52 protein-coding genes (2 of these 52 running past the window's edge) are annotated in these 56,157 nt (G+C 65.2%); 28 read left to right on the plus strand and 24 right to left on the minus strand.

The features are described 5' to 3' along the window. The 4 genes from CAF53_RS20700 to CAF53_RS20715 form a co-directional block, all read right to left on the minus strand. Nucleotides 1-999: the 5' portion of an aldo/keto reductase gene (locus CAF53_RS20700; protein WP_100239433.1), read on the minus strand. Its footprint begins 6 nt before the window's first position; only the first 999 of its 1,005 coding nucleotides appear in the window; the start codon lies at nucleotides 997-999; its stop codon lies beyond the left edge, outside the window. A gap of 144 nt (nucleotides 1,000-1,143) precedes the next feature. Then, nucleotides 1,144-3,558 carry a hypothetical protein gene (locus CAF53_RS20705; RefSeq protein WP_100239434.1) on the minus strand — a complete coding sequence of 805 codons (2,415 nt, stop codon included), beginning with the start codon at nucleotides 3,556-3,558 and terminating at the stop codon, nucleotides 1,144-1,146. A gap of 128 nt (nucleotides 3,559-3,686) precedes the next feature. Beyond that, nucleotides 3,687-4,403: an HAD family phosphatase gene (locus tag CAF53_RS20710; protein WP_046765278.1), complete on the minus strand. Its 717-nt coding sequence runs from the start codon at nucleotides 4,401-4,403 to the stop codon at nucleotides 3,687-3,689. Between the two features lie 105 nt (nucleotides 4,404-4,508). After that, a complete protein-coding gene (locus tag CAF53_RS20715; protein ID WP_277949210.1) occupies nucleotides 4,509-5,264 on the minus strand; it encodes an IclR family transcriptional regulator in 756 nt (251 codons plus the stop codon). An 82-nt stretch (nucleotides 5,265-5,346) separates the two neighbouring features. On the opposite strand from CAF53_RS20715, the gene CAF53_RS20720 reads away from it, so the two are divergent. From CAF53_RS20720 to CAF53_RS20735, 4 genes are all read left to right on the plus strand, one after another. Beyond that, a complete protein-coding gene (locus tag CAF53_RS20720; protein WP_100239435.1) occupies nucleotides 5,347-6,132 on the plus strand; it encodes a fumarylacetoacetate hydrolase family protein in 786 nt (261 codons plus the stop codon). A gap of 5 nt (nucleotides 6,133-6,137) precedes the next feature. After that, entirely contained in the window at nucleotides 6,138-7,091 is a 954-nt protein-coding gene (locus tag CAF53_RS20725; protein WP_100239436.1) for an acetaldehyde dehydrogenase (acetylating), read from the plus strand. Beyond that, nucleotides 7,088-8,113 (plus strand): 4-hydroxy-2-oxovalerate aldolase, encoded by a 1,026-nt coding sequence (dmpG, locus tag CAF53_RS20730; RefSeq protein ID WP_100239437.1) that lies wholly within the window; start codon nucleotides 7,088-7,090, stop codon nucleotides 8,111-8,113. Before CAF53_RS20725 ends, dmpG begins: the two co-directional genes overlap by 4 nt. 395 nt (nucleotides 8,114-8,508) lie before the next feature. Further along, the gene (locus CAF53_RS20735) at nucleotides 8,509-9,306 is read left to right on the plus strand and encodes a DUF2189 domain-containing protein (protein WP_046765273.1); all 798 of its coding nucleotides are present in this window, start codon (nucleotides 8,509-8,511) and stop codon (nucleotides 9,304-9,306) included. 3 nt (nucleotides 9,307-9,309) lie between these two features. Here CAF53_RS20735 and CAF53_RS20740 read toward each other — a convergent pair whose 3' ends face one another. Continuing rightward, entirely contained in the window at nucleotides 9,310-10,215 is a 906-nt protein-coding gene (locus CAF53_RS20740; protein WP_046765348.1) for a LysR family transcriptional regulator, read from the minus strand. A gap of 104 nt (nucleotides 10,216-10,319) precedes the next feature. Here CAF53_RS20740 and ilvD point away from each other — a divergent pair, with 104 nt between their 5' ends. Next, nucleotides 10,320-12,173: a dihydroxy-acid dehydratase gene (gene ilvD / locus CAF53_RS20745; RefSeq protein ID WP_100239438.1), complete on the plus strand. Its 1,854-nt coding sequence runs from the start codon at nucleotides 10,320-10,322 to the stop codon at nucleotides 12,171-12,173. A gap of 242 nt (nucleotides 12,174-12,415) precedes the next feature. Here ilvD and CAF53_RS20755 read toward each other — a convergent pair whose 3' ends face one another. Further along, complete coding sequence (locus CAF53_RS20755) at nucleotides 12,416-12,847, minus strand: MarR family transcriptional regulator (protein ID WP_100239439.1); 432 nt, start codon at nucleotides 12,845-12,847, stop codon at nucleotides 12,416-12,418. Between the two features lie 91 nt (nucleotides 12,848-12,938). Here CAF53_RS20755 and CAF53_RS20760 point away from each other — a divergent pair, with 91 nt between their 5' ends. The 5 genes from CAF53_RS20760 to CAF53_RS20780 all read left to right on the plus strand — a co-directional run bounded on the left by CAF53_RS20760 (nucleotide 12,939) and on the right by CAF53_RS20780 (nucleotide 19,406). Further along, nucleotides 12,939-14,090: an HlyD family secretion protein gene (locus CAF53_RS20760; RefSeq protein WP_100239440.1), complete on the plus strand. Its 1,152-nt coding sequence runs from the start codon at nucleotides 12,939-12,941 to the stop codon at nucleotides 14,088-14,090. Beyond that, complete coding sequence (locus CAF53_RS20765) at nucleotides 14,087-15,640, plus strand: DHA2 family efflux MFS transporter permease subunit (protein ID WP_046765268.1); 1,554 nt, start codon at nucleotides 14,087-14,089, stop codon at nucleotides 15,638-15,640. Before CAF53_RS20760 ends, CAF53_RS20765 begins: the two co-directional genes overlap by 4 nt. Nucleotides 15,641-15,651: 11 nt before the next feature. After that, the gene (locus CAF53_RS20770) at nucleotides 15,652-17,100 is read left to right on the plus strand and encodes an efflux transporter outer membrane subunit (protein ID WP_197707507.1); all 1,449 of its coding nucleotides are present in this window, start codon (nucleotides 15,652-15,654) and stop codon (nucleotides 17,098-17,100) included. 134 nt (nucleotides 17,101-17,234) lie between these two features. After that, complete coding sequence (locus CAF53_RS20775; protein WP_046765266.1) at nucleotides 17,235-18,521, plus strand: HD-GYP domain-containing protein; 1,287 nt, start codon at nucleotides 17,235-17,237, stop codon at nucleotides 18,519-18,521. 45 nt (nucleotides 18,522-18,566) lie between these two features. Beyond that, complete coding sequence (locus tag CAF53_RS20780; RefSeq protein WP_100239442.1) at nucleotides 18,567-19,406, plus strand: class I SAM-dependent methyltransferase; 840 nt, start codon at nucleotides 18,567-18,569, stop codon at nucleotides 19,404-19,406. Here the strand turns inward: CAF53_RS20780 and CAF53_RS20785 are convergent. After that, complete coding sequence (locus tag CAF53_RS20785; RefSeq protein ID WP_046765264.1) at nucleotides 19,403-19,804, minus strand: DUF2147 domain-containing protein; 402 nt, start codon at nucleotides 19,802-19,804, stop codon at nucleotides 19,403-19,405. The genes CAF53_RS20780 and CAF53_RS20785 overlap by 4 nt on opposite strands. A gap of 59 nt (nucleotides 19,805-19,863) precedes the next feature. Here CAF53_RS20785 and CAF53_RS20790 point away from each other — a divergent pair, with 59 nt between their 5' ends. Beyond that, nucleotides 19,864-20,562 (plus strand): methyltransferase domain-containing protein, encoded by a 699-nt coding sequence (locus CAF53_RS20790; RefSeq protein WP_046765263.1) that lies wholly within the window; start codon nucleotides 19,864-19,866, stop codon nucleotides 20,560-20,562. On the opposite strand, the gene CAF53_RS20795 is transcribed toward CAF53_RS20790, so the two are convergent. Both CAF53_RS20795 and CAF53_RS20800 read right to left on the minus strand, forming a co-directional pair. Next, a complete protein-coding gene (locus CAF53_RS20795; protein ID WP_242443544.1) occupies nucleotides 20,492-21,652 on the minus strand; it encodes an FAD-dependent monooxygenase in 1,161 nt (386 codons plus the stop codon). The two genes, CAF53_RS20790 and CAF53_RS20795, sit on opposite strands and share 71 nt — an antisense overlap. Further along, nucleotides 21,649-22,713, minus strand: a complete 1,065-nt coding sequence (locus CAF53_RS20800; protein ID WP_046765261.1) for a type III polyketide synthase — start codon at nucleotides 22,711-22,713, stop codon at nucleotides 21,649-21,651. The genes CAF53_RS20795 and CAF53_RS20800 overlap by 4 nt, the downstream gene beginning before the upstream one ends. A gap of 412 nt (nucleotides 22,714-23,125) precedes the next feature. Here CAF53_RS20800 and CAF53_RS20805 point away from each other — a divergent pair, with 412 nt between their 5' ends. The 6 genes from CAF53_RS20805 to CAF53_RS20830 are packed head-to-tail and all read left to right on the plus strand — an operon-like array spanning nucleotide 23,126 to nucleotide 30,986. Further along, nucleotides 23,126-23,215: a potassium-transporting ATPase subunit F gene (locus CAF53_RS20805; protein WP_046765260.1), complete on the plus strand. Its 90-nt coding sequence runs from the start codon at nucleotides 23,126-23,128 to the stop codon at nucleotides 23,213-23,215. A 13-nt stretch (nucleotides 23,216-23,228) separates the two neighbouring features. Then, on the plus strand, nucleotides 23,229-24,932 hold the full coding sequence (gene kdpA, locus CAF53_RS20810; protein ID WP_100239443.1) for a potassium-transporting ATPase subunit KdpA: 1,704 nt from the start codon (nucleotides 23,229-23,231) through the stop codon (nucleotides 24,930-24,932). Nucleotides 24,933-24,944: 12 nt separating this feature from the next. After that, nucleotides 24,945-26,975, plus strand: a complete 2,031-nt coding sequence (kdpB, locus tag CAF53_RS20815) for a potassium-transporting ATPase subunit KdpB (RefSeq protein ID WP_100239444.1) — start codon at nucleotides 24,945-24,947, stop codon at nucleotides 26,973-26,975. A 20-nt stretch (nucleotides 26,976-26,995) separates the two neighbouring features. Beyond that, complete coding sequence (gene kdpC / locus CAF53_RS20820; RefSeq protein ID WP_046765347.1) at nucleotides 26,996-27,580, plus strand: potassium-transporting ATPase subunit KdpC; 585 nt, start codon at nucleotides 26,996-26,998, stop codon at nucleotides 27,578-27,580. Beyond that, nucleotides 27,577-30,258, plus strand: a complete 2,682-nt coding sequence (locus CAF53_RS20825; RefSeq protein ID WP_100239445.1) for a sensor histidine kinase KdpD — start codon at nucleotides 27,577-27,579, stop codon at nucleotides 30,256-30,258. The genes kdpC and CAF53_RS20825 overlap by 4 nt, the downstream gene beginning before the upstream one ends. Further along, a complete protein-coding gene (locus CAF53_RS20830; RefSeq protein WP_046765256.1) occupies nucleotides 30,255-30,986 on the plus strand; it encodes a response regulator transcription factor in 732 nt (243 codons plus the stop codon). Before CAF53_RS20825 ends, CAF53_RS20830 begins: the two co-directional genes overlap by 4 nt. 45 nt (nucleotides 30,987-31,031) lie before the next feature. On the opposite strand, the gene CAF53_RS20835 is transcribed toward CAF53_RS20830, so the two are convergent. Beyond that, nucleotides 31,032-32,927 (minus strand): potassium transporter Kup, encoded by a 1,896-nt coding sequence (locus tag CAF53_RS20835; protein WP_046765255.1) that lies wholly within the window; start codon nucleotides 32,925-32,927, stop codon nucleotides 31,032-31,034. Nucleotides 32,928-33,141: 214 nt separating this feature from the next. Between CAF53_RS20835 and CAF53_RS20840 the strand changes: the two genes are divergently transcribed. After that, on the plus strand, nucleotides 33,142-33,417 hold the full coding sequence (locus CAF53_RS20840; protein WP_046765346.1) for a hypothetical protein: 276 nt from the start codon (nucleotides 33,142-33,144) through the stop codon (nucleotides 33,415-33,417). Between the two features lie 99 nt (nucleotides 33,418-33,516). Here CAF53_RS20840 and CAF53_RS20845 read toward each other — a convergent pair whose 3' ends face one another. The 5 genes from CAF53_RS20845 to CAF53_RS20865 are packed head-to-tail and all read right to left on the minus strand — an operon-like array spanning nucleotide 33,517 to nucleotide 37,634. Continuing rightward, on the minus strand, nucleotides 33,517-34,503 hold the full coding sequence (locus tag CAF53_RS20845; protein ID WP_100239446.1) for a methyltransferase domain-containing protein: 987 nt from the start codon (nucleotides 34,501-34,503) through the stop codon (nucleotides 33,517-33,519). 2 nt (nucleotides 34,504-34,505) lie between these two features. Further along, nucleotides 34,506-34,718, minus strand: a complete 213-nt coding sequence (locus tag CAF53_RS20850) for a DUF5989 family protein (protein WP_046765253.1) — start codon at nucleotides 34,716-34,718, stop codon at nucleotides 34,506-34,508. Next, entirely contained in the window at nucleotides 34,715-36,484 is a 1,770-nt protein-coding gene (locus tag CAF53_RS20855; protein WP_100239447.1) for a carbamoyltransferase N-terminal domain-containing protein, read from the minus strand. Before CAF53_RS20855 ends, CAF53_RS20850 begins: the two co-directional genes overlap by 4 nt. Further along, nucleotides 36,484-37,218, minus strand: coding sequence for a ferritin-like domain-containing protein (locus CAF53_RS20860; RefSeq protein WP_100239448.1), 735 nt, complete (start codon nucleotides 37,216-37,218; stop codon nucleotides 36,484-36,486). Before CAF53_RS20860 ends, CAF53_RS20855 begins: the two co-directional genes overlap by 1 nt. After that, complete coding sequence (locus CAF53_RS20865; protein ID WP_100239449.1) at nucleotides 37,215-37,634, minus strand: cupredoxin domain-containing protein; 420 nt, start codon at nucleotides 37,632-37,634, stop codon at nucleotides 37,215-37,217. Before CAF53_RS20865 ends, CAF53_RS20860 begins: the two co-directional genes overlap by 4 nt. 129 nt (nucleotides 37,635-37,763) lie before the next feature. Here CAF53_RS20865 and CAF53_RS20870 point away from each other — a divergent pair, with 129 nt between their 5' ends. From CAF53_RS20870 to CAF53_RS20890, 5 genes are read left to right on the plus strand one after another with little or no spacing between them, the layout of a single operon-like run. Continuing rightward, complete coding sequence (locus tag CAF53_RS20870) at nucleotides 37,764-38,360, plus strand: sigma-70 family RNA polymerase sigma factor (protein WP_100239450.1); 597 nt, start codon at nucleotides 37,764-37,766, stop codon at nucleotides 38,358-38,360. 7 nt (nucleotides 38,361-38,367) lie between these two features. Further along, complete coding sequence (locus CAF53_RS20875) at nucleotides 38,368-38,985, plus strand: zf-HC2 domain-containing protein (RefSeq protein WP_157801326.1); 618 nt, start codon at nucleotides 38,368-38,370, stop codon at nucleotides 38,983-38,985. Beyond that, nucleotides 38,982-40,238, plus strand: coding sequence for a S8 family serine peptidase (locus CAF53_RS20880; RefSeq protein WP_052757505.1), 1,257 nt, complete (start codon nucleotides 38,982-38,984; stop codon nucleotides 40,236-40,238). The genes CAF53_RS20875 and CAF53_RS20880 overlap by 4 nt, the downstream gene beginning before the upstream one ends. Next, on the plus strand, nucleotides 40,159-40,914 hold the full coding sequence (locus CAF53_RS20885; RefSeq protein WP_100239452.1) for a TorF family putative porin: 756 nt from the start codon (nucleotides 40,159-40,161) through the stop codon (nucleotides 40,912-40,914). Before CAF53_RS20880 ends, CAF53_RS20885 begins: the two co-directional genes overlap by 80 nt. Before the next feature lie 15 nt (nucleotides 40,915-40,929). Next, nucleotides 40,930-42,090, plus strand: a complete 1,161-nt coding sequence (locus tag CAF53_RS20890; RefSeq protein WP_157801327.1) for a hypothetical protein — start codon at nucleotides 40,930-40,932, stop codon at nucleotides 42,088-42,090. Between the two features lie 102 nt (nucleotides 42,091-42,192). On the opposite strand, the gene CAF53_RS20895 is transcribed toward CAF53_RS20890, so the two are convergent. Genes CAF53_RS20895 through CAF53_RS20905 form a run of 3 tightly spaced genes read right to left on the minus strand, consistent with a single transcriptional unit; the run spans nucleotide 42,193 to nucleotide 46,092 of the window. Continuing rightward, complete coding sequence (locus CAF53_RS20895; RefSeq protein WP_100239454.1) at nucleotides 42,193-43,776, minus strand: HAMP domain-containing sensor histidine kinase; 1,584 nt, start codon at nucleotides 43,774-43,776, stop codon at nucleotides 42,193-42,195. Nucleotides 43,777-43,786: 10 nt separating this feature from the next. Further along, nucleotides 43,787-44,497 carry a response regulator transcription factor gene (locus CAF53_RS20900; protein WP_100239455.1) on the minus strand — a complete coding sequence of 237 codons (711 nt, stop codon included), beginning with the start codon at nucleotides 44,495-44,497 and terminating at the stop codon, nucleotides 43,787-43,789. Nucleotides 44,498-44,508: 11 nt separating this feature from the next. Next, the gene (locus CAF53_RS20905) at nucleotides 44,509-46,092 is read right to left on the minus strand and encodes a DUF4173 domain-containing protein (protein ID WP_100239456.1); all 1,584 of its coding nucleotides are present in this window, start codon (nucleotides 46,090-46,092) and stop codon (nucleotides 44,509-44,511) included. A gap of 29 nt (nucleotides 46,093-46,121) precedes the next feature. Between CAF53_RS20905 and CAF53_RS27190 the strand changes: the two genes are divergently transcribed. Continuing rightward, a complete protein-coding gene (locus CAF53_RS27190; protein ID WP_157801328.1) occupies nucleotides 46,122-46,439 on the plus strand; it encodes a hypothetical protein in 318 nt (105 codons plus the stop codon). On the opposite strand, the gene CAF53_RS20910 is transcribed toward CAF53_RS27190, so the two are convergent. After that, nucleotides 46,396-47,475: a transposase gene (locus tag CAF53_RS20910; protein ID WP_100236968.1), complete on the minus strand. Its 1,080-nt coding sequence runs from the start codon at nucleotides 47,473-47,475 to the stop codon at nucleotides 46,396-46,398. The genes CAF53_RS27190 and CAF53_RS20910 overlap by 44 nt on opposite strands. A 175-nt stretch (nucleotides 47,476-47,650) precedes the next feature. Between CAF53_RS20910 and CAF53_RS20915 the strand changes: the two genes are divergently transcribed. After that, complete coding sequence (locus tag CAF53_RS20915) at nucleotides 47,651-49,186, plus strand: VWA domain-containing protein (protein WP_100239457.1); 1,536 nt, start codon at nucleotides 47,651-47,653, stop codon at nucleotides 49,184-49,186. Here CAF53_RS20915 and CAF53_RS20920 read toward each other — a convergent pair. Further along, nucleotides 49,164-50,114, minus strand: coding sequence for a cation diffusion facilitator family transporter (locus CAF53_RS20920; protein ID WP_100239458.1), 951 nt, complete (start codon nucleotides 50,112-50,114; stop codon nucleotides 49,164-49,166). The two genes, CAF53_RS20915 and CAF53_RS20920, sit on opposite strands and share 23 nt — an antisense overlap. Before the next feature lie 80 nt (nucleotides 50,115-50,194). On the opposite strand from CAF53_RS20920, the gene CAF53_RS20925 reads away from it, so the two are divergent. Beyond that, the gene (locus tag CAF53_RS20925; protein WP_100239459.1) at nucleotides 50,195-51,046 is read left to right on the plus strand and encodes an SDR family oxidoreductase; all 852 of its coding nucleotides are present in this window, start codon (nucleotides 50,195-50,197) and stop codon (nucleotides 51,044-51,046) included. Between the two features lie 8 nt (nucleotides 51,047-51,054). On the opposite strand, the gene CAF53_RS20930 is transcribed toward CAF53_RS20925, so the two are convergent. Together CAF53_RS20930 and CAF53_RS20935 are read right to left on the minus strand one after the other, a co-directional pair. After that, complete coding sequence (locus CAF53_RS20930; protein ID WP_100239460.1) at nucleotides 51,055-52,161, minus strand: Gfo/Idh/MocA family oxidoreductase; 1,107 nt, start codon at nucleotides 52,159-52,161, stop codon at nucleotides 51,055-51,057. A 58-nt stretch (nucleotides 52,162-52,219) separates the two neighbouring features. Then, nucleotides 52,220-52,519: a response regulator transcription factor gene (locus CAF53_RS20935; RefSeq protein WP_242443545.1), complete on the minus strand. Its 300-nt coding sequence runs from the start codon at nucleotides 52,517-52,519 to the stop codon at nucleotides 52,220-52,222. 260 nt (nucleotides 52,520-52,779) lie between these two features. Between CAF53_RS20935 and CAF53_RS20940 the strand changes: the two genes are divergently transcribed. Both CAF53_RS20940 and CAF53_RS20945 read left to right on the plus strand, forming a co-directional pair. Continuing rightward, the gene (locus CAF53_RS20940) at nucleotides 52,780-54,126 is read left to right on the plus strand and encodes a gluconate:H+ symporter (RefSeq protein ID WP_100239594.1); all 1,347 of its coding nucleotides are present in this window, start codon (nucleotides 52,780-52,782) and stop codon (nucleotides 54,124-54,126) included. A 12-nt stretch (nucleotides 54,127-54,138) separates the two neighbouring features. Then, a complete protein-coding gene (locus CAF53_RS20945; RefSeq protein WP_046765241.1) occupies nucleotides 54,139-54,816 on the plus strand; it encodes an FCD domain-containing protein in 678 nt (225 codons plus the stop codon). Between the two features lie 584 nt (nucleotides 54,817-55,400). Here the strand turns inward: CAF53_RS20945 and CAF53_RS20955 are convergent. Together CAF53_RS20955 and CAF53_RS20960 are read right to left on the minus strand one after the other, a co-directional pair. After that, a complete protein-coding gene (locus CAF53_RS20955; protein ID WP_100239462.1) occupies nucleotides 55,401-55,796 on the minus strand; it encodes a hypothetical protein in 396 nt (131 codons plus the stop codon). Nucleotides 55,797-55,894: 98 nt separating this feature from the next. Then, a protein-coding gene (locus CAF53_RS20960) for a gluconokinase (protein WP_100239595.1) crosses the window boundary here: on the minus strand, nucleotides 55,895-56,157 show its 3' portion. It continues 220 nt past the right edge of the window; only the last 263 of its 483 coding nucleotides appear in the window; its start codon lies beyond the right edge, outside the window; the stop codon is at nucleotides 55,895-55,897.

The raw sequence follows: 56,157 nt of genomic DNA on the forward strand, positions 1-56,157 counted from the left end.
CAGCGGTTCGCCGACCCATGTTTCGGTGTCGATCTGCGCCTGCGCGTCCCTGGTATAGCGTGCGCCCGAGACCGCTTCAAAAGTGAAGATCGCATCCACCGCCGCGAACAGATCGTCAGGTAGGTTTAAAGAGAGCGTCGCGAGATTCTCATCCAGATGCGCGATGCTGGTCGTACCAGGGATGGGCACCACAAAATCCCGCCGAGCCAACGACCAAGCGAGGCAGAGTTGCGCCGCCGTACAGCCCGCTTCGTTCGCCAGTACCCCGAGCCTGGCCGCCAATGTCAGATTCGCTTCCAGATGCGGGGGCTGGAATCGGGGCATCGCATGGCGAAGATCCTCTTTGGATACGCCTTCAGGTCCGACATTGCCGGCCAGGAACCCGCGCGCCAGGGGCGAGAAGGCAACGAAAGCCACATCCATTTCCGCGCAGGCATCCAGCACAGCCACTTCGGCATTGCGGGTCCAGGGCGAATATTCCGTCTGCATGGCGGCAATCGGATGCACGGCATGAGCACGGCGCAAGGTTGCAGCCGACATTTCCGACAGGCCGATGGCACCAATCTTGCCCGCCTCCACAGCCCGGGCCAAAGCGCCGACCGACTCCTCGATCGGCACCTTCACATCCAGCCGGTGGAGATAATAGAGATCGATATGGTCGGTCTTCAAGCGCCGGAGCGAATCCTCCAACACCCGGCTAATGGCGGCGGGCGAACCATCCAGGCCTCGCTTGCCATCAATTTCCGCCAAGACACACTTACTTGCCAAGGTGAACTCCGCCCGGCGATGCATCAGGGTGCGCCCGACCAGTTCCTCATTGGCACCGAAACCATAGAGCGCCGCCGTGTCGAAAAAGGTTACGCCCGCCTCCAATGCGTGAAGCAGTACCCGTTCCGGCTCGGGCCGGGGCAGATAGGCATGGCTCAAATTCATGCAACCCAGGCCAATGGCAGAAACGGTATATGGTCCGATCTTCCGGACGGGCAGGGCTTTGGTCATATCAGCGTGGCATCCCATTCATTGCAGTCAGGCAGCATCGCGTCCCTTGGCAAAGCGCCTGAAAAAGCGTTCGAACTTACAGACAGGAACCCGTGGTTTGACGCAATAGCCGTCAATGGCCCCGTCATGACTTCCCGAAACGGATCAACCCACATCGAGCACGACCGCCTGATCCCGTGCATCACGCAGGCGGATGTAGAGCTTGCCGTCCCTGGGCAACGGAACCGTCAGGATGGACCCGGTGAAACCCTGTACGACCGTCGTCGGCTTTTCAAAATCCGGCGCGCCGCCCACCGCCTCGATCAGGAACAGCTCCTGTCCCTTGATCGTGCAATCCTGCGCCTCGCAAATGACGCCCTCGATATGCGGCAGGCGCGCCAGCGTCACCAGGGGCTGCCAATCGCTCGATCCGCCATGACGCAGCAACCGGAAGCGCAACGGCCCTGACACGGGCGCCAACGCTTCGGGATCGAGTGTCGCCACCATCACATCCGGTCCGGACAGCCTCAGGCCGTTGGCGCTGTCCAGCGTCACCGCCTTCACGCCGTCCGCCGATGCAACCTCCAATGCATCATCCGCCCGGAAAACCGCGCCTTGATCCGCCCGCACCGAAAAAACCAGCCGTCCATCATCCGGCAGCAAATCCTGGCCGGTCAGTCGCAGACCGCGTCCCTCCCCCGTCCGGCGCGAAATGCTCTTGCTGAGCAGCGTCAGCCGCGGCCGGGCATCCTCGACCGTAGCGGCCAGATTGACCGAACGCCCATCTTTCAGCCTGACCCGCGCGGTCACCTGATCGCCTGTCTTGAACGAAGCATCCGTCCCCTTGGCCACCAGCCGCAGCCGGTCCACCGAACCCTCTCGTGTCAACTCCTCGGGACGCAGGACCATGCCCGGCAGTTCGACCGCCGCGACCTGATCCAGTCGCTGGCCCGACAGGATCGCACGATCATCTCCTGCATGCAGGCTTAGTCCATCCAGGCGGCTTGCCTGCGCATAAGCCTTCAGCGGCAACACGGAGGGTGCGGCCATGCCCTGATATTTGACCTCGATCCTGATGTCGCCCGGCTTACGGTCAGCAAGCGGCAGGGTGAGAGCCAGCCTATCCGTCCCCTGCACCGTCCAGGACAGCGACTGCCGAGCGCCATCGCCCTGCCGCAGCACCACGCCTTCGACACAGGCCGGCGCCTCTCCGGTCAACGTCAGCGCATTGTCGCGTCCCACGACCAGCGTCGGCGCTTCGCCCTCCACCTTCCACGACGCATCGCCGGGCAGTTGCAGCGTGAAATCGGGGCCGTCAAACCGCTCGAACCCCCAATAGCCGTAGAGATGCCCCTTCACCGTGCCTTTGAAGACGGCAGGCAACGGGCCATTGCTCCCGACGACATAGCCGCCGCGGTCCGCCCGCGCTTCGACGGGCAGGTCGATCGTCTCGCCGCTTCCGGCGGTCAACCTTACCATCATCTTCCTTGCATAAGCGGTCGAATAGATGAGGGGCGCCCCTTCGACCGGCAGCACAACGCCCGGCCGGGCGGCGCAGATCGGACCACTGGCGGCACTGCGCAGGCGGGGCGGGCTGTCCGCTTCGATCGCGGGCATGCCGACGACCAGCACCGATTTGGGCTTCTGGAAGGAAGGCGCCTTGTTGAGCAGAAGCGCGGCGGTCGCGTCGCGCCGAATGCTGAGCGTCGGCAGATAATCGAACTCGGGATTGCTGAACGCGCCGAATATCTTCGCCACGTCGCGCACGACGCCGATATAGGGGCTGTAGAAGCCATAGCCGGCTTCCCGCGTGGAACTGAGTTGCAGCGCAAGATCGGTCGGTGCACCCGTCAGCGTTTCCGCGATGGAACTGCTGTGCACGTCGGCCAGCACCAGTTGTTCCCGATTTTCGAGCAGGCAGCTCGCCTGGAGCTCGACCACCTTGGACAGGCATTCGTCGTTCAGCTTCATCGACAGGCTGCGCGCCAGTGCCGGGGCGACCGAGCGCAGATATTCGGGATGGCTGTTCTCCTGACGCCGGATCGCCGCCATGAAGGCGTCCAGTCGCGACCGATCGAGCGAGGCCTGGTTCAATTCCTGCGTCGCCCGGATGAATTCACCCGGCTTGCCGCGCACGGCATCGACGATCGTGCTTTCCGCTCCGCCGGTGTCGGGCACCAGGAACAGGGTCATCTGCCGGGCGCCCTTCGGCACGGTCAGGCTGAGGCTATTATCCTTGTCCTTCTTCTTCCAGGTTTCGGCGGCCTTGATCCAGTCCTTGGGCGGCGGATTGGTCGCGCCGCGCAGAAATGTCGACAGCAACAGGAAACGCGCGCCCTGATCCTCAGGCAGGTCGGCCCTGATCGACAGCCTGTCGCCTTCGGCCAGGGTCGGCACCTGGGCGATAGGCAGCAGCTGCGCGCCCCGTGCGACCGTGATGCGCAATCCCGGCCCGCCCAATTCGAACGGCGCCGGCTCGGCGGCCGGCGCCGGCGCGCCCGACGCCAATAAGATCGTCAGGGCCATGCCCGCCGCTCCGGATATCCAGGGCAAGGTCCTCCATCGGCTCGGCAGCGGCATAACGTCCCGGTATCTTTCTGTCAGCGATCCAGATCCGCTGTCCCACATCGCCTCCCCAATTCCAAGAGTAGGGGATATGGCAACAGGTTTTGCGACGAAGGGCGAATGCAGCGGGATGAATGCCCGGCTCAACCCTCCGGTTCAGGCAGGACCAGCGCCGCCAGGTCATGCAGGCTGGGCAGCACCGCGGCCACCAGGGCGCGCTCCGCATCGGTCGCGGGCAACAGGTCGGGCACCATCACCGTCGCCATGCCCGCAGCCGCGGCGGAACGGACGCCCGCATAGCTGTCCTCCACCGCGACCGCATCGGTCACGGCCACGCCCAGGCGGCTTGCCGCAAGCAGATAGGGTTCGGGATGCGGCTTGGGCCGTTCGACATCGTTGCGGGTCACGACCACGTCGAAATAATCGAGCAGTCCCGCCTTTTCGAGCCGCAGACGGGCATAGCGCGCCTCTGTCGAGGTCGCCACCGCCATCGGGATGCCCGACGAAGCGAGCCGCGCCAGCAAGGGCTCAACCCCCGGCCGCACGGGAATGGCCGCCTCCAGCGCCGCCTCGAACAACAGATCGCTGTCGGCATAGAATTGCTCCAGCGGAAAATCCGCGCCGAAATGCTCTGCCAGCATCACCCGGTTCGCATCCCGGTGGATGCCGACCATGGCGAGTTGCAACGCCTCCGAAAAGGGCCAGCCCAAGGCGGCGGCCGCTTCCGCCATCGTGCGGCGATGCTCCGCTTCGGTATCGAGCAGCGTGCCGTCCATGTCGAAAATCACCGCCCGCACCGGAACGGGCAGGCGACGGTTCAACATTGCAGGTTCGGTGTTGGCGAGGGTCGATACTGTCATACCGCCAATATGGGGCTTGGCCGCGGGGTTGACGAGTGCATAGGCTGCATCGGGAGATGCAACAACCGCTCGCGGGAAAACTCCAAGCCCTTGGCACCGTGCGATCTAAAGAGAGGCCTCGATCTCCACTGCCGCCGTCCGCAGCATCTCCACGATCGCATCCTCCTGCCATTCCTTGCGCCCCGGTACGGCGCGCGAGACGGAGATGGCCGCGCGAACATGACCATCCATGCTGTGGATCGGCACGGCAAGGCAGGCGAGGCCCTCCACGATTTCCTCGGCATCGCGCGCAACCCCCGCAGCGCGAACCCGCGCCAGTTCCTTGCGCAACAGTTCCGGATCGGTGATCGTGTTCGACGTCAAGGCGGGAAACGGACCGGTCGCGAGATAGGCCTCCCTGTCCTGCTCGGTTTGATATGCCAGCAGCACTTTGCCGATACCCGAACAATAGGCCTCAAGCTGCATGCCGACCTTGGTGAAAAAGTCGCTGGCTCCCCGACCGGTCTTGATGCGGTAGGTCACCATGTCATTTTCCAGCGTCCCTAGTTGAACGACGGATCTTACGCTTGCGGCAAGGCGATGCAGGACCGGGGCGGCGGCGGCCACGATAAGCTGTTTCTCGTCCACGCTCTGCATCAGGGACAGCAACCGTCGGCCGGGTCCCAATCGACCCCTGGGCATGCGGGCCAGGAACCCTTCGGCCACCAGCGTCGTCACCTGCCGATGAGCGGTCGCAACAGGCATGTCGATAAGCTCGGCGATGGCAGCCACGCTTCGCCCGTCCCGATCGTTCAGGATCGCTTCAAGCATGGCAAGGCTGCGGCTGAGCGCTGCGATGGAGGGTGTTCCATTTCTCACCATATGAGATGGTAGGGCAGAGCCGTACTGGCGGCAAGCCCCTTTCCCATATAGTTTCCACGGCAAATCGAAGGATGAGGATCAGATGACCCGACCAACCCATGAACAGCTCGCACTGCGCCTTCGCGATGCCTATGCCCAAGGTGCGGTGGCCCCCATGCGAGACGGGCTTGACCCGGTAGACGTGGCGGGCGCCTATGCGGTGCAGGCGATCAACACGCGCTTCTGGCAGGCGCAGGGACGCCGCATCGTCGGCCGCAAGGCAGGACTGACAGCCAGGGCCGTGCAACAGCAACTGGGCGTCGATCAGCCGGATTTCGGCGTGCTGTTCGAGGATATGCAGATTGCCGATGGCGGCACGCTGGACCCGGCGCGCAGCCTGCAACCCAAAGTGGAGGCGGAAATCGCCCTCGTGCTCGGCGCCGACCTGCCCGATGCCGATACGACGCCGCAGGCCGTCGCGGCCGCCGTCCGGTCCGTCCATGCCGCCATAGAGATTGTCGACAGCCGGATCGCCGACTGGAAGATCGGTTTCGCGGACACCGTCGCCGACAACGGCTCCTCCGCCTTCTTCGTGATGGCCGAGGAAGGACGCTCCATGGCGGGGACGGACCTCTATGCGGCGGGCATGGTCATGGAGATTGACGGCCGGATCGCATCGCTGGGCGCGGGCGCGGCGGTGCTCGGCCATCCATTGAACGCGGCCGCCTGGCTCGCCTCCACCCTGGCCGCGCGCGGCGAGCCGCTGAAGGCGGGCGACATCCTGCTGACCGGCGCGCTGGGACCGATGGTCGCGCTCGTGCCGGGCAACCATGTGCGCGCGATCGTCGGCGGCATCGGCACCGTTTCCTTCAACTTCGGGAAGGTCTGAAGACCATGCGGAAAACCAAAGTGGCCATCGTCGGTTCGGGCAATATCGGCACCGACCTGATGATCAAGATCATGCGTTTGTCGCAGACACTGGAAATGGGTGCCTTTGTCGGCATCGATCCGGAAAGCGACGGCCTGAAGCGTGCCGCGCGGCTGGGCGTACCGATCACGGCGGAGGGTATAGACGGCCTTGTCGCCATGCCCGAATTCGCGGACATCCGGATCGTGTTCGACGCCACTTCGGCCGGCGCCCACAAACGCAATAATGAAGTGCTGCAAGCCCATGGCAAGCGGGTGGTGGACCTGACCCCCGCCGCCATCGGCCCCTATACCATTCCGCCGGTCAATGGCGACGCCCATCTCGACGCGCACAATGTCAACATGGTGACCTGCGGCGGGCAGGCGACCATCCCCATGGTCCATGCCGTCAACCGCGTCGCCAAGGTGCATTATGGCGAGATCGTCGCCTCCATCGCCTCCAAGAGCGCTGGTCCCGGCACCCGCGCCAATATCGACGAGTTCACCGAGACGACGTCCCAGGCGATCATGGACGTCGGCGGCGCAACGCGGGGCAAGGCGATCATCGTCCTCAACCCCGCCGAACCGCCGTTGATCATGCGCGACACCGTCTACTGCCTGTGCGACGAGGCCGACCAGCAGGCGATCCGCGACAGCGTTCGGCGCATGGTCGAGGATGTGCAGAGCTATGTCCCCGGCTATCGACTGAAGCAGGAGGTGCAGTTCGAGCATGTCGGCTCCAACCGGCCGCTCCACATCCCGGAAATGGCGGACACCGGCCAGACCGATTTCACCGGCCTCAAGGTCACGATCTTCCTGGAGGTGGAGGGCGCAGCCCATTACCTGCCCGCCTATGCCGGCAATCTCGACATCATGACCTCGGCCGCGCTGCGCACCGCCGAGAAGATCGCGGACCGTATCACCGCAGGAGTCCCCGCATGACCTTCGACCCGACCCAGACCAAACTCTATATCCAGGACGTGACCTTGCGGGACGGGATGCACGCCATCCGTCATCAATATGGCCTGGATCATGTGCGGAAGATCGCCCGGGCACTCGACCTGGCGAAGGTCGACGCGATCGAGGTCGCCCATGGCGACGGCCTCAACGGCTCGTCCTTCAACTATGGCTTTGGCGCGCATACCGACTGGGACTGGATCGGCGCCGTGGCCGAGGTGCTGGAACATAGCGTGCTGACCACGCTGCTGCTGCCCGGCATCGGCACGGTGCATGACCTGAAGCGGGCTTACGACCTCGGGGTCCGGTCGGTCCGCATCGCCACTCATTGCACCGAGGCGGACGTGTCGAAACAGCATATCGAGGCCGCCCGCAACCTCGGCATGGACGTGTCCGGATTCCTGATGATGAGCCATATGTCGGAGCCCGGCGCCCTCGCCGCCCAGGCCAAGCTGATGGAAGATTATGGCGCGCATTGCGTCTATGTCACCGACAGCGGCGGCGCGATGAACATGGCGCAATATAAGGCACGGTTCGAGGCCTATGACAGGGTGTTGAAGCCCGAGACCCAGCGCGGCGTCCATGCCCATCATAATCTGAGCCTGGGCGTCGCCAACAGCCTGGTCGCCGTCGAGCAGGGCGCGATCCGGGTCGACGCCTCCCTCGCGGGCATGGGCGCGGGCGCCGGCAACGCGCCGCTGGAGATCTTCATCGCCGCGGCCGACAGCTACGGCTGGAACCATGGCTGCGATCTCTACGCGCTGATGGATGCCGCGGAAGAATTGGTGCGCCCGTTGCAGGACCGCCCGGTCCGCGTCGATCGGGAAACGCTGACGCTGGGCTATGCCGGGGTCTATTCCAGTTTCCTGCGACATGCCGAAAAGGCGTCGGCCGAATATGGCATCGACACCCGCGCGATCCTGACCGAGGTAGGCCGCCGCAAGATAGTCGGCGGGCAGGAGGATATGATCGTCGATATCGCGCTCGATCTGGCCGGGCAGCGCTGACGGGAACAGCCAATTCCCTATCCTCCCCGCCATTTGTAGGGACATGTTCCATAGCAGGTTGATTGACCTGCATGGATATCAGGTCGGGCAGATCCAGGGCCGGTCGACATTTCGGTTACTGACGAGTGGCGCAAAAGCGCATGCTTCGTTCCCATATCGATCGGCCCTGGCCTTTCCCCAACGACAGCCACCCCGTCATGGATCGCCCGGCAGCCTCGCCCGCAGCATCAAATGGCTGGCAAGCCCCGCAATCCCGGTGTAAGGTGCCGCCATTGGCCATGAGGCGCCCCCTCATGCCGAGAGATGCCCGCCTTGCCAAAAAGACGGGCATGTCCCGACAGAGGACTGAAAAAAGAGCGAAGGCGTGTCATGGTGTTCGGCCAGGAGAGCGAACCATGGCTATTGCCCATCCGTCCCATGCCACACCCGCCCGCGAGGATATTGCCATTCGCACCCTCGGCTTCGACGATCTACGGATCGCGCTCAGGCAGGGCTGGGACGATTTCCTCGCCAAGCGCGGCGATCTCGTCTTCATCGGCTTCATCTATCCGGTGATCGTCCTGCTCGCGATCCTGTCCGCCAGCCGGATGTCGATCATGCCGCTGGTCTTCCCGCTGGTCGCCGGATCGGTGCTGCTGGGTCCGGCCTTTGCCAGCGGCTTCTACGAACTGGCGCGGCGGCGCGAAGATGGGCTGGATTCCCGCTGGCGCCATTTCCTGGATGTCGTGCGCAAACCGGGAACGTCGGCGGTGTTCGACCTGACCTGCGTCACGGCGATGCTGTTCATCGGCTGGATGGCGATGGCCTGGCTGATCTACCATGTGACGCTGGAAAATGTGCCGGGTTCGACATCGTCGGTGGGCGCTTTCCTGTCGGCGACGTTCAACACCTCCGAAGGGTGGCAGATGATCGTGCTGGGCAATCTGGTCGGCTTCTGCTTCGCCGTCGCCACGCTGGCGGCCAGCGTCGTTTCCTTCCCGATGGTGGTGGACAAGCCGGTCAGTTGGGGCGTGGCGCTGCGCACATCCTTCCGCGTGGCCTGGCACAATCCGGTGACGGTGGCGGCCTGGGGCCTGATCGTCGTGGCGATGCTGTTCGTGGGCGCGCTTCCGGCGCTCGTAGGCCTTGCCGTGGTGCTGCCCGTGCTGGGCTATGCCACTTGGCATCTCTATACCCGCGCTGTGGTGCGGTAAGGGTCAGCCCTCGGCCATGTCGAGGGCTATGCCGATCAGCGAACGCAGGGTCGGCGCCTCGTCGGCGCGGCGCCAGGCCAGCCCGGTTTCCAGAACCGGCGCCGCATCGGCCAGCGGCAGGTAGCGAACGCCCGTCCGCGCCAGGTTCCGAAGCGAGGCGGGCACCAACGCCAATCCCATTTCCGCCGAGACGAGGCTGATGATCGTCTGCATCTGGATCGCGCGCTGGCGGATCAGCGGCTGGCGCCCCTTCGCCCGATAATGGTCGAGGACGAGGTCGTGGAAGGTTGGCGAGACATGGCGGGGAAAGAGCAACAGAGGCTCGTCCAGCCAGCTTTCGCCGGCCAGCTTCCCCTGCTCAAGGGCAAGCCGCCCCTCCTCCACCCAAAGTTGCGGCACCGCAGCCACCAGCGGTTCCCGCAGCAAGGGCCGATATTCGATCAGCGAGGGCAACGCGGAAGCGGGCGGGATCATGATCCCTGCATCGATCCCGCCCTCGACCAGCGCCTCGATCTGCACGTCGCTGGTCGCCTCCGCCAGGGTCATCTCCACCTCGGGAAAGGCGGTCGAATAACGGCGAACCAGCGCAGGCAGGATGCTGTAGTCGGCGGAACTGACGAAGGACAAGGCCAGCCGCCCTGCCGTCCCTTTCCTCAGACGCTGCGCGGTGGCCGGCAAGGCGCCGATCGCGCCCACCGCCGGGCGGACATGCTCCAGCCATTGCGCGCCGAAGGGGGTCAGCGCGACATGGCGCTTTGTCCGGGCAAAGAGCGGCGCGCCCAACTCCCGCTCCAGCGCCATGATCGATTGGCTGAGCGGCGGTTGCGTCATACCAAGCCGCTCCGCCGCGCGCCCGAAATGCAGTTCCTCCGCCACGGCGAGGAAATGGTTGAGTTGCCGCAGATCCATATCAATCATTCACCACACGACTTTATTACGCCATTCCAATATATTTCACAACCTGTACGAAAAAGCGTAGAGGCGGGCGGAGAGGAATCCGAGGAAAGCGATCCATGCCCCATTATCGTTCACGCACCAGCACCCATGGCCGCAACATGGCCGGCGCACGCGGCCTGTGGCGCGCCACCGGCATGAAGGACGAGGATTTCGGCAAGCCGATCATCGCCATCGCCAACAGCTTCACCCAGTTCGTGCCGGGGCACGTGCATCTGAAGGATTTGGGCCAGCTCGTTGCGCGGGAAATCGAGGCGGCGGGCGGCGTCGCCAAGGAATTCAACACCATCGCGGTCGACGACGGCATCGCCATGGGCCATGACGGCATGCTCTATTCGCTGCCCAGCCGCGATCTGATCGCCGACAGCGTCGAATATATGGTGAACGCCCACACGGCCGACGCGCTGGTCTGCATCTCCAACTGCGACAAGATCACGCCCGGCATGCTGATGGCCGCGATGCGCCTCAACATCCCCGCCATCTTCGTGTCCGGCGGGCCGATGGAAGCGGGCAAGGCCGACATTCATGGCCAGACCATCGCGCTCGATCTGGTCGATGCCATGGTCGCTGCCGCCGACGAAAGCTATACCGACGAGGAAGTGAAGGTCATCGAGCGGTCGGCCTGTCCCACCTGCGGTTCCTGTTCGGGCATGTTCACGGCGAACTCCATGAACTGCCTGACCGAGGCATTGGGCCTGTCCCTGCCCGGCAACGGATCGACGCTGGCCACCCATAGCGACCGCGAGAAGCTGTTCCTCGAGGCCGGGCGCACCATCGTCGACCTCGCCAAGCGCTGGTACGAGCAGGAGGACGCCGCCGTCCTGCCCCGCTCCATCGCCAGCTTCGCCGCGTTCGAAAATGCCATGAGCCTCGACATCGCCATGGGCGGATCGACCAACACGGTGCTCCACCTGCTGGCCGCCGCCTATGAGGGCGGGGTCGATTTCACCATGGCCGATATCGACCGGCTGTCTCGCAGGGTCCCCTGCCTGTGCAAGGTCGCGCCCGCCAAGCAGGACGTGCATATGGAGGATGTCCACCGCGCCGGCGGCATCATGGCGATCCTGGGCCAACTCGACCGGGCGGGCCTGATCGACGCAAGCCTGCCGACCGTCCACAGCGCGACCATGGGCGAAGCGCTCAATCGCTGGGACATCAGCCGCACCAACAGCGCGGCGGTGCAGGATTTCTTCAAGGCGGCGCCCGGCGGCGTGCGCACGACGGTCGCCTTCAGCCAGTCGAACCGCTGGAAGGAATTGGACACGGACCGCGAAACGGGTGTCATCCGCAGCGCGGAGCACCCCTTCTCCAAGGATGGCGGCCTCGCGGTGCTGTTCGGCAATATCGCACCCGAAGGCTGCATCGTGAAGACGGCGGGCGTCGACGAATCCATCCTGACCTTCCACGGCACGGCCCGCGTCTATGAAAGCCAGGACGCGGCGGTCGCGGGCATATTAGGCAATGAAGTGAAGGCGGGCGACGTCGTCGTCATCCGTTATGAAGGGCCCAAGGGTGGGCCGGGCATGCAGGAAATGCTCTATCCGACCAGCTATCTGAAGTCGAAGGGGCTGGGCAAGGCCTGCGCGCTCATCACCGACGGGCGTTTCTCCGGCGGCACCTCGGGCCTGTCGATCGGCCATGTCTCGCCCGAAGCGGCGGAGGGCGGGCTGATCGCGCTGGTCGCGACCGGCGATCCGATCCTGATCGACATCCCGAACCGCGTCATCAAGCTGGCCGTGGACGACGCCGTCATCGCGGAGCGCAAGGCTGAAATGGAGGCGCGAGGCGCCAAGGCGTGGAAGCCCTTCGGCCGCAAGCGCAATGTTTCGCCCGCGCTGCGCGCCTATGCGGCGCTCACCACCAATGCGGCGCGCGGCGCGGTGCGCGACGTCAGCCAGATCGAGAAGGATTGAACTTCAAGGGGGCGCGGCGCACAGGGCGCGCCCCTTCGATCACGCGCCGAGGCGGGATCAGTTGAGCAGGATGTAAAGCATACCGGTCAGCGTCAGGGCCGACGCGCTGCACAGGGCCAGCAGTCCTACACTGCATTGGCACATGCTGTAATGCATACGCTCCATCACACTCTCCCCTGCCGCCAGACTTAAGCTGGTCGACCGGGCGATGATAACAGAGAAGATCGCGCGAATCAAAAAAGTCAGGCGTCCGCCAGCCCTTCCAGTAATTTTTGCAGCGCAGCATGGAAATTCAGCCGCTCCGACGAGTTCAGATTAGCCAATAGCTTCGTCATGAGTTGGCGACGCAAAGGTTCCGCCACGGCGACCGCGGCTTCTCCGGCGGGTGTGAGGGTCAGCCGTTTGACCCGCCTGTCCTCCTTGTCCGGGATCCGCCTGATCAACCCATCGCGTTCCAGACCGTCAAGCGCCTCCGTCGCGGTTCGCGGCGCCACGCCCATGATTTCGGCTATGTCGACGGCCCGCGCATTTCCCGACCGAGCCTTGATGCACATCAGCACCTTCGTCTGGGCCAGCGACGCGCCCTGCTCCGTCATCGCCCGGTCGAAAGATTTGCGCATCAACGCGATGGTGCGGAACAAGTCCGTCAGCAGTTCTTCGTCGGAGACATTCATGAGGGCCCTCAATAAATGGTATTGCACAATACTGCAAGAGCGAGCATAGGGCCAGGATCAATTAACGGGTTCCTTCATGAATTCAGAGACAATGGTTTCCCCCTGCGCATCCGCCGACGATTCGGGCCAGCGCCCCTTCTCTCCGCTCAAGAGCCCCCGCGCCCGCCTGATCCTGCTGCTGGTGGGGTTGGCTCTGATCGTCGTTGGCGTGTTGTGGTTCATCCGCTTCGAAAGTTTCGGCCGATATCAGGAATCGACCAACGACGCATATATCCAGGCCGATTCGATCACCGTCGCGCCCAAGGTTTCCGGCTATGTCGACCGCGTTTTCGTGGACGAGAACCAGGATGTGAAGATGGGCCAGCCGCTGGTCCAGATCGACCCGCGCGACTACCGGGCGCAGGCAGCCCAGTCGCTGGCGCAGATCGACGTCGCCAAGGCCAGCGCCGCCGGCGTCACCGCCCAGATTGCAGAGCAGCGCGCCGCCATCGTCCAGGCAGCGGCGGAGTTGAACGCCTCCAATGCCAATGCCGCCTTTGCGGCCAGCCAGGTGGAACGTTATCGTCCGCTGGCGGCCAGCGGCGCGGAAACCCGCGAACACCTGTCCGAGCTGCAAAATCAGGCTACGCAGGCTCGGTCCAGGGCCGCCGCCGCGCAGGCGACGCTGACCAGCGCGCAAAAGCGGGTCGCCACGCTGGAAGCACAGGTCCGGCAGGCGCAGGCGCAGGGTGAGGCCGCCCGCGCCCAGCTGTCCGCCGCCGATACCGATGTGGAGGCAACCATATTGCGTGCCGCCGCCGATGGCCGGATCGGTGACAGGAGCGTGCGGCAAGGTCAGTTCGTGCAGGCAGCGACCCGCCTGATGACGCTGGTCCCCAAGGCCAGCCTTTATGTGGAGGCGAATTTCAAGGAAACGCAAATGGGCCTGATGCGCGTCGGCCAACCAGTGAAAATCGAAGTGGACGCGTTGCCGGGCATGGAACTGCCCGGCCGGGTGGCGAGTATCGCGCCCGGCACCGGCGCCCAATTTTCGGTTCTGCCGCCGCAAAACGCCACCGGCAACTTCACCAAGATCGTCCAGCGCATCCCCGTTCGGATCGCTGTCAGCGCAGGCCCCGAAACCCGCAAGCTGCTGGTTCCCGGCATGTCGGTCGAGGTGTCGGTGGACACGCGCTCGGCCAAGGACGCCACCGCACAGATCCGCCGGGAGCAGGAGCGGCACAACGCGCGGACCGGCCGATGACCACCGCCGCTCCACAGGTCGCGCCGGTGCCCGAACGCGCCGACGCCGCCGCATGGCTGGCAGTCGCGGCGGGCAGCCTGGGCGCGATGATGGCGACACTGGATATTTCGATCGTCAATTCAGCCCTGCCCACGATCCAGGGTGAAATCGGCGCCAGCGGCACGGAGGGAACCTGGATCGCCACATCCTATCTGGTCGCGGAAATCATCATCATCCCCCTGGCGGCCTGGCTGGAACGGCTGTTGGGATTGCGGACCCTGCTGTTGGCCGCCGCCTTTCTGTTCACGGGCTTTTCCATGCTGTGCGGTGTGGCGAACGACCTGACGACCATGGTGATCGGACGTGTCGGCCAGGGTTTTACCGGCGGCGCGCTGATCCCCACGGCGATGACGATCATCGCCACCCGCCTGCCCCGTTCGCAGCAGCCGATCGGCAATGCGCTGTTCGGCGTCACAGCGATCCTCGGCCCGGTGCTGGGGCCGCTCGTCGGTGGATGGCTGACGGAAAATATCAGTTGGCATTATGCCTTTTTCCTCAACCTGCCGGTCGGCATCATATTGATCACCCTGCTGTTGGTGACGATGCCGTCCCAAAAGCCGCAGCCCAGCGAATTCTGGCAGGCCGACTGGCTGGGCATTGCCGGCATGGCGCTTGGGCTCGGCGGCCTCACCATCGTCCTGGAGGAGGGGCAGCGCGAACAATGGTTCCAGAGCCGGGAAATCGTCATGATGTCGATCGTCTCGGCGATCGGCTTCATCCTGCTGTTCGCTGGCCAGTTGGTCGCGAAACGGCCGGTCATCCGGTTGAAGCTGCTGCTGGATCGGCAATTCGGCGCGGTGGCGGCCATGGGGCTGGTGATCGGCATGATGCTCTATGGCACGGCCTTCGTCATCCCCCAGTTCCTGGCCGCCATCGCCGGCTATGACGCGTTGCAGTCGGGCCGGATCGTCCTGCTGTCGGGCATTCCCAGCCTGATGCTGATGCCCTTGACGCCATTGCTGATCCGGCATCTCGACATCCGGATCGCGGTCGGCCTCGGCCTGACGGTCATGGCGACCAGTTGCTGGATCGACACGGTTCTGACCAATCAGGCGGTCGGCCATGATTTCATCGAATCGCAACTGCTGCGCGGCGTCGGCAGCGTGTTCGGCTTCCTTTTCCTCAACCAGGCCGCCATTGCCGCGGTCCCCCGCGAGGATGCGGGCGACGCCGCCGGCCTTTTCAACGCGGTCCGCAACCTGGGCGGATCGCTGGCGCTGGCGGGCATCGCCACCATCCAGGACCAAAGGACCTGGTTCCACAGCCGCCGCATGGAGGAAAGCCTGAGCGCGAACAGCGGTCAGGTTCAGGATTATATCGGCAGCCTCGGCCATGCGATGGGCAGCCATGACGCGGCCCTGCGCACGGTGGCGGGCACGATCCAGCGAGAGGCGCTGGTCATGACCTACAATGATATTTTCACGATGCTGGCGGTCGGCATCATCGCCGTCATACCGCTGGTCCTGTTCCTGCGTCCCTTGCCCAAGGGGCAAGCGATTGCCATGCACTAAGGCTGTCTTTCATGCGTTCCCTTCTGTCCGCCCTTCCCCTTGTCGCGCTTGCCGCCTGCACCGCCGGACCAGACTATCGTGGGCCGGAAACCGCCAAGGCGGTCAGCCCCGGAGCGCAGTTCGTCCGGACAGCGGAAGGCGTCAGCGCGCAAGCGCCCGCGGCCGCGGCGTGGTGGACGACCCTGGGCGACCCTGTGCTGGACGCGCTCGAAACCCGCGCGCTCGCCGCTAATCCCGGCGTTGCGGTGGCCGAGGCGCGGGTCAGGCAGGCTCGCGCATCCCTGCGTTCGGAACGGGCCAATGCCTTGCCCAGCGCCAATGCCTCCGCCCTCTATGTCCACGCAACCCTGCCGGGGGTCGATTTAGGCAGTTCGAACGGTGACAGTTCCGGCGGGAGCGATCAGTCCGGCAATGACAGCCAGTCGCTCAACCTCTACAATCTGGGTTTCGACGCCAGTTGGGAAGCAGACCTGTGGGGCGGCAAGCGGCGCGGCGTGGAGGCGGCGCGGGCGCAACTCGACGCGGCGCAGGCCAATGTCGCAGACGCGCAGGTCAGTTTGACCGCGGAAATCGCGCAGGCCTATGTCGATCTGCGCGACCGGCAGCAGCGCATGGCTCTGGCGCAGGACAGCGCCGCCCGGCAGCGCGAAATGCTGCGCCTGACCCAGCAGCGCCAGGAACGGGGCACCGCTTCCGCCCTTGAACTGGAGCAGCAACGCCATCAGCTGGAACTGGCGGAGGCCGCCATCCTGCCGCTGAATGCCGAACGCCAGGCCTATCTCAACGCATTGGCCACATTGGCCGGGGAAGCGCCCGGCGCGCTCGACGATATGCTGGGAGAGACGGCAGCCGTCCCCCTGCCCCCCTCCCATGTTGCCGTCGGTGATCCGGCGGACCTGCTCAAGCGGCGACCGGACGTCCGTTCGGCGGAGCGGCAATATGCCGCGGCCACAGCGAAGATCGGCGTCGCACAGGCCGCACGCTTTCCCAGCATCAGTTTCATGGGGCTGATCGGCATCGGTGGCACCCGGGCGGGAGATCTGTTCGATTTCGACAAGCTGGCTACGATCGCCATGCCGCGCTTGAGCTGGAGATTCCTCGATTTCGGCCGCAATGCCGCCCGCGTGGAGCAGGCGGAGGGGAAGCAGGACGAAGCCGCCGCCCAATATCGTCAGTCCATCCTCGACGCCCTGCGCGACAGCGAAGACGCCCTCGCCCGCTTCGGTGCCCAACGGCTGAACGTCGCCAGCGCCGCCCGGTCCAGGGGTTCGGCGGACCGCAGCGCTGCGCTGATGCGTCAGCGTTTCGAAGCGGGCACCGCGACGCGCATCCAGCTTCTCGATGCAGAGCGCCAGAGCATCGCGGCCGGCCAGGCACTCGTCCAGGGCACAAGCGCGATGACGGCCGGCTATATCGCGCTGCAAAAGGCACTCGGCCTCGGTTGGGAAGGGCCGCGTTAACCTTTTCGCAAGGCGTTCCCGGCGAAATGGCGATCCACAGCATCGTGCGCAAAAGCGGGAACCGGTTTTGCGCAAAAAAACGATGCGACATCAAAAAACTAGAGCGCGCGACGCGCTCTAGCCAGGGCGCACCAATGTTGAAAAGAATCCGTACCCAGGATGTCGAGCTGGGCATGTTTCTCCACAAGCTGGAAGGGTCATGGTTTTCCCATCCCTTCTGGAAGAGCAAGATATTGCTGGACGATGCCGAGCAGCTGGCGACGCTGAAGGCCAGCAAGGTCGAATGGGTCCAGATCGACATATCACGCGGCGCGGACGTGAAGCCGAAGGACATGCCGCCGCCACCGCGCGCCGTGGCGACCCTGGATCAGCGCGACCGTCCCTTCGGCCGGGCCGGCGCGACCATCGCGCGGCGCGCTGCTCCCGCTCCGGCCAGCCGTCCCTTCGATCCGCTATCGAAGGAAAGGCTGTCGACCAAGGCCGAAATGGTCCACGCCAACCGCCTCGCCCGCAAGTCGGTACGCGCGATGCAGAAGATTTTCGACGATTCGCGCCTGGGCAACGCCATCAAGCTCAAGAAGCTGGAGCCGATGATCGATGAGATTTCCAGCTCCATCCAGCGCAATCCCCATGCCTTCATGGCGGTGACGCGCCTCAAGAACAGCAGCGAATATCTCTATCTCCACGCATTGTCGGTTTGCGCGCTGATGATCAGCCTGGCCCAGCAGCTTCGCCTCTCGGCAGAGGAAGTGCAGCAGGCCGGCCTTGCCGGATTGCTGATGGACGTGGGCATGGGCCATGTGCCGCAGGAAACCTGGGACAAGGACAGCCCGCTGACCCCCGAGGAATGGGAGGTGGTGAAGAGCCACACCACATTGGCGCATCAATTTCTGGCACTGGGCGGGGAGATGCCCGATGCCGTGCTGGACGTGTGCCTGCATCATCACGAACGGCTGGACGGCAGCGGCTATCCCCATGGCCTGAAGGGTGAGGAGATCGGCCTGTTCGCACGCATGGCGGCGATCTGCGACACCTATGACGCGATGACCTCCAACCGCATCCACCGCCATGGCGAAGACCCCTCCCGTGCCCTGTTGATGCTGGACGAGGCACAGACGCTTTACGATCCTGAAATCTTCCATGCGTTCCAGCAGGCTGTGGGCATCTATCCGATCGGGTCGCTGGTGCGGCTGCGTTCGCATCGTCTTGCCATCGTCGTCGAACAGAATAGGGACGATCTGACACTGCCCGTGGTCCGTCCCTTCTATTCACTGAACGACCGCAGCTTCCTGAAGGCGGAAGATATCGACCTCGCCCATTGCTTCGGCGCGGACCAGATCATCACACGCGAGACACCCGAGGGCTGGGATATGGCGGAATGGCCCACGCTCAGCGCCAAATTGCTGGCGGCGGCAGGCTGAACGGGCGGCCTTGCCGAACAGCCCCCGCAGGTAGATACAATCCGCATGATCGTGCCGAAGGTTCCCCAGACCGCGGCGGCCGTCGCGTTGCATTATGACGAACTTGATCTTGCCTATCGGCGGATCTGGGGCGAGCATGTGCATCATGGTTATTGGCGAACCGGCCGCGAAAGTCCGGCAGAGGCGACCGACGCCCTGGTCGCGCAAGTCGAGGCGCGGCTGGCGCTGGCACCCGGCCAGACGCTGTGCGACATAGGGTGCGGCTACGGCGCCGCTGCCATTCGCATCGCGGCCCGGCATGATGTCGCCATTGTCGGCCTGACCCTCTCCGCCGCGCAAGAAAAGATCGCCAACGCCCGCCCATCCCCGCATTTCACCTGCCTTCGGCGCGACTGGCTGCACAACGACCTGCCCGGAGCGAGCTTCGACAGTGCCTATGCGATCGAAAGCTCCGAACATATGGTCGACAAGCCGCGTTTCTTCCGCGAAGCGGCCCGCATATTGCGTCCGGGCGGGCGGCTGGTGGTCTGCGCCTGGCTGGAGGGCGAAAAGCTGCGCCCATGGGAAATCCGCCATCTGCTCGAACCCATTTGCCGCGAGGGGCGGCTTCCCAGCATGGGCAGTCGCGCCGATTATGAAAAGCTCGCCGCCGATGCCGGCCTTGCCTTGCTTGATTATGAGGATGCCAGCATCCGCGTTCGCCGTACCTGGACGATCTGCCTGCGGCGCTTCGCCCGAAGCCTGTTCGGCGACGCCGACCTGCGGCGACTGGCGCTCAGTCCCGGCATCCGCAATCGCGACTTCATCCTCAGCCTGCCGCGCCTGATCCTCGCGCTGCGTACAGGGGCGATGCGTTATGGCATCTTCGTCTGGGTCAAAGCTTAGCGTGCCCGCGTCCAGCGCCGCGATTGGCAGATGAAAAGCACGCACCCCGTCACCTTGAGCGACCCGTCCGGATTGAGCCCCAATGTCGCGCGATAGCTCCGTCCCGATTGGGGATCATAGGCTCGCCCGCCCTTCCAGACCGCGCCGTCCCGATTGAAACCCGACAGGGTGAGGAGACCCACGATCGGCTGCCCGCGCAAGTGCGGATCGGGATTGTTGATGTCGGTGGCGGGTACGCCGGGTCCTTTGTCCAGCACCCGCACGATCCGCCCGCAAATATGCTCGCCGCAGGGCGCGATCTGCACCACGCCCTTTCGGTCGTCGGTCAACCAAAAGCCCTCGACGCCCGGCATCGGCGTCCCGGCGACAAGAAACAGAAATGCGGAAAAATATCCCATGGCATCACCTCTTCGCGTAGCGGAATATGCTATGAGGAAAGGGTAGAAGAGAGGGTATCATGGCCGACCTTTCGATCCGGTCCCGACAGGCAGAACAGATGGATGCGCCGGACCTCGACCCGGCCGTCTATGAGCGCGTGCTGCACGACCTCGCCAGGGTCAACCGCTGGACGTTCACCGCATGGCCGACCATCGCCTTTCTCAACCGCGCCGTCGGTTCGGCCCGGCGATTTCGCCTGCTCGACGTGGGTTTCGGCGATGGCGACATCCTCCGCGCCGTCGCCCGCTGGGCCAGAAAGCGCGGGATCGAGGCCGAACTGATCGGGGTCGACCTCAATGAGAAGAGCCTCGCCGCGGCCCGCCATGCGACCCCACCGGACCTTCGGATCGACTATCGCGCCGGGGACTATCTCGACCAGCCGGAGCGGTTCGATTTCATCATCTCCAGTCAGGTGACGCATCACATGACGGACGCGCAACTGATGACCTTCCTGCACCATATGGAGGCGAACGCGCGCATGGGCTGGCTGATCTGCGACCTGCATCGGCATGGTTTCGCTCATTGGGGCTTCCCGCTGCTCGCACGGCTGCTGCGCGTCCATCGGATCGTGCGTGAGGATGGCCAGCTCTCCATCGCCCGCGCCTTCCGCGCCGGCGACTGGGCGGTATTGTTGCCGCAAGCGGGCATCAGCCTGGACCAGGTGCGGATCGTGCGCCGCTTTTCCTTCCGCCTGTGCGTCGAGCGGATATGCGGGTAAGCTGCGCGGCCTGCACGCCCAGCGCCGGCATCCAGCGCAGCAACCGCATCAGCACGTCGCGGCCCACAGTCCCCTTCGCGCCATGGCGCAGAGCCTCCGCCACGGCCACCGGACGAAAATTCCGGCGATGCATCCGCCTTTGCCAGTCGGCCGCCGCTTCCGGCCCGTGATCGAGCAAAGCCTGCGCCGCGCTCACGCCGCTGTTCAGCGCCATGGCGATGCCGTCGCCCGCCAGCGAGGCGATCACCGCACCCTGGTCCCCGATACGAAAGATGCCGGGAGACGTCGTGCCCGTTCGCCAGCCATAGGGCACACCGGCGATCGCATCGAAATGCGGCGGGATTGCACCTTTCATCCGCTCGGCGAGACGGGGCGCCTCCACCATGATCTCCTTCATCAACCCCATCACGCCCGCTGCCAGGCGTTCGCGCGCGACGGCAAGGCACAAATTGGTCGTGCCGTCCTCCTGCAACAGCAGCCCCGCATAGCCCCGGTCGAACAGATGCAGTTCGATCGTACCGGCCAGATCGCGCGAACGGCTCGCATCGACCGGCAATTGTGCCCGAAGCCCGGCGGAAGGGGTTTCCTTGCGCCCGTGAAGGTCGCGCGCAAGACCCCGCAACTCATGCTTGCCGGTCGCCAGCAACAAGGCCGCGCCGCTCCATTCTTCACCATCGTCGAAGCGGATGGACCGGCGAACCGGATCGGCCGCGCGCACCGTCCTGCCGCGCAGGAGAACCGCCCCGGCCTTCCCCGCCAACCCGATCAGTGCCTCATCCAGCACCCGGCGCGACAGACCTGCCGCACGATAGGGAAGCGCGAATTCGACACGATGCCCACCGGCAAACAGCCGCAGATACCCCACCGGCCGCGCGCCCAAGGCGAAGGCATCCACGCCCAGATCCCGCAACTCCGCCAGCGCATCCCAACCCAGAAAGCCACCGCAGACGCCGTCATGCGGCCCGGCATGCCGATCGACCAGATACGCCTCCACGCCCCCGCGCGCGAGCGTGATCGCGGCCGCCGCGCCGGCCGGCCCGCCGCCGACGATCAGCACCGGCACAGTCGAGGGGCCCTTGCCATGCATCATCCCATTCCTTCGAACCGGAATCCCTCTGCCGCCAGGCCCGGTCCGAACGCCAACGCCACGCCCTGCCGCGCATGCCCCAGCCTGTCCCCCAGAATGAACATCAGTGTGGAGGAGGACATGTTGCCGAATCGTGCTAGGACGCTTCGCGAGGATGCGAGCGCATCATTCCCGAGCCCCAGCCCATGCTCCACCGCATCCAGGATGGAGCGCCCGCCCGCATGCACCGCCCAATCCTGGATTTCCGCGGGATCATCGCTGCCCCACATCGCCCGGCGGATCGCGGGGACGCCCAGTGCCGTCTGAATGCGCCCCGGCACCTCGCCCGACAAATGCATTACAAAGCCGCTGTCGCCGATTTCCCATCGGATCAGTTCCGCCGAATCTGTCAAATTGAAGGAAAAGGGCCGGTCGATCGCGATTCCGCTGCCTTCCGCCGTCACCAGGGCTGCCGCGGCGCCATCCGCGAACTGGAGCATCATCAGCAACCGCTCTATCTGTCGTTCCGGCTGGAAATGGAGCGACGACAGCTCGACCGTCACCACCAGCACCCGCGCCTCCGGTTCCGACCGGACGATATGCCGTGCCGTGCGCAGGGCTGCGACCGCCGCATAGCAGCCCATGAACCCCACCAACGTCCGCTCGACCCCCTGCAGCCCCAGCCGTTGCGCAATGATCTGATCTATTCCTGGCGCGACGAAGCCGGTGCAACTCGCCACGACCAGATGGCTGATCCGCTCGACCGCCACCTTCTCCTTCAGTCTTGCGACCGCTTCCAGCGCCAGGGCCGGCGCATGGTCGGCGTAGCACCGCATCCGCAGCGAGGTCGGCGGCATCGCCCCACTATAGAAACCGCCCGGATCGACCGGCGATCCCCCCTCCGCTGTCGGCGGCAGGACGCACCAGCGATGATCGATGCCGGATCGCTCCGCCATGCGCAGGAAAAGCTGCCTTTCGCGCGGGTTGTCCAACTGCCGGCCTGCCCATTGGATGAAGGAAGCATGCATGTCCTGCGCGGGGACGGCGCAGCCGATGGCATTGATGCAGGCGCGGACGTCGGTCATCGGGTCGACTTATCTCCTATTTCCCGGAAACGCCTCATGACAGGGCAATGATCCTTCCAGCCACTGGCTCGTGGAGTTTCAGTGCCTTGGCAAGCGCAAATGGTTCAAGGGGATATGGAACTTACGCGATTATTCGGCGGGTTCGAGTTCATTTTCCAAGCCAGTTCCAGGCCAGAAATCCTGTTTCATACGCAAATACTATGCCCGGCCCTTTCTCCCTCTCTCGAATTCAAACGACCCACTGCTCTAATTGACGGGCGGCAGACGAAGCGTCCCGCATCCCGCGCGACACCCACGCCTGCGGGAGTTTTTGCATGCAGGACATTCTCTGGATCGGCCTGATCCTCATCCTGTTGGTGGCTAGCTTCAGCTATGTCGCCCTGTGCGACCGGGCTTGAGGAGACTGGCCGCCATGACCATCGATCTCTGGCTCGCCGCTCTGACTGCGCTTGGCCTTCTCCTTTATCTGGTCGCCGTGCTCGCGCGGCCAGAACGATTTTAGAAAAGGCTGATCCATGACCTTTCAAGGATGGCTGCTGATCGCGGCTTTCACCGGCCTGTTGCTGGTCCTCGTCAAGCCCGTCGGCCTCTGGCTGTTCGCGCTCTATGAAGGGCGGCGAACGCCGCTTCATGCCGTGCTCGCTCCGGTCGAGCGGGGCTTCTACCGCCTTTCCGGCGTCGACCCGGAGGAGGAGCAGGGATGGCGCCGCTATGCCGTCCACATGCTTGTCTTCAACGCCGCTCTGCTGCTGCTCACCTATGCCCTGCTGCGGATGCAGGGACTGCTGCCGCTCAATCCGCTCGGCTATGGCGCGGTCGGCGAGCATCTCGCCTTCAACACGGCGATCAGCTTCACCACCAACACCAATTGGCAGAGCTATGCCGGGGAATCGACCCTGTCGAACCTGAGCCAGATGCTGGCGCTGACGATCCATAATTTCCTGTCCGCCGCGACCGGCATCGCGCTCGCCTTCGCGCTGTTCCGCGGCTTCGCCCGGCGCAGCACGACCGGCATCGGCAATTTCTGGGCCGACATAACGCGAGTGACGCTCTATCTGCTGATGCCGGTCTGCATCGTCTATGCGCTGTTCCTGATCGCCAGCGGCGTGCCGCAGACGCTGGCGGGATCGGTCGACCTCACCACGCTCGAGGGGGCGAAGCAGACCCTCGCGCTCGGCCCGGTCGCCTCCCAGGAAGCGATCAAGATGCTGGGCACCAATGGCGGCGGCTTCTTCAACGCCAACAGCGCCCATCCGTTCGAGAACCCCACCGCGCTCACCAATTTCGTGCAGATGTTGTCGATCTTCCTGATCGGCTTCGGGTTGACATATTGCTTCGGCAAGGCGGTCGGCAATGTCCGCCAGGGCTGGGCGATCCTGGCGGCGATGCTCACCATCTTCCTGATCGGCGTCACCATGACCTATTGGCAGGAAGCGGCGGGCAACCCCGTCCTCCACCATCTGGGCGTCGCCGGCGGCAATATGGAGGGGAAGGAAGTCCGTTTCGGCATCGCCGCCTCCGCCCTCTTCTCGGTCGTCACCACGGCGGCAAGCTGCGGCGCGGTCAACGCCATGCATGACAGCTTCACCGCCCTGGGCGGCATGATCCCGCTCATCAACATCCAGTTGGGCGAGGTCGTGGTCGGCGGCGTGGGCGCGGGCATATATGGCTTCCTGCTGTTCGCTATCCTGGCCGTGTTCGTCGCGGGGCTGATGGTCGGCCGCACGCCCGAATATGTCGGTAAGAAGATCGAAAGCCGCGAGGTCAAGCTCGCCGTGCTGGCGATCGCCGTGCTGCCGCTCATCATATTGGGTTTCACCGCCATCGCCTCGGTCCTGCCCGCGGGGCTGGCAGGGCCGCTCAACAAGGGGCCGCACGGGTTCAGCGAAATCCTCTACGCCTTCACCTCGGGCGTGGGCAATAATGGCTCGGCCTTTGCCGGGCTGACCGCCAACACCCCCTTCTACAACGGCATGCTGGGGGTCGCGATGTGGATCGGGCGGTTCTTCATCATCATTCCGATGCTGGCGATCGCAGGCGGTCTGGCGGCGAAGAAATACACCCCTGAAACCGCGGGTAGTTTCCCCACCACGGGGCCGCTCTGGACGGGGCTGCTGGTCGGCATCGTGCTGATCGTCGGCGGTCTCACCTTCCTGCCCAGCCTCGCCCTTGGTCCTATCGCCGATCATCTCGCGATGATCCGTGGCCAGCTTTTCTAAGGATCACTGCACATGGCCCGATCCACCCGGAAATCGCTCTTCACCGCCGACCTGATCGTTCCCGCGATCGGCGACGCCTTCCGCAAACTCGATCCGCGCGAACTGATCCGCAATCCGGTGATGTTCACCACCGCCGTCGTCGCGACATTGCTGACTGTGCTGCTCGCGGTCGGACAGGACCAACTCGCAATCGGCTTCAAGCTGCAACTGGTGGTCTGGCTCTGGCTGACGGTGCTGTTCGGCACCTTTGCCGAGGCGCTGGCCGAAGGGCGTGGCAAGGCACAGGCCGCCTCGCTGCGCGCCACCAAAGCCGAGTTGTCCGCCAAGCGGCTGAAGGGCGACAGCTTCGAAACCGTGCCCGCCAGTGCGCTCAAAATGGGAGACGTGGTGCTGATCGAAACCGGCGATCTCATCCCTTCCGATGGGGATGTCGTCGCGGGCGTCGCCTCGGTCAACGAAGCCGCCATCACCGGCGAATCCGCGCCGGTGATCCGCGAGGCCGGGGGCGACCGTTCGGCGGTGACGGCGGGCACGCGCGTCATCTCCGACCAGATCCGGGTGCGGGTGACGGTCAATCCGGGGCAGGGTTTCCTCGACCGCATGATCGCGCTGGTCGAGGGTGCGGAGCGGCAGAAGACGCCCAATGAGATCGCTCTGACCCTGCTGCTGGTCGGCCTCACCATCATCTTCCTGATCGCGGTGGGCACCATTCCAGGCTTTGCCAGCTATGCGGGCGGCAGCGTGCCCGTGGCGATCCTTGCCGCACTGCTGATCACGCTGATCCCGACCACCATCGCAGCATTGCTTTCGGCCATCGGCATCGCGGGGATGGACCGGCTGGTACGCTTCAACGTGCTGGCGAAATCGGGTCGGGCCGTGGAGGCGGCGGGCGACATCGACACGCTGTTGCTCGACAAGACCGGCACCATCACGGTGGGCGATCGCCAGGCGACGGAGTTCCGTCCCGTCGGCACCACGTCGCAGGCCGAGCTGGCTGAAGCGGCATTGCTCGCCAGCCTGGCCGACGAAACGCCGGAGGGCCGATCCATCGTCCTGCTGGCCCGCGAGACGTTCGGCCGGACCGCGACCGCTTTGCCCGAAGGCGCGGGAGTCATCCCCTTCACCGCCCAGACCCGCATCTCCGGCGTGCAATGGAACGGCGGCATCATCCAGAAAGGCGCGGTGGACAGCATATTGCGCGCCAATCCCGGCCTCGACAAGGAAGCACCGACGCAGGAACTGCGCCGCATCACGGACGAGATCGCCCGCGCCGGCGGCACGCCGCTGGCCGTGGCGAAGGACGGCAGGCTGCTCGGCGCGATATTCCTCAAGGATATCGTCAAGGCCGGAATCCGTGAACGTTTCGGAGAATTGCGGCGAATGGGGATTCGCACGGTGATGATCACCGGCGACAATCCATTGACCGCCGCCTCCATCGCGGCCGAGGCGGGAGTCGACGATTTCCTGGCCCAGGCGACCCCGGAGGACAAATTGGGCCTGATCCGCAAGGAGCAGCAGGGCGGGCGTCTGGTGGCCATGTGCGGCGACGGCACCAACGACGCGCCCGCCCTGGCACAGGCGGACGTGGGCGTCGCGATGAACACCGGCACGCAGGCGGCGCGCGAGGCGGGGAACATGGTCGACCTCGACAGCGATCCCACCAAGCTGATCGAGGTGGTGGGGCTGGGCAAGCAGTTGCTGATGACCCGCGGCGCGCTCACCACCTTTTCGGTCGCCAATGACGTCGCCAAATATTTCGCGATCATACCGGCCATGTTCGTAGCGCTCTATCCGGGGCTGAAGATACTCAACGTCATGGGCCTCGCCAGTCCGCAGAGCGCGATCCTGTCCGCCATCATCTTCAACGCGCTGATCATCCCCTGCCTGGTGCCGCTGGCGCTGCGAGGCGTCACCTACCGGCCGATCGGCGCCGGGCCGCTGCTGGCACGAAACCTCGCCATTTACGGGCTGGGCGGGCTGGTGGCGCCGTTCGCCGGGATCAAGATCATAGACCTGGCCGTGAATGGCTTGGGCTTGGCCTAAAACAGACAAAGGGCATGACGATGTTCAACGATCTCCAATCTTCTCTCCGGCCGGCGCTGGCGATGACCCTGCTCTTCGCACTGTTGCTGGGCATCGCCTATCCGCTGGCGCTCACCGGCATCGGTCAGGCCATCTTCCCGTCCCAGGCCAACGGCAGCCTGATCGAGGATAATGGCAGACCCATCGGTTCGGCCCTGATCGGCCAAAGCTTCACGGCCGACCGCTATTTCCATCCCCGCCCGTCGGCGGCGGGCAAAGGTTATGACGGGCTCGCCTCCTCCGGTTCCAACCTTGGCCCCACCAGCAAGGCGCTGGCGGATCGCATCACCCAGGATGTCCAGGCCCTCCATTCACCCGGTCGCCCCGTTCCGTCCGATCTGGTGACAGCCTCCGCATCGGGACTCGACCCCCATATCAGTCCCGATGCGGCCTTTTTCCAGGTCGACCGGATCGCCAGGGCACGCGGCCTTGCCCCCGGCCGGGTTCGCGCGCTGGTCGACGAGGCGATCGAGCGGCCGATCCTCGGTTTCCTGGGGGAACCCCGCGTCAACGTCCTCGAAATCAATCGACGGCTGGATGGGATCGGCGCTAATCAGAGACGATGAACGAGCCGGACCGCCGCGATCCCGAAGCCTTTCTGCGCCAGGCGGCGCAGGAGGGCCGTGGCCGTCTCAAGATATTCCTCGGCGCGGCGCCGGGGGTCGGCAAGACCTATGAAATGCTGACCGACGGCATGCAACGGCTGAAATCCGGAATCGACGTGGTGGTGGGCGTGGTCGAGACGCATGGCCGCCGCGAAACCGAAGCGCTGCTCGCCGGCCATGAGGTCATTCCCCGGCGGGAAGTCGAGCATCAGGGCCATCGCCTCGCCGAAATGGATATCGACGCCATATTGGCCCGCCAACCTCAATTGGTGCTGGTCGACGAACTCGCCCATACGAACGCGCGCGGCAGCCGCCATCCCAAGCGCTATCAGGATGTGGAGGAACTGCTGGACGCCGGGATCGACGTCTATTCGACGGTCAATATCCAGCATGTCGAGAGCCTCAACGACATCGTCGCGTCCTTCACCCGCGTCCGGGTGCGTGAGACGGTGCCCGATTCCATCCTCGAAATGGCGGAAATCCAGGTGGTCGACCTGCCGCCCGGTGAGCTGATCGAGCGGCTGAAGGAGGGCAAGGTCTATATCCCCGCCGAAGCCAGCCGGGCGCTCAACCATTTCTTCTCCAGATCCAACCTGACCGCGCTCCGGGAAATGGCGCTGCGCCGCGCCGCACAGGCGGTCGACGCGCAGATGCTGGATTATGTCCGCGCCCATGCTCTGGCCGGCAGCTTCGCGGCGGGCGAGCGGATCGTCGTGGCGATCAGCGAGCTGCCGAGCGCGCAGGGGCTGGTCCGTGCCGCCAAGCGGCTGGCCGATGCGTTGAAGGCGCCGTGGACCGCCGTGCATATCGAAACCCGGCACAGCCTGGCATTCACGGCGGAGGAGCGCGCCCATCTGGCCGATACGATGGCACTGGCGTCGCGGCTGGGCGCGACCACCGCGACCATCCCCGCGCCCGGCGTGGTCGAGGGGCTTCGCCAATATGCGACCGATGCCCGCGCCACCCAGATCGTGATCGGCAAGGCGGCGCGAAGCTGGTGGTTCGAACTGCGCCATGGATCGGTGGTGGACCGTCTCGTTCGCGATATGGGCGATGTCGCGATCCATGTCCTGCCCGGCGACGATAGAGGACATCCCCGCCGCGCCGCGTCCGCGACGGCCGGACCATGGGGCAAGCCCAGCGACTATCTCTGGTCGACGCTGATGATCGCGTTGATGACCGCGATCGGCAAGCTGCTGGTCCAGACCATCGCGCTTGGCAATATCGCGCTGCTCTATCTGGTGCCCGTGATGTTCGCCGCCGCCTCCTTCGGCCTGAGGGCCGGGCTGTTCGCGGGTCTGCTCTCCAGCCTGGCCTATAATTTCTTCTTCCTGCCGCCGACCGGCACGCTGACCGTCGCCAATCCGGAAAATGTCATCAGCATCCTCGTCCTGCTGGGCGTCGCCATCGTCACCAGCCAGTTCGCCGCCCGCGTCCGCGCCCAGGCCGACCTGGCCCATGGCAGCGCGCGCCAGAACGCGGCGCTCGCCGGTTTTTCCCGCCAGCTCACCGCTGCCGCCAGCCAGGACGAATTGATGCAGGCGATCTGCGGGGAAGTCGGCCGGCTGTTCGACGTGCGCACCGTGCTGCTGGTCCCTTCGCCCGACGGCCCGCAACTGCGCGCCGCGGTGCCGCCGGAGGACCGGCTGGAGCAGATCGAAAAGGCCGCCGCGCAATGGGCGATGGACAATGAACAGCCCGCCGGGCGCGGTTCCTCCACCCTCACCGCTTCGGACTGGCTGTTCCATCCGCTGCGCACGACACAGACGGGTCGGGGACGGGGCGTATTGGGCGTGCTGGGACTGGCGCGGGAGGATGCAGGCGAACCGTTGCGGTCGGACCAGGTGCCGCTGCTGATGAGCCTGCTCGACCAGGCGTCCATCGCCTTCGACCGCATGGCGCTGGAGGAGGAGATGCTGGACGCGCGCCAGATCCGCGAGCGCGACCGGCTGCGGTCCGCCCTGCTTTCCTCGGTCGGCCATGATCTGCGCACGCCGCTCACCACCATCATCTCGGCCGTGCACGAGCTGAAGCAGCAACACCCTTCCGAGCTTGCCGACACGGTCGAGGCGGAGGCGCAGCGGCTGACCCGCTTCGTCGCCAACCTGCTCGACATGGCGCGGGTGGAGGCGGGCGCGCTTCCCCTGAAGGTCGAGCCGATCGACCTGTTCGATGCGGTCGCGGGGGCGGTACACGACACCCGCCAGTCGCTGGCCGGGCACGAGGTCAGGGTCGATATCTTGCCCGACATACCGCTGGTCCGGGTCGATCCGACGCTGCTGCACCACATCCTCATCAACCTGCTCGACAATGCGGGGCGCTATGCCGAACCGGGCACGCCGGTCGTCATCAGCGGCCAGCGCCTGCCGGATGCCATCACCCTGTCGGTGATCGACGAAGGTCCCGGCATCCCGCCGGGCAGCGAGGTGCGCGTCTTCGACACCTTCACCCGCATGGAAGGATCGGACCGGGTCAAGCATGGGACGGGCCTTGGCCTCGCCATCGTCAAGGGCTTTGCCGAGGCGATGGGGCTCGGCGTATCGGCCGCCAACCAGACCGATCCGGCCGGTGCCTGCTTCACCCTGACCTTTCCGCAGATGCTGATCCTGGCTCCGCTCCCCGACGAGGACGTGACATGACCACCCCTTCATCCGGCCGCCACAAGGTCCTGATCATCGATGACGAACCGCAGATCCGCCGCCTGATCCACGCGGCGCTGACCCGTGCCGACTATGCCACGGTGGAGGCGGCCGACGCGCGCGAGGCGCTGGAGAAATTGCGGGAGGAGCGGCCGGATATCAGCCTGCTCGACCTGGGCCTGCCGGACCGCGACGGGCTGGAGCTGGTGCCGCTCATCAAGCAGCATTCGGACACCGGGCTGATCGTCATATCGGCGCGCGACGCGACCGAGCAGAAGGTGGCGGCGCTGGACCTGGGTGCGGACGATTATCTGACCAAGCCCTTCGACACCGACGAACTGCTCGCCCGCGTGCGCGTGGCGCTGCGCAACCGGATGACCAAGGATGGCGGCATGTCGGCGGTGCGGGCGGGCGATGTGACGATCGACCTGATGACGCGGATCGTCACCAAGGCGGGCAAGGAAGTGCATCTGACGCCGAAGGAATATGGCGTGCTGGTGCAACTGGCCAAATATCCGGGACGGGTGATCACCCACCAGCAGATCATGGCCAAGGTCTGGCCGAACGAGCATGAGCATCATGTCGAATATCTGCGCGTGCTGGTGCGCACGTTGCGGCAGAAGCTGGAGGACGATCCTCAACGGCCCCGGATCATCGCGAATGAATTGGGAATCGGATATCGGTTGAAGGAGGGGGATGGCGGGGAAACCGTGTCGCGCTTGGCGTAAACCGTCATTCCCGTGGAGACGGCAATGACGCGATAGGCTCGCCCCTTAAATTTCCACCTGCGATCCCAGTTCCACCACCCGGTTGGTCGGCAGCTTGAAGAAATCCATCGGCGTCACCGCATTGCGCATCATCCAGGCGAACAGCTTCTCCCGCCAGATCGCCATGCCGGGCTTCTCCGACGGGATCAGCGTCTGGCGGCTGAGGAAATAGCTGGTCTGGCTGATGGCGATGGGGCCGCCGCAGCCTTCCACCGCCTTCATCGCCGCGGGGATGTCGACCTCTTCCATGAAGCCGTGGCGCAGCACCACGCGATAGAAGCCCTCGCCCAGATCGGTCACCTCGGAACGGCCGGCCAGCGGCAGGTGCGGCACGCCCTCCGTCCGCACGGTCAGGATGATGACGCGCTCGTGCAATATCTTGTTATGCTTCACATTGTGCAGCAGCGCGGGGGGCACGCCTTCGATCCGGGAATTGAGGAAGATCGCCGTTCCCGGCACGCGCTTCAGGGAACCGGAGACGGACCGGACGAACAGCTCCACCTCCATCGCCCCTTCCATCAGGTAGAAGTTCATGATCTTGCGCCCGGTCGACCAGGTGGTGAGGACCAGGAACACCACCGCCGCCACCAGCAGCGGGAACCATCCGCCATCGGGGATCTTGGTGGCGTTGGAAAGGAAATAGGCGCCGTCCACGGCCAGGAACAGCCCCGTCACCGCCCCCGCAAGCAACCGGTTCCAGCGCCATACGCTGAAGGTCAGCACCCCCATCATGCAAGTGGTGATGACCATGGTTCCCGTGACGGCGATGCCATAGGCCGCGGCCAGATTGCTCGACGACTGGAAACCCAGGACCAGCAGCACCACCAGGAACAGCAGCGCCCAGTTGACCAGCGGCACATAGATCTGCCCCTGCGCCGAGGCGCTGGTATGGGCGATCTTGAGCCGGGGCAGGAAGCCGAGCTGCACCGCCTGCTGCGTCACGGAAAAGGCGCCGGAAATCACAGCCTGGCTGGCTATGACCGTCGCGAGCGTGGCCAGGATCACCAGCGGCAGGCGCGCCCAGTCCGGCGCCAGCAGGAAGAAGGGATTTTCCGCCGCTTCGGGCAGGTCCAGCAGCAGCGCGCCCTGCCCCATATAGTTGAGCAGCAGGCAGGGGAAGGCGGCATAGAGCCAGGCGATGCTGATCGCCTTGCGCCCGAAATGCCCCATGTCCGCGTAGAGCGCCTCCGCCCCCGTCACCGCCAGCACGACGGAACCCAGCGCGAGGAAGGCGAGCTTCGCGTCGAGCGCGAAGAAATGCACCGCCCACATCGGGTTGACGATGGCGACGATCCCCGGATGCCGCAGGATATTGAGGATGCCCAGTGCCGCCAGGACCAGGAAATAGGCCGCCATGACCGGCCCGAACAGCGCGCCGACCCGCGCCGTGCCGTGCTTCTGGATCACGAACAGGCCGATCAGGATGATGATGGCGATCGGCAGGACAAAGGGCGCGAAACCGTCATTCACCGTCTCCAGCCCCTCAACCGCCGACAGGACGGACACGGCCGGCGTGATGATGGCATCGCCATAGAAGAGCGCAGCGGCCAGCACCCCCAATATGGCGATGGTCGGCGTCCAGCGGCTTTCCCCCAGCTTGCGGGAGATCATGGCCAGGAGCGCCATGCTGCCGCCTTCGCCATGATTGTCGGCGCGCATGATGATGAACACATATTTGACCGTGACGATCAGCGTCATCGTCCAGAAGACCAGCGAGAGCACGCCATAGATATGGGCCGGGTCGACCGCCAGCGGATGATGGCCGACGAAGCTTTCCTTCAGCGCATAGAGGGGTGACGTGCCGATATCGCCGAACACCACGCCGAGCGCGCCCAGCGCCAGCAGCGGCAGCTTTTCCTGCGAATGACCGTGGCTTGCCACGCCGCCTGCTCGATCCGTCATCCGTGCACTACCCGCTGTTATCGGACCCGCCCATCGCACAGAGCCGCATAGGTTTTCCAGTGCGGCTTTGGGCGATCGGCATAGGATTCGCATATGAATGACTGAAGATGTGGCCGAATCCTATGACATTTCAACGGAAACGGTCGGGTCCCGCTCTCGAGAAACTATGCGGGGATGCGTAATGGAACATCCTCCCGGAAAGGAGGATGTCGTCATGGCTCCCTGGTATGAACGGTGGACGGCGCAGATCGGGTTGCGGCTGGCGGGCTTGTTGCTGCTGGCCTCGGCCTGGCCCGAGGGCGGACTGCTGCGTCGCCTGGTCCTGCAAAATCCGGCGGCGGGCGTGGACGTGACCGAATTCCTGCTCGCCGCGCTGCTGTTCGTGAGCGCCAGCGCGGGCGCGGCGCTGATCGTGATGGGGCCGCTGCTGTGGAAGCCGGTGCAGCTTTCGGCCCGCTGGTCGAGTTCCGACGGGAAGGAGCGGACTTAGAGCGGATTCCGATCTGATTGAATCAGATCGGCCGCTCTAAGTCTTTTATTTGCCGCGATTTCTTAACCGTCAGATGATGCCATCTGACTGGAAATCGCTCTAGCGTCCGGGGCGCGCACGGCCGATCGTCACGAACAATCCCCCTTCCGCCGCGAGCCGGGGAAGCCAGCCAAACTGCGCCAGCATATCCTCCAGCCACCAGCCGTCCTCTTCCGGGTCGGTCAGCGCATGTTGCTCATCGGCCTGCCCAACCAGCGCGCCCGGCACGGAGCGGATATAGTCGATCCCCTGCCCCGCGAACCAGCGCCTGACCTCGGCCAGGCTGTGGCGATGTTCCTCGGGATGCCGATATTGGTCGCGCAGCCAGGCCCGATGCCGGTCCGCTTGCCCGCTGCGTTCGGCCAGCACCCGGTCGCCGGGTGTCCAGCGCCAACCGCTGAGCCTCGCCGCCAGCCGCCGCGCCCGGTGCGGCAGGCGCGCATAAAGATTGTAAAGGCCGATGATCACCAGCCCGCCGGGCCGCGCCAGCCGGGCGACCGGGCCGAAAGCCGCGCAGGGGTCGGGCGTGTGATGCAGGACGCCCGAACAATAGACCACATCGAACGCCCCGGCGCGAAGACCGGGATGGTGGATGTCCGTTTCGACGAACTGGACCTGATCGATCCGCAGCCGCTTCGCCGCTGCCCGGCCCAGCGCAAGGGATGCGCGGCAGAGGTCTGCGGCGATCACTACGCGCTCGCCACGCGCGAGGTAGAGGCTCATCTGGCCGGTGCCGCAGCCGACCTCCACGATCCGCGCGTCATAGGGGATCGCCGCGTCGAGCTGCCGCGCGAAGGGGCTGCGTCCGGCGCGGGCGCGCAGCCAATCGATGCTGTCGCGCGGCGGATAGCCGGGGAAAGGCGACGCCGTGTAGAAGCGCCGCACCTCTTCGGTCCGGTCGTCCGCGGGCAGGCGCAGGTCGGCGATGCCGTCCCGCATCGCATAGGTCGCCCGACAATCGCTACAACCCAGCCCCTCGTCCGCCGCATCGTCCAGCGGCCCGCCGCAGCGGGGGCAGGCAAGCAGAGACAGCGCATGGGCATCCATCGCTAGAAGATCGAATAGATGAAGGGCGCCAGCGCCTCCACCCCGGCGGCCAGCGTCAGGATGACGCCCAGCGAGCAGAGGAAGACCACCAGCGGGATCATCCACCGCCGCCCGCCCGATGCGTGCCAGAGCCCCCGCACCAGATCGGCGACCGTGGCCGATGCGCTGCCGGCGATGATGAGCTGACGCCGCAGGCGTCCCTTGCGCCGGATCATGCCATGACCTCCATGCGTTGCGCCTGCCGCGCCCGGTCGCGGCGGACGACGACATCATCCGCGACCAGCAGGTCCATGCCCGCGCGGCGGAAGGTCGAATAGCCTTCCGCCGCGCTGGTCACGATCGGATCGCCGGCGATGTTGAACGATGTGTTGAGCAGGACGGGGATGCCGTGGCAGCGGCCATAGGCGCCGAGCAGCCGGTGGAGGCGCGGCGCCATGGCAGCTTCCAACACCTGCACGCGGGCGGTGCCGTCGACATGGGTGACGGCGCGCAGCCTGTCCCGCCATTCCGGCCGCACCGGAAAGACGCCGGACATGAAGCGGCCCAGCCGGGCGCCGCCGGGGGGCAATTCGAAAAAGGTCGCAGCCTGTTCCACCGGCACCACGGGCGCGAAGGGGCGGAAGGATTCCCGGAACTTGATATCGCGGTTGATCCGGTCGCGCATCGCCGCGTCGCCCGGATCGGCCAATATGCTGCGATGGCCAAGCGCCCGCGGACCGAATTCCACCGCGCCCTCCATCCAACCGACGACGGCGCCCCGCCCGATGGCGTCCGCCACATTGTCGATCATGTCCGCTTCCGCCGCCCGCTCGAACGCCAGCCCGTCCTCGGCAGCAAGGCGGGCCAGATCGTCGGGTTCAACGGCCGGTCCCCAGAAGGGATGATCCGGACAGTCGCGATGCGGCTGGCCGAAGAGGATGCGATCGGCCCAGAGCGCCGCGCCCAGCGCGCAGCCCGCATCGCCGGGCGCGGACGGCACGAACAGCCGTTCGAACCCGGCTTCGCGCAGGATGCGGGCATTGGCGACGCCGTTCAGCGCCACCCCGCCGCCCAGGCAGAGATCGGCCAGGCCGGTCTCCTTCCGAAACGCCGTGGCGATATCGACGATCACCTCCTCCAGCACCCTCTGGGCGCTGGCCGCGACGTCGGCATAGTGCCGGCCCTGCGCCGTGCCGGGGTCGACCGGCTCGAAACGGTCGCGGGGCGGACCGAACAGGTCGACGAAGCGTCGCGAATAGGCGGCGTCGACCGCCCGGTGATAGTCGAAATAGCCGAGGTCGAGGGAGAAAGCCCCATCGGGCGTCCGCCGCAATATCCGCCGCACCTCGTCGGCAAAGCGCGGCGCGCCATAGGCGGCAAGGCCCATCACCTTATATTCGCCCTCATTGACCGGAAACCCCAGCCAGGCGGTGAAGGCCGAATAGAAGAGGCCGAGCGAATGGGGAAAGCGGACCTCGCGCAGCAGACGGATGTCGACCGGGCCGCCTGGACGCTTGCTGCCCTGCCCGACCGTCAGCGTCGCCCATTCGCCCACGCCGTCGGCGGTCAGGATCGCCGCCTCTTCCGTCGGCGCGGTCAGGAAGGCGGCGGCCGCATGGGAGAGATGATGGTCGGTGAAATGCACCCGCCTGGCGGGAATGCCGAGCTGCGCGCTGACGATGCCGCGCACCCACAGCTTTTCCCCGACCATGTTCTTCATCGCCTTGGGAAAGATGCGCCAGCTTTGCGGGAAACCACGCAACAGGGTCATCAGCACCCGGTCGAACTTGAGCGCGGGCCGTTCATAGAAGATCGCCGCGTCCAGCGCCTCCGGCTCCAACCCCGCCTGGTCGAGGCACCATTCGATCGCACGCATCGGGAAAGCCGGATCGTTCTTGGACCGCGAAAGCCGTTCCTCCTGCACGGCGGCGACCGGCAGGCCGTCGATCGTCAGGGCGGCTGCGGCGTCATGATAGAAGGCGGAGATGCCGAGAATCTTCATCAATATTGCCCTCCTCCGGCGCGCCCTCCCGCCCGGTCGTGCTCGGGGCAGTCGCGCCAGCCCGCCGCCTCCTTCCGCGCGGCCCGCTTCGCCACCCAGGCAAAGGGCGGCAGCAGCAGGAAATAAAGCAGCGTCAGGACCAGCCGGGAAATCATGTCGGCCAGGATCAGCGCCAGCCGCAAATAAGCCCGCCAGAAACGCCGCAGCCGCGCGACCCACAGGGCTCTGCGCGCATCGGGCGCGAGACGGGTGAGTTCGGCACGCGAATAGCGCATGTGCCCCTCCTCATCACGGGCGATCCGGTCGATCACCGCGCGCGTTTGCGGATCATGGTCCAGCACCGCGCCATAGGCGGCAAAGGCCTGCGATGCGGCCCGTTCCGACAGATGAATGAAGGCCAGCAACGCGGCGATGCTCTCCCTTTCCACCTCGAGCCGGTCGAAACCGCGTTCGCCGGGGATAAGGCCGTCGCCCAGCCCATGTTCGGGACCGGGATCGGTCAGCGTCCGCCGCAGCGCCAGCCCGCGCGCGCGGAACAGGGCGGCATGGCGCACCTCGTCCCGTGCATGGGCAAAGAGGCGCCGCCGCAACAATGGATCGTCCGTCATCTCCGCCGCGCGGAAGAGATCGCGGGCGCCCTGCGCCTCCACCTCCGCAAATTGCAGCAGCTTGCGCGCCCGGCGGCGCGGGTCGGCCCAGACCAGCCGGTCGATCGGGACCCGCCAGCCCGTCACCGCACGACGATCCGTCCGGTCATGCCGAACATGCTGTGCATGAAATGGGTGCAGCGTATCTTGTAGCTGCCCGGCGAGGGTGCGATCAGGTGGATGTCAACGCTTTCCCCGCCGCCAAGGTCGACGCGCCCGCCGCTGACCTTACCCGCATCCTCCGGCTTGATCCGCGCCTGGGCGAAAAATTCCTTGCTCGCAAAATCATGGCCGCCCGACGAACCGTTCACGATATGCAGCGTGTAGGGCACCCCATGGTCCAGCAGGATGTCCGACGGATCGAATTTGAAGCTGGACAGGTGGATCGTCAGCAGGCGCGCGCTGCGCCAGTCATCGGTGGATTGCGCTCCGCCCGACGATGCCAGGGTGAACATGGCCAGCAGTGGAAAGGCGAATCGCAGAAAGGGTCTCGAACGGGACATGCCCTGCCTCCTCTGTCATCGGGGATGAGTGGCGGGGCCCGGCCCATCCGGTTCACCGGGCTCGGGAAAAAATTTTGAACCCTTCGGGGATCGAACGCACACTCATGCGGCGGTGCGAAGGAGTCGTTCTTGGAAACGGTCGAGACGGCAGGTCGGGCGGAGGTCGGGGCGCGGGCACGCGCCGATGACGACCTGCGCCTGCTCGCCCGGATCAGGCGGCGCGACCTCAAGGCATTCGAGGCGCTCTACCGTCATTACCAGCCGCGCCTGACGCGGTTCCTGATGACACTGTTGCGCCGGCCGCATCTGGTGGAGGAGGTGCTGGACGACACATTGCTGGTGCTGTGGGACCGGCCCGACAGCTTTGCGGGCAGGAGCAAATTGTCGACCTGGCTGTTCACCATCGCCTGGCGGAAGGCGATGAAGGCGCTGCGCAGGCAGGACGAGCCGATCGAGGACCCGTTCGCGGACACCCGCATGAGCCCCGACCGCTCGCCCGAGCAGACCGTCGGGGACCAGCGGATGCGCGCGGCGTTGCTGGAGGCGCTCGCCGCCCTTTCGCCCGAACAACGGGCGGTGGTCGACCTCTGCTATTTCCACGAGATCGGCTATCGCGAGATTGCGCAGATCATGGACTGCCCGGTGGACACGGTGAAGACGCGAATGTTCCATGCAAGGCGGCATCTGCGGCGCGAACTGGCCGGCGAATTTGGCGACTGGATCTGAAAAGCCCATGGCCGACATCCTTTCCTTTCGCGGCGATCCGCATCAGGCGACCGAAATGCTGCTGCCCTGGTATGCGTCCGGGCAACTGGACGAGGATGACAGGGCCGTCGTCGACGCGCATCTAAGCCAGTGCGACCTGTGCAGGGCGGCGCTGGAACGGGAAAGGCGGTTGAAGGCGCAAGTGGCCGGGCTGCCGGTCCGGGCCGATCTGGGCTGGGAAAAGCTGCAACGCCGCCTCGCCCCCGATCGGGCCGCGCGGCGCTTGCCCCTGCCGCGAACGGTCCTGACCTGGCCCGCCCTGACGGCGTTCGCCGCGGCGCAGGCGGCGCTGTTGCTGGGAGCGGTGACGCTGTTCCGCCCACAGGGGCCGCAAGCGGCGTATCGCACGCTCGGCGCTCCGGCCGCGCGCGGGAACGGCAATCTCCTCATCATGTTCCGGCCCGATACGCCGGAGCAGGAAATGCGCCTGGTCATCGGCCGCGCGGGGGCGAGGCTGGTCGACGGCCCGACCGCTGCCGGAGCCTATGTGCTGGACGTCGCACCCGCGCGGCGGGAGAACGTGCTCGCCGACCTGCGGACGTGGCACAGTGTCGTGCTGGCCCAGCCGATCGAGGCGGCGCCATGATCGGGCGCATGATCCGCACCCTGTTCCTTGGCCTGATCGGCGTCCTGATGACGCCGATTGCCGGTCATGCCGCGGAGGGCGATCGGATCCTGGTGATGCTGCGCCTGCCGCCGCCGCATTTCCGGTCCGGCGGCGCCTATGCCGGCGGCTATGGCGACAGGATCGGTCACGGCCAACTGATGCATGAGGCGCGGCGCATCGCCCGCGACCATCATCTGACGCTGGTGACGGACTGGATGATGCCGGTCATCGACCTCGACTGTTTCGTGATGCGCGTGCCGGGCGGCATATCGGCGGACGCCATGGCGGAGGAGGTGTCGAAGGACAGCCATGTCGCCTGGTCCCAGCCCATGCATGACTATCAGACGCTCGCAACAGCGGAGGGGGCAGGACCGGACAAGGGGGAACCGGCGGGGCATGACGATCCGCTCTATCCCGCCCAGCCCGCGCGCATGCTCTGGCATCTCGACGCCGTCCACCGGCTGGCGACCGGACGCTCCGTCACGGTTGCGGTGATCGACAGCGGCATCGACGCACGCCATCCCGATCTGGCAGGGCAGATCAGAGCCAATGTCAATCTGGTCGACGGCCGGGCCTTTGCCGCCGAGGCGCATGGAACGGCGGTCGCGGGCATCATCGCGGCGCGGGCCGACAACCGGATCGGCATCGCGGGCATCGCGCCCGGCGCACGGCTGCTGGGGCTGCGCGCCTGCTGGCAGACGGGGCCCTCCGCGATGGCGGCATGCGACAGCCTGAGCCTTGCCAAGGCCCTCCATTATGCCATCGACCGCAGGGCGCCGATCATCAACATGAGCCTGGGCGGCCCGCCCGACCGGCTGCTGGCGATGCTGCTGGACGCGGCCATGGCGCGCGGCGCTTCGGTCGTGGCGGCTTATGACCCGCGCCGGCCGGACGGCGGATTTCCCGCCTCCTGGCCCGGCGTCGTCGCCGTGTCGGGGGTCCCGTTGTCGGGCAGGCGGGCCATCTATGTCGCACCGGCCGCCGGCATTCCCGCAACCGAACCGGGCGGAAAATGGGGGCTGGTCGACGGTACGTCCTATGCCGCGGCGCAAGTGAGCGGCCTCATCGCCTTGATCGATCAGGCGCGGGGGCATAGTCAGGGACGAGGGCAGGAACGATCCATGTTCGTCCTATCGGCAGGAGGGATGATCGATGCGCTCGCCACGGTGCAGGGCAAAGCAGGATGCGAAGGCGCCTGCCGATCCCCGCTGGCGGCGGCGGGTCGCGACTAGCTTTCTCCTGGGCGCGGTGCTTGCCGGTCCCGCGACCGCACAACTGGGCGGCAGCCTGACCCTTTCCAGCCAGGCGCGGCTGCGCGGCCAGCCGATCGGCGATCACCGCCCCGTGGCCGAACTGGAGCTGGTCCATGACGCCGCCGGCGGCTTCTATATCGGCGGATCGGCGACGCTGGTGGCGACGCGCGACGAGGGGGTAAAGCCACTTTCCTTCCGGCAATATGCGGGGTTCGCCAGGCACCTGTCGCCCGCGACGGCAATCGATGTCGGCATGGTCCATAGCGGCTATACCAGCTATTCCGGAATTGCGGGCGGTGGCAGCTATACCGAAGCCTATGTCGGCATGACCGGCCGCCATCTGTCGGGGCGACTATATTTCTCGCCCGGCTATTTCCGGAAGGATGAGCCGACGCTCTATGCGGAGCTGAACGGCGATCTCGACCTTGCGCCGGACTGGTCGCTTGTCGCCCATGCGGGGCGGCTGACGCATCTGAAGGCGCATGCGGACAGGGGCGACCGGGATGCGACCGACTGGCGGATCGGCCTGCGCCGCCATTTGGGGCCGGTCGATCTGGACGCCGCCTGGACCGGCCATGCGCAGGATCGGGCCGCTTATGGCGCGGGGGACCGTAGCGACGGCGCGCTGGTGATCGCCCTCTCCTTCGCCTTTTGAACCGAAGACGGGGTCTTGCGGCACAAAAGCCGCGTCATGCCCGTCACGGCCAACCTTTCAGCGGATCGTCCCCTCCCCATGCTGCGCTGGGCGGGGCAGGCGTTGACGGGCGCCGTCGCGCTGCTGTTGCTGGCGATGGCGTTGCGCATGAACCGCGACTGGACCGATCGCCACCTGCTGCCCGACATCATCGTGCCGAGCGACTGGCTGATGATGATCGTGCAGGTCGAGCGGTTGTTGCTGGTCGCGCTGGCCGCCGTCCTGCTGCTCGCCATGCGCCGGATCGGCGCGCGGCGAGGGATCGCCATCGCCATGGCGGTCCTGCTGGCCCTGCCGGCAAGCGAACTGGTCATGCAATACGCTTCCGGGCGAAAGGGGCAGGCATGGAATCCGAGCGATGAGCCGCTGCGCCGGGCGGACCCGCTGATCGGATGGACCTACACCCCCTCCCGCTGCGCGGGCGATCCCGAATATGCATGGCGCCCGGTCTATTGCATCGACGGCCAGGGCTATCGCGTGGCGTCCAGCGACATGCCATTCGACCGGGCGGCACCCGCGATCCTGTTCGTGGGGGAATCGATCCTATTCGGCAAGGGCCTCAACTGGCGCGACAGCGTGGCGGGACAGGTGCAGGAATTGAGCGGCATCGCGAGCGCCAACCTCGCCGTCAATGCCTATTCGCTGAGCCAGGGCTTCCTCCATCTGAAGCGGGAACTGCCGCGATTCCGACACCCCGTGGCGGTGGTGATCCTTTTCACGCCCAGTCTGATGATGCGCGAACTCGACCGGAACCGTCCCTGGATCGACAGTGCCGGGCATTGGCATCGGGCGACGGGAACATGGGCGCTGAGCCATCTGGGCCGGGTGTTGTTTCCCTATCATGGTGCGGCCGCCATCGATGAAGCGGTGGCGGCCGACCGCCGCCTGCTGAGGGCCGAAGTCGCGCTGGTGCGGGCGCGCGGCGCGCGGCCACTGGTCCTGGTGCCCGTCTTCCAGCCCGAAGGGCCGCGCGAACGCGCGCTTCGCGCGGCGATCTTCAACGGTGCGGCCATTCCCCATCTGGTCGTACCGCTGGGCCAGCACTGGCGGCTTCCCGACGATTCCCATCCGGACGCCCGCGCCCACCGGATGATGGCGCGCGCCCTGTGGACGCGATTGCGGACCGAGACGTCCTAGAGCGATTTCCAGTCAGATGGCATCATCTGACGGTTAAGAAATCGCGGTAAATAAAAGACTTAGAGCGGATTCCGATCTGATTCAATCAGATCGGAATCCGCTCTAATCCCCGGCCTGGACGATGGGGCAGATGAGACGGAAATGCGCGCCCCGCGCCGATGGCATGAGTTGCAGCTTGCCGCGATAGGCATCCAGCAGCGACCGGGCAATGGCGAGGCCGAGGCCGGTGCCGCCCTTTTCCCGCTTGCTGGTGAAGAAGGGATCGAAAATCCGGTCCCGGTCCGCCTCTGGAACGCCCGGCCCGTCGTCGGCAAGGGCGATCCAGACCTGATCGTCCTGCCGCGTCGCGCTGATGTCCAGCCGTGACGCACCCGCCTGCCGCGCATTTTCACACAGGGTCGCGAGAACGCTTTCCAGCGCATCGGCGTCGACCGCGAGGGGCGGCATCATCCCGGGCAGATGCAGGCCGATGGCGAATGTCTCGTTCGCCATCGCATCGGCCACGGCCGCCAATACGGGTCCGGCATCGGCCCGCGCGCCGCTTTCGCCCACGAGCACGTCCGCCCGCGCCAGTTCCATCAGCCGCCGCACCATCCGCGACAGCCGTTGGGCATCGGCCGCCATATTGCCGAGGAAACGTTCCCGATCGGCGGGCGCCATGTCGACGCCATGATCCTGCAACAGCTCGATCGCGCCGGAAATGCCGGCCAGCGGCGTCTTGAACTCATGGCTGAGCGAGGAGGCGAAATCGCGCAGATAGCGGGAACGCTTGCCGATGCTGTCGGCCATCTGCTCGAAATCCTGGTAGAGTGCCCGTATCTCGACCACCTGCAGGGACGGATGGCGCGGCGTGATCCGCCGCCCTGAGGCGAGTTCCCTCGTCGCGCGGCTCAAGCCTTCGATCGGCCGGACGATGGCGCGCGACAGCACCGCCGATAGCAGCACCAGCAGCAGGAAGATCGCCACCACGCCTAGCGCGATCTTGCCCCGGTCCTCATAGAGCCCCAGGAACAGCGCACGGGGAGAGCGCGATACCAGCAGCACGCCGATGACTTTCCCATCGAGGCTGATCGGGCGTGCGTGATGCAACCGGATGTTCGACGCCCGGCTCAACCATTCGAGCGGATAGCGGGTGACCATCCCCTCATTCTCCCGCAACACCGTGACGGATCGCCCAGCCAGCGCTGCCCGGATTTCCGGCAAGGCGGCGAGGCTTCGTCCCCCCTCCCGTCCGTTCAGCACGATGCCGCGCCGGTCGAGCATGAGGATGGAGGAAAGGGTCGTCATCTTGGTTTCGGCAAAGGCCGGCATCATCCGCCGGGCGATGGCGATGGCGGCGCCGTCCGGCCGGTCCCGCGTCGGTGCGGCGGACGGACGTGGCGGCAATATGGGGGAGGAGCGCAAATCCACCTCCGTCATCCGGTCATGATAGCGCACCGTCGCCGCAGGCGCGGCGGGTGTGGCCGTCAGCCCGCTGCCCACCACCGAAGCGCTGGCGGCCAGCGCGGCGCCCTGCGCCACCAGTTCCGCCTCCGTGCGGCGCACCAATGCATTTTCATAGACGCGCAGGAAGATCGCGCCGAGGCCGGGCAGCGCGGCCACGAACAGCAGCGTTCCGAACAATATGGTGCGCAGCCGCAGGACCGGCCAGTGCCGGGCGATCCATGCCTTCGCCTTCAGGATCATGCAGCCCCTATCATGCCGTCAGGTCCGTTCCGCCGCATGCCCCCAGCCGATAGCCGATGCCGGCCCGCGTCTCGATGAGGTCGATCCCGCCCACATCGCTGAATTTGCGGCGGAGGTTGCGGATGTGGCTGTCCACCGTCCGGTCGGTGAGGGCAAAGCCCGGTCCCCGGAAGCGGTCGATGATCTGGTCGCGCGAAAAGATGCGGGACGGCATGGCGAGCAGCGTCCGCAATATGGTGAATTCCGTCACGGTCAGGCCGACCTCCGCCATGCCCCAGTGGGCCGACCAGCTTTCGGTATCGAGGCTGAGCAGCCCGTGGCGCATGACGCCGACATTCTCCACCACTGGCGGGCGGGCAGCGGTGCGGCGCAGGATCGCCATGGAACGCGCCACCACCTCGCGCGGGGAGAAGGGCTTCACCACATAATCGTCGCCGCCCAGTTCGATGCCCAGCACCCGGTCGATCTCATCGTCGCGGGAGGACAGGAAGAAGATCGGCACGTCATTTTGCGCGCGCAGCCTGCGGCACACCTCCAGCCCGTCCATGCGCGGCATGTTGATGTCCAGGATGACGAGGTCGGGCGCATGGCGTTCGACCTCGGCCAGTGCCTGCTCGCCATCGGCGGCCTCGATCGTGCCCAGCCCCGCCTTGCCGAAGGCGAAGACGAGCAACTGGCGGATATGGGGGTCGTCATCGACGATCAGGATGGTGCTGGGCATGGGGCATAGGATCATTTCCCTATCTCCCCTGTCAACGCATGCACGGCCTTGGCGTCGACGGATTCCGCCTGCGCCGGTGCGACGGGGGCTTGAGGCGGTGGCAAAAGGGCGCCGGCGCAGCCGCGCGCTCCGGATGGCGCGGGGGCGGCCGGACTATTTCGCGCCCGCTTCAGCCGCATCTGCCCCAACAGGGTCCAGCCTTGCCGCTGATCCTGCGCCAGTGCGTCGTGAATGCGGACGCGCACCGCTTGCACATGTTCACGCAATGCCGGCTGCAAATCTGTCCGCCGTTCCAGATCGATCAGCGGCAGCAGAGCGGAGCCCCCCAATCCGCTCAAATAGCAAAGATCGAGCGCCACGCCCCGCCCGCCGACCTCGCGTGCGTGGCGGACATTCCACTGCGCCGCGACGGCGCCGAGATCGACGAAGCAGGCAACCGCCAGCACCAGCCCCCCCGCCGCCAGATTGACGTTGATCAGCCAGGCCGCGCTCCGTTCCCGCAGCAGCCGCCAGCAGATCGCCGCCAGTCCCAGGGCCACCAGCGCCATCCATGCCAGCGCGGCGATCCGCAGGCGGGTGAGCGAATAGGCCTCGATATAATCGATCGTCCGCAACATGGACGAGGCGACGAGGAAGATATTCTGCCCGATCCATAGCATCACCAGATTGCGGATCGCCTTCGTCCGCGCGGTTTTCGATCCCGGACGCAGCGTCACCAGCACGAACAGCGCCGCCAGCAGCGCCGTCGCGATCAGCGGATAGGCGCCGCGATGGGCATAGTCCGCCATGGACATGCCCGCGGGCATCGGTGCCAAGCCCCAGAGCCAGGCCATGTCCATCAGATTCTGGAGCGCGAAGATCAGGTTGAAGAGGAGGAGCGAGAGCGTCACCGACGCGACCGACACCCCCGGCAGGACAAGATCGCCGTGGCCCCCGAAGGCCGGCAGCAGGCGCCGTGCGGGGCGGGGGCGCAGAAGGCTCCACATCATCAGGAACAAAAGGCCCCAGAGGATCAGACGCCCGATCAGTTCCAGCGACAATTCGGGCCACAGCAGCGACGAGAGGAAGCGTTCGATCAATGGGTTCGCGGCCGAAAACAGCGCCAGGATCACGACGCTCCCCATCAGCGGCAGGGCCAGTACCGCCAGCACCGCGCCGAGGTTCCAACGCCCCGATCGGCCGGCGGCCCGGATCTTGAGGAAGCGCCGCAGGTCGATCAAGGGGACGAAAGGCGTGCGCACCCCTTGCCAGATCAGACGCTGGCACCAGCGCCAGCCATCATCGAAGCGCGCCGTTGCCGGCAGCAGCGTGGCCATGCTCGCCGCCGCCCAGAACAAGGCCAAGGCAAGAAGGCTCGCATCATAGACCAGTGCGAGCGCGAACAGGCCGGCGGCCGACAATGCCGCCCAGGCGCGCCTGTCATGGCGCACCGCCGGTCGACCGGTCCACAGCGCGATCAATAAGGCGAGCGCGAAAAGCCCGTAAAATCCGCCATATAAATGCCGCTGGTAGAAAAGCCAGTCGCCGATCGCGACGACGACCAAGGTGGGCACCAGTTTCCATCGGAAACGCCCGGCCAAGGGAAAGTTGTGCATCCATCTGTCTCCCCGAATGTCAGGGAAAGATGCGTCATGCCCAAGCAGGCAAGCCGGTGTTGCCGATCAATAATTGGCGCAGAAGCCGTGCAGGACATGTGCAGGCCATTTCGAAACCGGCGCTATTCCGCCAAAATGGCGGAAGCCCGTTCCAGCTGGAGACCCGCAAAAACCGGGTAATTTCTGGCGAAGCGGGCTGGTTTGATGACGTCGAGGCTTCGGGGCGCAAGAACGGCATCGTTCGGAGCGATTTCCACGATGCCTGGCGTTGTTTTCGCCGGTTTGGCTGGCTTGCAGACAGAGTCAGCCCCTGCATTCCCGGCGTTCGTGGAAGATCAGGCGGTTGAAGTTGTAGGCCAGGTTGCAAAGGGTCAGTTTTGCCTCAGCGCGGGCCAGGCCGATGGTGCGGATGAACAGGTTGAACCGGTTCTTCTGATGCGCGAAGACATGCTCGACATGTGCACGGATCGAGGATTTGGCGGCATTGGCCCGTGCGGTTGCCTTCGACATCGGCTTGCCCATGGGTTTGCGGCGATGAATGCGGGACGTGAGCATCTGATCCGACAACCACTTCTCGTTGCGCCTGGATCGATAGGCACTGTCAGCCCATACCTCGGAACTGGTATTGTCCGTGCTGACGACCTGTCGGAGAAGACGCCCGTCCGCCGCTGACGCCGAAGTCACCGCCATGCCTCGGATGAAGCCGAAGCGTCGGTCGATGCTGATGTGAGATTTATAGCCGAAGACCGGCAGGGCGATCATGGGGAGCGGCGTCCCATCCGCCCGATACCGAACTTTCCCGCCGACCTTGAGGGTCCAGCGGGCGTCGGTATCTTTCTGTGCTGCCTTGTTCGGCTCGTCCGGCCAGATATCTCTGGCGCTCTTGCCCGACTTGATCGCTTCACGTTCGCCCTCGGTGTTCCGCTGTCTTGGTGCAGGCACCAGCGAGGCGTCCACGATCTGCCCGGACATTGGAATGTAGCCCTTCTTCTGGAGTTGCCAGTCAAAGGCCTTCATCACCCGCTTGAGCGTTCCCGTCTCGGTCAGGCGATTGCGAAAATGCCGGATCGTGTTCTCATCCGGCGTGCGATCCCCAAGCGACAGTCCCAGAAACCGTAGCCAACTCAGCCGATCGCGGATCATGAACTCCATCCGGGCGTCTGATAGATTATGCTGCGCCTGCAGGATCAGGGCCTTGAACATCATCACCGGATCGAAGGGTGGGCGTCCGCCTTTGGCTCCATCGCCATAACCAAGTCCTTCGACCAGCCACGCCCGGAAATACTCGAAATCCACCGTCTCCTGCAAAACCTCAAGCGGATCGCCCTCCTTGCTCAATGCCTCAAGGTGATCGCTCAAACTGAACAGGGACTTGGGATCCATAGCTGGCCTCCGTGATCGCGCGCCCTCAGTGAATCATTATAGCCGTCCAAACGCTACCGGTTTTTGCGGGTCTCCAGCTCTGCGTCCGCGGCCTTGCGCACCGCTCCATTCGTCGCTTGCCAGGGGCATTTGACCGCCACTATTTTCTCTCTACCAATCAAGTGGAGAAACAAGGATGCGCTCTCACCTGCTGACCACGCTGAGCCTGATCCCCAGCCTCATCCTCGCGGGATGCGGTCAAAAACCTTATGATTCAGCCGCCTATGAAGCCGCTGACAGTGTCGCCGGAACCGGCACCGGGGAGCGTTATGACGGCCGGCCAATCAGCCCCGTTCACCAGGTCGCGACCGAACCCGTCTCCACCTTCGCCGTCGATGTCGACACCGGCGCCTATGCCAATGTCCGCCGCATGCTGCTCGGAGGACAAGGCGTTCCCGTCGACGCCGTGCGAACCGAGGAGATGATCAACTATTTCCGCTACGACTATCCGTTGCCCCAAGACCGGTCGGCGCCGTTCAGCGTCACGACCGACGTTGCGACGACGCCCTGGAATTCCTCCACGCGCCTGCTGCGCATCGGCCTGCGCGGCTATGACGTCGCCCGATCGGAACGCCCGCCCGCCAATCTGGTGTTCATGGTGGACGTTTCGGGATCGATGCAGGATACGGACAAGCTGCCGCTGGTCAAGCAGGCGCTCTCGACCCTGGCGGACGGCCTGCGTTCCGACGACAGCGTTTCGATCATCACCTATGCGGGTTTCGTCGAAACGCTGGTCGAGGACAGCCATGACCCGGCGGAGATCAGGGCAGCGTTGAGCGGTCTGGATGCCGGGGGTTCGACCGCCGGGGGCCCGGCACTGTCCATGGCCTATGACATCGCGCGCGCGCACCGCATCCCCGGCGGCATCAACCGCATCATCATGGCGACCGACGGCGACTTCAACGTCGGCCTGTCCGACCAGGAAGGACTGGAGGAGATGGTGAAGCGGAATCGCGAGGATGGCATCACCCTCACCACGCTGGGTTTTGGCCAGGGCAATTATAATGACGCGATGATGGAGGCGGTGGCGGACCTGGGCAACGGCAACCACGCCTATATCGACAGTGCGATGGAGGCGCGGAAGGTGTTGGACGAGGAACTGTCCTCCACCCTTTTCACCATCGCGAGGGATGTGAAGGTGCAGGTGGAATTCAACCCCGCCACGGTCAGCCAGTACCGCCTGATCGGCTATGAGAACCGCGCCCTTGCCGAGGAGGATTTCGCCGACGACCGCGTCGATGCCGGTGAGATCGGCGCGGGGCATCAGGTGACGGCGATCTACGAAATCGTGCCCGCCGGCGAGACCGACTGGACGGCGCCGCGCAAATATGCCGCCAACCGCGCACCTGCCCTGCCTGCAGGAGACTCAGGCGAGATCGCCACCGTCCGCCTGCGCTACAAGCTGCCCGAAGGCGAGACCAGCCGACTGATCGAAAAGCCGATATCCGCCGCGCTCCTTGCCGGCGCCGCGCGTCCGGAAGGCGACATGGCCTTTGCCGTCGCGGTCGCCGCCTTCGGCCAGAAGCTGCGCGGCGACACGCGATTGGGCGGCTTCAGCTATGCCGATATCGGCAGGCTTGCCGGGCCGCAGGCCGACTATTGGCGGCAGGAATTCCTTCAGCTCGCCCAACTCGCCGATACGGAAAGGGTCAGGACGGGCGCGGCTGAATGACCGCGTCCTCCCGTTTTTCGGGCCGGATGTAGATGGAGGTCAGTTCGGGAATGGCACGTTTCATCGCGCTTTCCAGTTCCTCGATCAGGCTTTCCGCCCGACCCATCGGCAGTTCGTCGGCAAAGTCGGCGCTGATCGCTACGAAGACCGCATCGGGGGCGGTATGGATGGTGCGGACATGGTTGACGGCGGTTATCTCCGGTCGCTGGTCGAGCAGGCGCCAGACCGTCTCGACGATGGCGCCGTCCGCGCTTTCCCCGATCAGCAGCCCCTTGGCCTCCCGCGCCAGCAGGATCGCCACCCCGCCCAGCACCAGCCCGATGGCGATGGAGGCGATGCCGTCCAGCCTCGGGTCGGCATAATGATGGCTGGCCCAGACCCCGATCGCCGCCATCACCAGTCCGACCATCGCCGCGCTGTCCTCGAACAGAATGATGAAACCGGCGGGGTCCTTGGACCGGCGGATCGATTGCCACCAACTGCTCGGTCCGCGCTTCCTGCCGAATTCTCGGACCGCGATCGTCCAGCTACTCCCCTCCATGGCAAAGGCGATGGCAAGGACGATATAGTTGACGACGGGATCGCGCAGCGGCTCGGGCGCGCGGATATGGAGCCAGCCTTCGTAGATCGAGACGCCCGCCCCCACGGCGAAGATCAGGATCGCGACGACGAAGGCCCAGAAATAGAGTTCCCGCCCGTAACCGAAGGGATGGGCCGCATCGGCAGGGCGCTTTGCCTGCGCCTGGCCGTAGAGCAGCAGCAACTGGTTGCCGCTGTCGACCAGCGAATGCACCCCCTCCGTCAGCATGGAGGAGGAACCCGTCAACGCCGCCGCGACGAATTTGGCGATGGCGATCCCGACATTGGCGACCAGCGCGCCGTAAAGAACGATATTTTCACGAAAATGCGCGGCGCGCCCGATTTTCATCCCGCCTCTCCCTCGCGTCGACCGACGAAGAGAACTCTCCGGCAGACGATGAGTTCTTCGACGATGAGAGGAGATTTGCAATGACGCAAACGCAGGACATGATCCATGAAGACGCGCTGCCGGGGCATGAAAGCCGGCTGGAGCCGAAACCGGAATGGGAACCGCGCTATCCCGGTTCGGGCCGCCTGGCCGGCAAGACCGCCGTCATCACCGGCGCGGACAGCGGCATCGGCCGTGCCGTCGCAGCGCTTTTCGCCAGGGAGGGCGCGGATGTCGCGATCGTCTATCTGTGCGAACATGAGGACGCGGAACGGACCGCCGAGATCGTCCGGGCAGAGGGGCAACGCGCCCTCACGCTGGCAGGCGATCTGGGCGAAAAGGATTTTTGCGACGATGCCGTTGCGCGGATCGTCGAGCAATTCGGCCGCATCGACATCCTCGTCAACAATGCGGGGGAGCAGCATCCCGACAGCGACATCACCGACATCAGCGAGGAACAGCTTCGCCGTACCTTCCAGACCAACATATTCGGCATGTTCTTCCTGACGCAGGCGGTGCGGCCGCACCTCAAACAAGGGGCGGCAATCATCAACTGCACGTCCGTCACCATGTATCAGGGGTCGAAGGAACTGCTGGATTATTCCAGCACCAAGGGCGCGATCACCGCCTTTACCCGGTCGCTCTCCGAAAATCTCGTCGGGGACGGCATCAGGGTGAATGCCGTGGCGCCGGGACCGATCTGGACGCCGCTCAACCCCAGCGGCGGGGCGAGCCCGGAGAAGCTGGCACATTTCGGCGCGAACACGCCGATGGGAAGGCCGGGCCAGCCCAATGAAGTCGCGCCGTCCTTCCTGTTCCTGGCCTGCGCGGATTCCAGCTACATGTCCGGCCAGGTGCTGCATCCCAATGGCGGGACGATCGTCAACGGATAGGGGTCATCTCAGGCGGCGCCGATGCGAACATGGCGACGCTCGGCGGCGGAACGATAGATCGCCTCGATCACGCGCATGTCGGCCAGCCCTTCCTCGCCAGGCACGATCGGCGTCGCGCCCGTGACAACGCATTCGGCGAGATGATCGAGTTGTGCCGCAAACTGGTTCTTGGCCGGCGTGGGCAGCGTTCGGGGCATGACCGCATCCTGTTTGCGGATGCGCATCGCATGGCCGCTATAGGGGGTGGCCGGTTCCATATCGATCCAACCCTCCGTCCCGATGACGCGATAGGCATTATGGGCCGAACTGTAGCTCGATATGCAGTTCGCCTCGATCCCGGAGGGGAAGCGCAGCAAGAAGCTGATGCGGTCCTCGACCGTGCGGAAGCGCGGATCGCTGCGGTCGGTGGAATCGATGGCGCTCACCTCCACAGGTTCCTCCCCGGTCAGATAGCGCGCCGCGTTGAGGCTGTAGATGCCGATGTCCATCATCGATCCGCCCCCCGACAGGGCGCGGTCGAGCCGCCACTGATCAGGCCGGATCGGAAAGCCGTGCTCCGCGGTGATCAGCCGGGTGGAACCGACATGACCGCCACGCGCGAGATCGATAGCCAGCCGATTATGGACCTCGAAACGCGAGCGATAGCCGATCATCAACCGGGTGCCCGCCTTGCGGCAGGCCGCGATCATCGCCTCGCATTCGCCGACCGATATCGCCATCGGCTTTTCGCACATCACATGCTTGCCCGCCTGCGCGGCGCGGATGCTGTATTTGGCATGCATCGCATTGGGCAGCACGACATAGACGACATCGATGTCGGGATTGTCGCGGATACGATCGAAATCGGCATAGCTGTAGCGGTGGGTGGCGGGGATGCCATATTGGGCGCCATATTGGTCGAGCTTGGCCGGCGTGCCGCTGACGAGGGCGACCAGGCGCGCATGGTCGCAGCCCGCGAAATTGGGCATGATCTGGCGGGTGGCATAGGAACCCAGACCGACAACGGCATAGCCGATCCGGCGGTCGGCCGCGATAGCGTGCCGGGGCATCATTGCCGCCGCGACCAGCCCCACGCCAAGGCCGCCGATCATGTCCCGCCGATTGCTATCGGGCATTGGATTCCTCCTCCTCCGCCTGAAAGCGGTGGCGCACAGGTTCAGCAATGGCGCGGAATCAATCCGCGGAGCCGGAACGCCAGCCCATATTGCCCGCCGCGACCGCGACCTGCGTCCGGTTGCGGACATTGAGCTTGCGCATGAGCGCGGTCATATGGACCTTCACCGTAGCCTCCGCCATGCCCAGCTCATAGGCGATCTGCTTGTTCAACAGGCCCGAATGGACGCAGCGCAGCACCTTGATCTGGGTCGGGGTCAGATGGGGAGGTGGCGATTCATATCGCCGCGGCTCGTCCTGCCCCGGATAGTCATATTCGGGGCGATCGAGAATCTCGTGCAGAGCTGTGCCGAAAACCATCTTCCTCTCCTGTCCGCGATTGACCTGGGTTTGCGCCCCGGATTCGTATTAGCGCTAACAATAACGGAAGTGGTCTGACAGGTTCAAGAAAAAATTTCGAATATATCATAAATTTCGTGGTTTTTCAGTCAAACCACCTTATAAGCTGTCCAACAGATTTTTCGGGCCGGGATTTCGCCGGATACCGGATTCCAGCGGTCAGGGAGGGAGAGGATGAGGGTTTCGCTTCGTCGACGCATCAACGCCGCACGGTGCAGCCGGTGACGCCGGAGGACGGCCGGCTGGTCCTTTCAGCCATTATCGGCATCGCCTTGTCCATCACGCTCATCATCCGAGGGCGGCTGCACCCCTTTGTCGGCCTGCTGTGCGGTGCCTTCACGGTCGGGCTGCTGGCGGGCCTGCCGATGGAGGAGACGGCCAAGGCCGTGGAAAAGGGCGCCGGCACCATATTGGGCGGGACGGGCCTGGTCGTGGCTTTGGGCCTGGGCCTGGGCGCGATGCTGCAACTGTCGGACGGGGCGGGTGGACTGGCACGGGCTGCGCTGCGCCTGTCCGGGATCAGGGGCGCGCCCTGGGCGAGCCTGTGCACCGCGATCGTCATCGGCCTGCCGCTCTTCTTCGAAACCGGGCTGGTGCTGCTGCTGCCGATCGTGGCCTCCGCGGCGGCGGCGCTGCCCCACGGCCAGGATGATGATACGGCCAAGCTGCGCCTGATGCTGCCCGCCCTTTCCGGCCTGTCGGTGGTCCATGCGCTGGTGCCGCCCCATCCCGGCCCCCTGCTGGCGGTCAATGCGCTGGGCGCCAATCTGGGCCTCACCCTTCTCTACGGCCTGATCGTCGGCATCCCCACCGCGATCATCGCGGGGCCGCTGCTGGCGCGCTTCACCGCGCCGGGCGTGAAGCTCAGCCCGCCGCTGCTGGAGCCGGTGAAGGCCGACGTCCCCCCACCATCCGTCGGCCGCGCGCTGACGGCGGTACTGCTGCCGGTCGTGCTGATCGCGGCGGGCCAGGCGGTTGCCATGCTGCCGCCCGCCGTCGCCGTCCATTTCCATTGGCTCGGCTGGGTCAGCGATCCGGTGGTCGCGCTGCTGGTGGCGGTGCTGGTCGCCCTGCCCCTGCTGTTCGGCCGCCGCATCACCGACCGGACCATCCAGAACGCGATCTGGACCGAGGCGATGACGCCCGCGGGCGGCATATTGCTGGCGATCGGGGCGGGCGGCGCACTCAAGCAGGTGCTGGTGACGGCCGGGCTGTCCGACATGCTGGTGCGGCTGGCCGACGGCGGGGCGATCTCGCCCATCCTGCTCGCCTGGGGCGTGTCGGTGTGCATCAGGCTGGCGACGGGATCGGCGACGGTGGCGACGATCACCACGGCGGGCGTCATGCAGGGGCTGGTCGCCGCGTCCGGCGTGGAGCCGGAATGGATGGTGCTGGCGATCGGCGCGGGTTCGCTGTTCTTCTCGCACGTCAATGATCCGGGCTTCTGGCTGGTGAAAAGCTATCTCGGCACCGACATGCCCGGCACGTTCAGGACCTGGTCGATCATGGAAACCGTGGTGGCGGTGGTCGGCCTGCTGTTCGTGCTTGTGGCCAGCAGCATCTTCTAACAAGGGGTTGCCATGAACCAGGCACGCCTTTCCGACCAGGCCTATGCGGGCATCGTCGAGATCATCAAGTCCGAGGAGCTGGAGGTCGGCGCGCGCCTGCCATCCGAAGCGCGGCTGGCCGAGATGTTCGGCGTGTCGCGTGCCATCGTGCGCGAGGCATTGGTCCGGCTGGCATCGGACGGCATCACCGAGGCGCGGCGCGGCGCGGGTTCCTTCGTCAAGAGCCGCCCCTCCGAACGGCTGGCCGCCTTCATGCCGTCCACCGAACTGCCGACGACGCTCGGCAGCTACGAGGTGCGCTTCGTGCTGGAGGCGGAAGCGGCCAGGCTGGCGGCGACCCGCCGCACGCCCCAGGAAATGGTGCATATCGAGGACGGCATGGCCACGCTGCGCGAGGCGCTGCTGTCGAGCGAGCCGGCCCATGCCGAGGATATGGAACTGCACCGCCGGATCGCGGAAGCGACGGGCAATCCCGCCTTTGTCATCGCCTTCGACGCGCTCTGGAACGATGTCGAGAAGATCATGCGCGCAGGCGTCGACATCTCCCGCTCCCGCCCGCCCGAGGTGATCGCGACCATGCTGCGCGAGCATGAAGTGATCGTCGCCGCCATCCGTGCGCAGGACCCGGAGGGCGCGGCGCTGGCCATGCGCTGGCATCTGTGGGAAGGGCGGCGGCGGCTGATGCCTTAGGGCGCGTTGCGATTGAGTTTATGGCCGATATCGGCGACTTTCGGCCGAAATTCACAGTGTATGCGCGCGCGTGCCTGGGCGCGCGTATGCGTGGTGAGGATCTGCCCGACGTTTCAAAGAGGGATGCGGGATAGGCCCGCTGGCGCGCAATAGGACAGGCTCAATCCCGTCCTGTCAGAGAAATAGGATGTTTTTTTTGAATGCTGTGGCCTTTGGGTTACGCATGATGCTCAGCCCGTCTCCAGCTTCAAGGTCCAATGATGGAAGGGGGGTCTGAAAGCGACCACTTGTTGACGCTGATTGCCAATGGCAGGCTACCGCAATGCTGACATTCATTCGCTCGTTTTGGTTCGCGGCCGGTTTGGCAGCCCTGTTAGGCGCGGTCGGATTTTTTTGGCCGAGCGAAAGGTTGGAGCTTTGGGGATTGGCTGCAACCTGTGCCTTCTGGGCTGTGATCGATTGGCTTGGCAGCGACAGCGAAGATCGTCTCACGGACCGCTAACGACCATTTTCGGTTATTTATCGTATTTGCTTGAGATATTCAGTGCGGACGCTCAATAGCAATCGCCGGAAGCAAGAGCTGCTCAATCGCGGCCTTTTTTTCGCAACCGATGCCAAGAGCATACGCGTCTGACGGCAACGATAATCAATATGATTGCGAACACCGCCGAGAAATAGATCAGGCCCAATCCGCCGACGAGTGCTTGACCGTAGCCCGGCATATCGTTGATGACCCTATGACCACGATCCGCGAGTTCACCGTAATGCATTTGAACCGCTATTAATGAGCCGATCAGGCCACCGACCCCAAGAGCAATCCCAAGAAATAAAATCCCAATACTGGTCTGGTATCGGCGGATATCAGCAAAATATATCGATAATGGCCCGGAAAGAAAGGATGCAGCCAACAGTATCAAACTTATGATCTGAAGGAGTTTCGCCATGCGCCGTTCCGTTGCCTCACCAAATTTCATCAGCATCGATCAACTGGCTTATTAGCAGCGTCTTGGAATGTCTGCTATCTGCCTTTGCCTTCCAAAACCAGCCATTCCGCTCCCCACCCATAACCGCAGTCTCGCTATCGCCCTAGCCAGCGCAAGGCTGCATCGCGCAAAAGATCGGGCGCCTCATCCGTGTTGAGGATCAGAACCTGCTCTTCGGGCAAGGGCCGTTCCAATGTAGCGAACTGACTGTCGAGCAGGCTGGCGGGCATATAGTGGCCGGACCGGTCCCCCAGCCGCGCCAGCAGCTTCTCCCGGCTGTTCTCCAGCAGGATGAAACGCACGGGAACCCCGATCGCGCCGCGTAGCCGGTCGCGATAGCTCCGCCGCAAGGCCGAAC

The sequence above is a fragment of the Sphingobium sp. LB126 genome (assembly GCF_002795205.1).
GTDB lineage: Bacteria > Pseudomonadota > Alphaproteobacteria > Sphingomonadales > Sphingomonadaceae > Sphingobium > Sphingobium chungbukense.

Excerpts from the sequence above, each read along its gene's own strand:
- CAF53_RS20830 (WP_046765256.1), top strand. The coding sequence starts at position 30,255 with ATGACCACCCCTTCATCCGGCCGCCACAAGGTCCTGATCATCGATGAC.
- CAF53_RS20765 (WP_046765268.1), top strand. The coding sequence starts at position 14,087 with ATGACCACCGCCGCTCCACAGGTCGCGCCGGTGCCCGAACGCGCCGAC.
- CAF53_RS20955 (WP_100239462.1), bottom strand. The coding sequence starts at position 55,796 with ATGCTGATGAAATTTGGTGAGGCAACGGAACGGCGCATGGCGAAACTC.
- CAF53_RS20915 (WP_100239457.1), top strand. The coding sequence starts at position 47,651 with ATGCGCTCTCACCTGCTGACCACGCTGAGCCTGATCCCCAGCCTCATC.
- CAF53_RS20775 (WP_046765266.1), top strand. The coding sequence starts at position 17,235 with ATGTTGAAAAGAATCCGTACCCAGGATGTCGAGCTGGGCATGTTTCTC.
- kdpB (WP_100239444.1), top strand. The coding sequence starts at position 24,945 with ATGGCCCGATCCACCCGGAAATCGCTCTTCACCGCCGACCTGATCGTT.
- CAF53_RS20705 (WP_100239434.1), bottom strand. The coding sequence starts at position 3,558 with ATGCCGCTGCCGAGCCGATGGAGGACCTTGCCCTGGATATCCGGAGCG.
- CAF53_RS20900 (WP_100239455.1), bottom strand. The coding sequence starts at position 44,497 with ATGCCCAGCACCATCCTGATCGTCGATGACGACCCCCATATCCGCCAG.
- CAF53_RS20805 (WP_046765260.1), top strand. The coding sequence starts at position 23,126 with ATGACCATCGATCTCTGGCTCGCCGCTCTGACTGCGCTTGGCCTTCTC.
- CAF53_RS20855 (WP_100239447.1), bottom strand. The coding sequence starts at position 36,484 with ATGAAGATTCTCGGCATCTCCGCCTTCTATCATGACGCCGCAGCCGCC.
- CAF53_RS20725 (WP_100239436.1), top strand. The coding sequence starts at position 6,138 with ATGCGGAAAACCAAAGTGGCCATCGTCGGTTCGGGCAATATCGGCACC.
- CAF53_RS20880 (WP_052757505.1), top strand. The coding sequence starts at position 38,982 with ATGATCGGGCGCATGATCCGCACCCTGTTCCTTGGCCTGATCGGCGTC.
- CAF53_RS20845 (WP_100239446.1), bottom strand. The coding sequence starts at position 34,503 with ATGGATGCCCATGCGCTGTCTCTGCTTGCCTGCCCCCGCTGCGGCGGG.
- CAF53_RS20755 (WP_100239439.1), bottom strand. The coding sequence starts at position 12,847 with ATGAATGTCTCCGACGAAGAACTGCTGACGGACTTGTTCCGCACCATC.
- CAF53_RS20760 (WP_100239440.1), top strand. The coding sequence starts at position 12,939 with ATGGTTTCCCCCTGCGCATCCGCCGACGATTCGGGCCAGCGCCCCTTC.
- CAF53_RS20905 (WP_100239456.1), bottom strand. The coding sequence starts at position 46,092 with ATGCACAACTTTCCCTTGGCCGGGCGTTTCCGATGGAAACTGGTGCCC.
- CAF53_RS20795 (WP_242443544.1), bottom strand. The coding sequence starts at position 21,652 with ATGATGCATGGCAAGGGCCCCTCGACTGTGCCGGTGCTGATCGTCGGC.
- CAF53_RS20715 (WP_277949210.1), bottom strand. The coding sequence starts at position 5,264 with ATGGTGAGAAATGGAACACCCTCCATCGCAGCGCTCAGCCGCAGCCTT.
- CAF53_RS27190 (WP_157801328.1), top strand. The coding sequence starts at position 46,122 with ATGCGTCATGCCCAAGCAGGCAAGCCGGTGTTGCCGATCAATAATTGG.
- CAF53_RS20895 (WP_100239454.1), bottom strand. The coding sequence starts at position 43,776 with ATGATCCTGAAGGCGAAGGCATGGATCGCCCGGCACTGGCCGGTCCTG.
- CAF53_RS20885 (WP_100239452.1), top strand. The coding sequence starts at position 40,159 with ATGCGCTCGCCACGGTGCAGGGCAAAGCAGGATGCGAAGGCGCCTGCC.
- CAF53_RS20930 (WP_100239460.1), bottom strand. The coding sequence starts at position 52,161 with ATGCCCGATAGCAATCGGCGGGACATGATCGGCGGCCTTGGCGTGGGG.
- CAF53_RS20925 (WP_100239459.1), top strand. The coding sequence starts at position 50,195 with ATGACGCAAACGCAGGACATGATCCATGAAGACGCGCTGCCGGGGCAT.
- CAF53_RS20735 (WP_046765273.1), top strand. The coding sequence starts at position 8,509 with ATGGCTATTGCCCATCCGTCCCATGCCACACCCGCCCGCGAGGATATT.
- CAF53_RS20945 (WP_046765241.1), top strand. The coding sequence starts at position 54,139 with ATGAACCAGGCACGCCTTTCCGACCAGGCCTATGCGGGCATCGTCGAG.
- CAF53_RS20875 (WP_157801326.1), top strand. The coding sequence starts at position 38,368 with ATGGCCGACATCCTTTCCTTTCGCGGCGATCCGCATCAGGCGACCGAA.
- kdpC (WP_046765347.1), top strand. The coding sequence starts at position 26,996 with ATGTTCAACGATCTCCAATCTTCTCTCCGGCCGGCGCTGGCGATGACC.
- ilvD (WP_100239438.1), top strand. The coding sequence starts at position 10,320 with ATGCCCCATTATCGTTCACGCACCAGCACCCATGGCCGCAACATGGCC.
- CAF53_RS20720 (WP_100239435.1), top strand. The coding sequence starts at position 5,347 with ATGACCCGACCAACCCATGAACAGCTCGCACTGCGCCTTCGCGATGCC.
- CAF53_RS20865 (WP_100239449.1), bottom strand. The coding sequence starts at position 37,634 with ATGTCCCGTTCGAGACCCTTTCTGCGATTCGCCTTTCCACTGCTGGCC.
- CAF53_RS20790 (WP_046765263.1), top strand. The coding sequence starts at position 19,864 with ATGGCCGACCTTTCGATCCGGTCCCGACAGGCAGAACAGATGGATGCG.
- dmpG (WP_100239437.1), top strand. The coding sequence starts at position 7,088 with ATGACCTTCGACCCGACCCAGACCAAACTCTATATCCAGGACGTGACC.
- kdpA (WP_100239443.1), top strand. The coding sequence starts at position 23,229 with ATGACCTTTCAAGGATGGCTGCTGATCGCGGCTTTCACCGGCCTGTTG.
- CAF53_RS20785 (WP_046765264.1), bottom strand. The coding sequence starts at position 19,804 with ATGGGATATTTTTCCGCATTTCTGTTTCTTGTCGCCGGGACGCCGATG.
- CAF53_RS20835 (WP_046765255.1), bottom strand. The coding sequence starts at position 32,927 with ATGACGGATCGAGCAGGCGGCGTGGCAAGCCACGGTCATTCGCAGGAA.
- CAF53_RS20770 (WP_197707507.1), top strand. The coding sequence starts at position 15,652 with ATGCGTTCCCTTCTGTCCGCCCTTCCCCTTGTCGCGCTTGCCGCCTGC.
- CAF53_RS20840 (WP_046765346.1), top strand. The coding sequence starts at position 33,142 with ATGGCTCCCTGGTATGAACGGTGGACGGCGCAGATCGGGTTGCGGCTG.
- CAF53_RS20710 (WP_046765278.1), bottom strand. The coding sequence starts at position 4,403 with ATGACAGTATCGACCCTCGCCAACACCGAACCTGCAATGTTGAACCGT.
- CAF53_RS20935 (WP_242443545.1), bottom strand. The coding sequence starts at position 52,519 with ATGGTTTTCGGCACAGCTCTGCACGAGATTCTCGATCGCCCCGAATAT.
- CAF53_RS20740 (WP_046765348.1), bottom strand. The coding sequence starts at position 10,215 with ATGGATCTGCGGCAACTCAACCATTTCCTCGCCGTGGCGGAGGAACTG.
- CAF53_RS20780 (WP_100239442.1), top strand. The coding sequence starts at position 18,567 with ATGATCGTGCCGAAGGTTCCCCAGACCGCGGCGGCCGTCGCGTTGCAT.
- CAF53_RS20800 (WP_046765261.1), bottom strand. The coding sequence starts at position 22,713 with ATGACCGACGTCCGCGCCTGCATCAATGCCATCGGCTGCGCCGTCCCC.
- CAF53_RS20850 (WP_046765253.1), bottom strand. The coding sequence starts at position 34,718 with ATGATCCGGCGCAAGGGACGCCTGCGGCGTCAGCTCATCATCGCCGGC.
- CAF53_RS20825 (WP_100239445.1), top strand. The coding sequence starts at position 27,577 with ATGAACGAGCCGGACCGCCGCGATCCCGAAGCCTTTCTGCGCCAGGCG.
- CAF53_RS20910 (WP_100236968.1), bottom strand. The coding sequence starts at position 47,475 with ATGGATCCCAAGTCCCTGTTCAGTTTGAGCGATCACCTTGAGGCATTG.
- CAF53_RS20920 (WP_100239458.1), bottom strand. The coding sequence starts at position 50,114 with ATGAAAATCGGGCGCGCCGCGCATTTTCGTGAAAATATCGTTCTTTAC.